Annotated in this window: 66 protein-coding genes and 1 tRNA gene (1 of these 67 cut by a window edge); 24 read left to right on the top strand and 43 right to left on the bottom strand. The window is 58.8% G+C overall.

Annotation, left to right across the window (positions count from 1 at the left end):
* Positions 1–113: 113 nt before the first annotated feature.
* The 10 genes from aceA to cspD all read right to left on the bottom strand — a co-directional run bounded on the left by aceA (position 114) and on the right by cspD (position 11707).
* Positions 114–1439 (bottom strand): isocitrate lyase, encoded by a 1326-nt coding sequence (gene aceA, locus DBP26_RS20140; protein ID WP_108239281.1) that lies wholly within the window; start codon positions 1437–1439, stop codon positions 114–116.
* Positions 1440–2151: 712 nt separating this feature from the next.
* Complete coding sequence (locus DBP26_RS20130) at positions 2152–2940, bottom strand: secretin N-terminal domain-containing protein (RefSeq protein ID WP_108239279.1); 789 nt, start codon at positions 2938–2940, stop codon at positions 2152–2154.
* Positions 2941–3103: 163 nt separating this feature from the next.
* A complete protein-coding gene (locus DBP26_RS20125; RefSeq protein ID WP_108239278.1) occupies positions 3104–3529 on the bottom strand; it encodes a GNAT family N-acetyltransferase in 426 nt (141 codons plus the stop codon).
* A complete protein-coding gene (locus DBP26_RS20120) occupies positions 3522–4688 on the bottom strand; it encodes a cupin domain-containing protein (protein ID WP_108239277.1) in 1167 nt (388 codons plus the stop codon). Before DBP26_RS20120 ends, DBP26_RS20125 begins: the two co-directional genes overlap by 8 nt.
* Positions 4689–4769: 81 nt before the next feature.
* The gene (purB, locus tag DBP26_RS20115) at positions 4770–6140 is read right to left on the bottom strand and encodes an adenylosuccinate lyase (protein WP_108239276.1); all 1371 of its coding nucleotides are present in this window, start codon (positions 6138–6140) and stop codon (positions 4770–4772) included.
* A 133-nt stretch (positions 6141–6273) separates the two neighbouring features.
* On the bottom strand, positions 6274–6894 hold the full coding sequence (gene hflD, locus DBP26_RS20110) for a high frequency lysogenization protein HflD (RefSeq protein WP_108239275.1): 621 nt from the start codon (positions 6892–6894) through the stop codon (positions 6274–6276).
* On the bottom strand, positions 6894–8024 hold the full coding sequence (gene mnmA / locus DBP26_RS20105; RefSeq protein WP_108239274.1) for a tRNA 2-thiouridine(34) synthase MnmA: 1131 nt from the start codon (positions 8022–8024) through the stop codon (positions 6894–6896). Before mnmA ends, hflD begins: the two co-directional genes overlap by 1 nt.
* Before the next feature lie 70 nt (positions 8025–8094).
* Entirely contained in the window at positions 8095–8535 is a 441-nt protein-coding gene (locus DBP26_RS20100) for an NUDIX hydrolase (protein WP_108239273.1), read from the bottom strand.
* 90 nt (positions 8536–8625) lie between these two features.
* Complete coding sequence (locus DBP26_RS20095; RefSeq protein WP_108239272.1) at positions 8626–10851, bottom strand: NADP-dependent isocitrate dehydrogenase; 2226 nt, start codon at positions 10849–10851, stop codon at positions 8626–8628.
* Between the two features lie 580 nt (positions 10852–11431).
* Positions 11432–11707: a cold shock domain-containing protein CspD gene (gene cspD / locus DBP26_RS20090; protein WP_279890572.1), complete on the bottom strand. Its 276-nt coding sequence runs from the start codon at positions 11705–11707 to the stop codon at positions 11432–11434.
* A gap of 216 nt (positions 11708–11923) precedes the next feature.
* Here cspD and clpS point away from each other — a divergent pair, with 216 nt between their 5' ends.
* On the top strand, positions 11924–12286 hold the full coding sequence (gene clpS / locus DBP26_RS20085; protein WP_108239270.1) for an ATP-dependent Clp protease adapter ClpS: 363 nt from the start codon (positions 11924–11926) through the stop codon (positions 12284–12286).
* Between the two features lie 29 nt (positions 12287–12315).
* Complete coding sequence (clpA, locus tag DBP26_RS20080) at positions 12316–14586, top strand: ATP-dependent Clp protease ATP-binding subunit ClpA (protein ID WP_108239269.1); 2271 nt, start codon at positions 12316–12318, stop codon at positions 14584–14586.
* Positions 14587–14803: 217 nt separating this feature from the next.
* Here the strand turns inward: clpA and infA are convergent, their stop codons facing one another.
* From infA to aat, 3 genes are all read right to left on the bottom strand, one after another.
* Entirely contained in the window at positions 14804–15022 is a 219-nt protein-coding gene (infA, locus tag DBP26_RS20075) for a translation initiation factor IF-1 (RefSeq protein ID WP_002553999.1), read from the bottom strand.
* 101 nt (positions 15023–15123) lie between these two features.
* Positions 15124–15831, bottom strand: coding sequence for an arginyltransferase (locus DBP26_RS20070; RefSeq protein WP_108239268.1), 708 nt, complete (start codon positions 15829–15831; stop codon positions 15124–15126).
* 45 nt (positions 15832–15876) lie between these two features.
* Positions 15877–16566, bottom strand: coding sequence for a leucyl/phenylalanyl-tRNA--protein transferase (aat, locus tag DBP26_RS20065; protein ID WP_108239267.1), 690 nt, complete (start codon positions 16564–16566; stop codon positions 15877–15879).
* 438 nt (positions 16567–17004) lie between these two features.
* Here aat and DBP26_RS20060 point away from each other — a divergent pair, with 438 nt between their 5' ends.
* From DBP26_RS20060 to cysG, 6 genes are all read left to right on the top strand, one after another.
* On the top strand, positions 17005–19413 hold the full coding sequence (locus tag DBP26_RS20060; RefSeq protein WP_108239266.1) for a DNA translocase FtsK: 2409 nt from the start codon (positions 17005–17007) through the stop codon (positions 19411–19413).
* A 77-nt stretch (positions 19414–19490) separates the two neighbouring features.
* A complete protein-coding gene (lolA, locus tag DBP26_RS20055) occupies positions 19491–20114 on the top strand; it encodes an outer membrane lipoprotein chaperone LolA (RefSeq protein ID WP_108239265.1) in 624 nt (207 codons plus the stop codon).
* A 43-nt stretch (positions 20115–20157) separates the two neighbouring features.
* Positions 20158–21483 (top strand): replication-associated recombination protein A, encoded by a 1326-nt coding sequence (locus tag DBP26_RS20050; protein ID WP_108239264.1) that lies wholly within the window; start codon positions 20158–20160, stop codon positions 21481–21483.
* Complete coding sequence (crcB, locus tag DBP26_RS20045) at positions 21480–21857, top strand: fluoride efflux transporter CrcB (protein WP_108239263.1); 378 nt, start codon at positions 21480–21482, stop codon at positions 21855–21857. The genes DBP26_RS20050 and crcB overlap by 4 nt, the downstream gene beginning before the upstream one ends.
* Positions 21858–21885: 28 nt before the next feature.
* On the top strand, positions 21886–23166 hold the full coding sequence (serS, locus tag DBP26_RS20040) for a serine--tRNA ligase (protein ID WP_108239262.1): 1281 nt from the start codon (positions 21886–21888) through the stop codon (positions 23164–23166).
* Entirely contained in the window at positions 23167–24561 is a 1395-nt protein-coding gene (gene cysG / locus DBP26_RS20035) for a siroheme synthase CysG (protein ID WP_108239261.1), read from the top strand.
* Positions 24562–24647: 86 nt separating this feature from the next.
* Here cysG and DBP26_RS20030 read toward each other — a convergent pair whose 3' ends face one another.
* From DBP26_RS20030 to DBP26_RS20000, 7 genes are all read right to left on the bottom strand, one after another.
* Positions 24648–25649 (bottom strand): glutathione S-transferase family protein, encoded by a 1002-nt coding sequence (locus tag DBP26_RS20030; protein ID WP_108239260.1) that lies wholly within the window; start codon positions 25647–25649, stop codon positions 24648–24650.
* 96 nt (positions 25650–25745) lie between these two features.
* Complete coding sequence (locus tag DBP26_RS20025) at positions 25746–26747, bottom strand: glycosyl transferase family protein (RefSeq protein ID WP_108239259.1); 1002 nt, start codon at positions 26745–26747, stop codon at positions 25746–25748.
* On the bottom strand, positions 26744–27079 hold the full coding sequence (locus tag DBP26_RS20020; protein WP_108239258.1) for a TusE/DsrC/DsvC family sulfur relay protein: 336 nt from the start codon (positions 27077–27079) through the stop codon (positions 26744–26746). Before DBP26_RS20020 ends, DBP26_RS20025 begins: the two co-directional genes overlap by 4 nt.
* Positions 27076–27375, bottom strand: a complete 300-nt coding sequence (gene tusB / locus DBP26_RS20015) for a sulfurtransferase complex subunit TusB (RefSeq protein ID WP_108239257.1) — start codon at positions 27373–27375, stop codon at positions 27076–27078. Before tusB ends, DBP26_RS20020 begins: the two co-directional genes overlap by 4 nt.
* Positions 27375–27737 carry a sulfurtransferase complex subunit TusC gene (tusC, locus tag DBP26_RS20010; RefSeq protein WP_108239256.1) on the bottom strand — a complete coding sequence of 121 codons (363 nt, stop codon included), beginning with the start codon at positions 27735–27737 and terminating at the stop codon, positions 27375–27377. Before tusC ends, tusB begins: the two co-directional genes overlap by 1 nt.
* A 1-nt stretch (position 27738) precedes the next feature.
* Positions 27739–28131 carry a sulfurtransferase complex subunit TusD gene (gene tusD / locus DBP26_RS20005; protein ID WP_108239255.1) on the bottom strand — a complete coding sequence of 131 codons (393 nt, stop codon included), beginning with the start codon at positions 28129–28131 and terminating at the stop codon, positions 27739–27741.
* A gap of 110 nt (positions 28132–28241) precedes the next feature.
* Positions 28242–28916 carry a Bax inhibitor-1/YccA family protein gene (locus DBP26_RS20000; RefSeq protein WP_108239254.1) on the bottom strand — a complete coding sequence of 225 codons (675 nt, stop codon included), beginning with the start codon at positions 28914–28916 and terminating at the stop codon, positions 28242–28244.
* 266 nt (positions 28917–29182) lie between these two features.
* Here DBP26_RS20000 and DBP26_RS19995 point away from each other — a divergent pair.
* A tRNA-Ser gene (locus DBP26_RS19995) sits at positions 29183–29273 on the top strand.
* 128 nt (positions 29274–29401) lie between these two features.
* On the opposite strand, the gene DBP26_RS19990 is transcribed toward DBP26_RS19995, so the two are convergent.
* From DBP26_RS19990 to DBP26_RS19955, 10 genes are all read right to left on the bottom strand, one after another.
* Positions 29402–30451 carry a tyrosine-type recombinase/integrase gene (locus DBP26_RS19990; RefSeq protein WP_108239253.1) on the bottom strand — a complete coding sequence of 350 codons (1050 nt, stop codon included), beginning with the start codon at positions 30449–30451 and terminating at the stop codon, positions 29402–29404.
* Between the two features lies 1 nt (position 30452).
* Positions 30453–30695: a DUF4224 domain-containing protein gene (locus tag DBP26_RS19985; protein ID WP_108239252.1), complete on the bottom strand. Its 243-nt coding sequence runs from the start codon at positions 30693–30695 to the stop codon at positions 30453–30455.
* A gap of 17 nt (positions 30696–30712) precedes the next feature.
* Complete coding sequence (locus DBP26_RS19980) at positions 30713–31309, bottom strand: hypothetical protein (protein ID WP_108239251.1); 597 nt, start codon at positions 31307–31309, stop codon at positions 30713–30715.
* 51 nt (positions 31310–31360) lie between these two features.
* The gene (locus tag DBP26_RS26890) at positions 31361–31681 is read right to left on the bottom strand and encodes a hypothetical protein (RefSeq protein ID WP_146749676.1); all 321 of its coding nucleotides are present in this window, start codon (positions 31679–31681) and stop codon (positions 31361–31363) included.
* A complete protein-coding gene (locus DBP26_RS27000) occupies positions 31678–31833 on the bottom strand; it encodes a hypothetical protein (RefSeq protein WP_158541442.1) in 156 nt (51 codons plus the stop codon). Before DBP26_RS27000 ends, DBP26_RS26890 begins: the two co-directional genes overlap by 4 nt.
* Entirely contained in the window at positions 31830–32453 is a 624-nt protein-coding gene (locus tag DBP26_RS19975) for a hypothetical protein (protein WP_108239250.1), read from the bottom strand. The genes DBP26_RS27000 and DBP26_RS19975 overlap by 4 nt, the downstream gene beginning before the upstream one ends.
* On the bottom strand, positions 32450–33016 hold the full coding sequence (locus tag DBP26_RS19970; RefSeq protein ID WP_108239249.1) for a hypothetical protein: 567 nt from the start codon (positions 33014–33016) through the stop codon (positions 32450–32452). The genes DBP26_RS19975 and DBP26_RS19970 overlap by 4 nt, the downstream gene beginning before the upstream one ends.
* Positions 33013–33432, bottom strand: a complete 420-nt coding sequence (locus DBP26_RS19965; RefSeq protein ID WP_256601944.1) for a hypothetical protein — start codon at positions 33430–33432, stop codon at positions 33013–33015. Before DBP26_RS19965 ends, DBP26_RS19970 begins: the two co-directional genes overlap by 4 nt.
* Positions 33433–33486: 54 nt before the next feature.
* Positions 33487–34119: a hypothetical protein gene (locus DBP26_RS27070; RefSeq protein ID WP_177411094.1), complete on the bottom strand. Its 633-nt coding sequence runs from the start codon at positions 34117–34119 to the stop codon at positions 33487–33489.
* Between the two features lie 143 nt (positions 34120–34262).
* Positions 34263–34583: a DUF4406 domain-containing protein gene (locus DBP26_RS19955; protein WP_108239248.1), complete on the bottom strand. Its 321-nt coding sequence runs from the start codon at positions 34581–34583 to the stop codon at positions 34263–34265.
* A 166-nt stretch (positions 34584–34749) separates the two neighbouring features.
* Here DBP26_RS19955 and DBP26_RS19950 point away from each other — a divergent pair, with 166 nt between their 5' ends.
* The gene (locus DBP26_RS19950; protein WP_108239247.1) at positions 34750–35562 is read left to right on the top strand and encodes a hypothetical protein; all 813 of its coding nucleotides are present in this window, start codon (positions 34750–34752) and stop codon (positions 35560–35562) included.
* Positions 35563–35597: 35 nt separating this feature from the next.
* On the opposite strand, the gene DBP26_RS19945 is transcribed toward DBP26_RS19950, so the two are convergent.
* Positions 35598–36632: a site-specific DNA-methyltransferase gene (locus tag DBP26_RS19945; protein ID WP_108239246.1), complete on the bottom strand. Its 1035-nt coding sequence runs from the start codon at positions 36630–36632 to the stop codon at positions 35598–35600.
* Positions 36633–36693: 61 nt separating this feature from the next.
* Between DBP26_RS19945 and DBP26_RS19940 the strand changes: the two genes are divergently transcribed.
* Entirely contained in the window at positions 36694–36888 is a 195-nt protein-coding gene (locus DBP26_RS19940; RefSeq protein ID WP_108239245.1) for a hypothetical protein, read from the top strand.
* Here the strand turns inward: DBP26_RS19940 and DBP26_RS19935 are convergent, their stop codons facing one another.
* Positions 36889–37980, bottom strand: a complete 1092-nt coding sequence (locus tag DBP26_RS19935; protein ID WP_108239244.1) for a UvrB/UvrC motif-containing protein — start codon at positions 37978–37980, stop codon at positions 36889–36891.
* Between the two features lie 105 nt (positions 37981–38085).
* Here DBP26_RS19935 and DBP26_RS19930 point away from each other — a divergent pair, with 105 nt between their 5' ends.
* The gene (locus DBP26_RS19930) at positions 38086–38331 is read left to right on the top strand and encodes a hypothetical protein (RefSeq protein ID WP_108239243.1); all 246 of its coding nucleotides are present in this window, start codon (positions 38086–38088) and stop codon (positions 38329–38331) included.
* Here the strand turns inward: DBP26_RS19930 and DBP26_RS19925 are convergent.
* The 7 genes from DBP26_RS19925 to DBP26_RS19885 all read right to left on the bottom strand — a co-directional run bounded on the left by DBP26_RS19925 (position 38328) and on the right by DBP26_RS19885 (position 43400).
* Positions 38328–38660 (bottom strand): hypothetical protein, encoded by a 333-nt coding sequence (locus DBP26_RS19925; protein ID WP_108239242.1) that lies wholly within the window; start codon positions 38658–38660, stop codon positions 38328–38330. The two genes, DBP26_RS19930 and DBP26_RS19925, sit on opposite strands and share 4 nt — an antisense overlap.
* A gap of 84 nt (positions 38661–38744) precedes the next feature.
* On the bottom strand, positions 38745–39059 hold the full coding sequence (locus DBP26_RS19920) for a hypothetical protein (RefSeq protein ID WP_108239241.1): 315 nt from the start codon (positions 39057–39059) through the stop codon (positions 38745–38747).
* Entirely contained in the window at positions 39056–39391 is a 336-nt protein-coding gene (locus DBP26_RS19915; RefSeq protein WP_108239240.1) for a hypothetical protein, read from the bottom strand. The genes DBP26_RS19920 and DBP26_RS19915 overlap by 4 nt, the downstream gene beginning before the upstream one ends.
* Before the next feature lie 594 nt (positions 39392–39985).
* The gene (locus tag DBP26_RS19910) at positions 39986–40633 is read right to left on the bottom strand and encodes a hypothetical protein (protein WP_108239239.1); all 648 of its coding nucleotides are present in this window, start codon (positions 40631–40633) and stop codon (positions 39986–39988) included.
* 629 nt (positions 40634–41262) lie between these two features.
* The gene (locus DBP26_RS19905) at positions 41263–41514 is read right to left on the bottom strand and encodes a DUF1654 domain-containing protein (protein ID WP_108239238.1); all 252 of its coding nucleotides are present in this window, start codon (positions 41512–41514) and stop codon (positions 41263–41265) included.
* A 136-nt stretch (positions 41515–41650) separates the two neighbouring features.
* The gene (locus DBP26_RS19900; RefSeq protein WP_108239237.1) at positions 41651–41854 is read right to left on the bottom strand and encodes a hypothetical protein; all 204 of its coding nucleotides are present in this window, start codon (positions 41852–41854) and stop codon (positions 41651–41653) included.
* Positions 41855–42749: 895 nt separating this feature from the next.
* Positions 42750–43400 (bottom strand): LexA family transcriptional regulator, encoded by a 651-nt coding sequence (locus tag DBP26_RS19885; RefSeq protein WP_108239234.1) that lies wholly within the window; start codon positions 43398–43400, stop codon positions 42750–42752.
* A 113-nt stretch (positions 43401–43513) separates the two neighbouring features.
* On the opposite strand from DBP26_RS19885, the gene DBP26_RS19880 reads away from it, so the two are divergent.
* The 11 genes from DBP26_RS19880 (at position 43514) to DBP26_RS19830 (ending at position 50366) form a co-directional block, all read left to right on the top strand.
* Positions 43514–43693 carry a Cro/CI family transcriptional regulator gene (locus DBP26_RS19880; protein WP_108239233.1) on the top strand — a complete coding sequence of 60 codons (180 nt, stop codon included), beginning with the start codon at positions 43514–43516 and terminating at the stop codon, positions 43691–43693.
* Positions 43694–43980: 287 nt separating this feature from the next.
* Positions 43981–44403 carry a phage regulatory CII family protein gene (locus tag DBP26_RS19875; RefSeq protein ID WP_108239232.1) on the top strand — a complete coding sequence of 141 codons (423 nt, stop codon included), beginning with the start codon at positions 43981–43983 and terminating at the stop codon, positions 44401–44403.
* A gap of 146 nt (positions 44404–44549) precedes the next feature.
* Positions 44550–45209 carry a phage regulatory protein/antirepressor Ant gene (locus tag DBP26_RS19870; protein ID WP_108239301.1) on the top strand — a complete coding sequence of 220 codons (660 nt, stop codon included), beginning with the start codon at positions 44550–44552 and terminating at the stop codon, positions 45207–45209.
* Positions 45209–45955, top strand: a complete 747-nt coding sequence (locus tag DBP26_RS19865; protein ID WP_108239231.1) for a DnaT-like ssDNA-binding domain-containing protein — start codon at positions 45209–45211, stop codon at positions 45953–45955. Before DBP26_RS19870 ends, DBP26_RS19865 begins: the two co-directional genes overlap by 1 nt.
* On the top strand, positions 45952–46665 hold the full coding sequence (locus DBP26_RS19860) for a replication protein P (protein ID WP_108239230.1): 714 nt from the start codon (positions 45952–45954) through the stop codon (positions 46663–46665). The genes DBP26_RS19865 and DBP26_RS19860 overlap by 4 nt, the downstream gene beginning before the upstream one ends.
* On the top strand, positions 46665–47183 hold the full coding sequence (locus tag DBP26_RS19855) for a hypothetical protein (protein WP_108239229.1): 519 nt from the start codon (positions 46665–46667) through the stop codon (positions 47181–47183). Before DBP26_RS19860 ends, DBP26_RS19855 begins: the two co-directional genes overlap by 1 nt.
* Positions 47183–47554 (top strand): phage protein NinX family protein, encoded by a 372-nt coding sequence (locus tag DBP26_RS19850; RefSeq protein ID WP_108239228.1) that lies wholly within the window; start codon positions 47183–47185, stop codon positions 47552–47554. Before DBP26_RS19855 ends, DBP26_RS19850 begins: the two co-directional genes overlap by 1 nt.
* Positions 47555–47657: 103 nt before the next feature.
* Positions 47658–48074 (top strand): VRR-NUC domain-containing protein, encoded by a 417-nt coding sequence (locus DBP26_RS19845; RefSeq protein ID WP_256601950.1) that lies wholly within the window; start codon positions 47658–47660, stop codon positions 48072–48074.
* Positions 48071–49369, top strand: a complete 1299-nt coding sequence (locus tag DBP26_RS19840) for a site-specific integrase (RefSeq protein WP_108239226.1) — start codon at positions 48071–48073, stop codon at positions 49367–49369. The genes DBP26_RS19845 and DBP26_RS19840 overlap by 4 nt, the downstream gene beginning before the upstream one ends.
* Positions 49366–49683, top strand: a complete 318-nt coding sequence (locus tag DBP26_RS19835) for a hypothetical protein (RefSeq protein ID WP_256601952.1) — start codon at positions 49366–49368, stop codon at positions 49681–49683. The genes DBP26_RS19840 and DBP26_RS19835 overlap by 4 nt, the downstream gene beginning before the upstream one ends.
* Before the next feature lie 2 nt (positions 49684–49685).
* Positions 49686–50366, top strand: coding sequence for a hypothetical protein (locus DBP26_RS19830; protein WP_108239225.1), 681 nt, complete (start codon positions 49686–49688; stop codon positions 50364–50366).
* Between the two features lie 359 nt (positions 50367–50725).
* On the opposite strand, the gene DBP26_RS19825 is transcribed toward DBP26_RS19830, so the two are convergent.
* The 4 genes from DBP26_RS19825 to DBP26_RS19810 form a co-directional block, all read right to left on the bottom strand.
* On the bottom strand, positions 50726–51007 hold the full coding sequence (locus tag DBP26_RS19825; RefSeq protein WP_108239224.1) for a transcriptional regulator: 282 nt from the start codon (positions 51005–51007) through the stop codon (positions 50726–50728).
* Between the two features lie 41 nt (positions 51008–51048).
* Positions 51049–51255: a hypothetical protein gene (locus DBP26_RS19820; RefSeq protein WP_108239223.1), complete on the bottom strand. Its 207-nt coding sequence runs from the start codon at positions 51253–51255 to the stop codon at positions 51049–51051.
* Between the two features lie 348 nt (positions 51256–51603).
* The gene (locus tag DBP26_RS19815; RefSeq protein WP_108239222.1) at positions 51604–51795 is read right to left on the bottom strand and encodes a hypothetical protein; all 192 of its coding nucleotides are present in this window, start codon (positions 51793–51795) and stop codon (positions 51604–51606) included.
* 58 nt (positions 51796–51853) lie between these two features.
* The gene (locus DBP26_RS19810) at positions 51854–52078 is read right to left on the bottom strand and encodes a DUF6555 family protein (RefSeq protein WP_108239221.1); all 225 of its coding nucleotides are present in this window, start codon (positions 52076–52078) and stop codon (positions 51854–51856) included.
* A 196-nt stretch (positions 52079–52274) separates the two neighbouring features.
* Here DBP26_RS19810 and DBP26_RS19805 point away from each other — a divergent pair, with 196 nt between their 5' ends.
* On the top strand, positions 52275–52432 hold the beginning of the coding sequence (locus DBP26_RS19805) for a phage holin, lambda family (RefSeq protein ID WP_108239299.1). It continues 160 nt past the right edge of the window; 158 of the gene's 318 nt are visible here — the first part of the coding sequence; it begins with the start codon at positions 52275–52277; the stop codon falls past the right edge of the window.

The raw sequence follows: 52432 nt of genomic DNA, 5'->3' as shown, positions 1-52432 counted from the left end.
GAAGCGTCATTCAATTCAAATGACCGGGTCCGCGCTCGATAACCTACCTTTCGATTGGGTCATCGAGCGCAGAGCCTCACCAGTCACCCGAGGCGGGGGCTGTGAGGTAGCACTCAGTGGAACTGTTCTTCTTCGGTCGAGCCGGTGAGTGCGGTGACCGAGGACTGGCCACCCTGGATGACGGTGGTCATGTCGTCGAAGTAGCCGGTGCCCACTTCCTGCTGGTGCGCAACGAAGGTATAGCCCTTGGCCGCATCCGCGAACTCTTGCTCCTGCAGTTTCACGTAGGCGGTCATGTCATTGCGGGCGTAATCGTGGGCCAGGTTGAACATGCTGTGCCACATGTTGTGAATGCCCGCCAGGGTGATGAACTGATGCTTGTAGCCCATCGCCGACAGCTCGCGTTGGAATTTGGCGATAGTCGTGTCGTCCAGGTTTTTCTTCCAGTTGAAAGAAGGCGAGCAGTTGTAGGACAACAGTTGGTCCGGGTATTCCTTTTTGATCGCTTCGGCGAAGCGGCGAGCTTCGTCCAGGTCGGGTTTGGCCGTTTCGCACCAGATCAGGTCGGCGTAGGGAGCATACGCCAGGCCGCGGGCGATGGCCTGGTCCAGGCCTGCGCGAACCTTGTAGAAGCCTTCAGGCGTACGGGTTCCGGTCACGAAGGGCTGGTCGTACGGGTCGCAGTCCGATGTCAGCAGGTCGGCCGCGTTGGCATCGGTGCGCGCCAGGATGATGGTCGGCACCCCAGCCACGTCGGCGGCCAGGCGAGCGGCAATCAGCTTCTGCACGGCTTCTTGAGTAGGGACCAGCACCTTGCCACCCATATGACCGCATTTCTTCACCGAAGCCAGTTGGTCTTCGAAGTGAACGCCGGCGGCACCCGCTTCGATCATGCTCTTCATCAACTCATAGGCGTTCAGCACGCCACCGAAGCCGGCTTCGGCGTCTGCCACGATCGGTGCGAAGTAATCGATATAGCCCTCGTCGCCGGGGTTTTTACCGGCTTTCCACTGGATCTGGTCGGCCCGACGGAACGAGTTGTTGATGCGCTTGACCACTGTCGGGACCGAGTCGACCGGGTACAGCGATTGGTCGGGGTACATCGACTCGGCCGAGTTATTGTCGGCCGCCACCTGCCAGCCAGACAGATAGATTGCCTGGATGCCCGCTTTGACCTGCTGCACCGCCTGGCCGCCTGTCAGCGCACCCATGCAGTTGACGAAATCCTTGTCGGGACGAAAGGACGGTTTGGCGCCCTGCGTCACGAGATTCCACAGTTTTTCAGCGCCCATTTTCGCCAGCGTATGTTCAGGCTGGATCGAGCCACGGAGGCGGACGACGTCAGCAGCGGAGTAGGTGCGGGTCACGCCTTTCCAGCGTGGGTTCTCGGCCCAGTCTTTCTCGATGGCTGCAATTTGTTGTTCGCGTGTCAGTGCCATGGGGTAAACCTCGTCGCTTGGTCTTGTGGGTCTTGAGGTGAAGCGGTTTGAGTTGTCAGCGCCCGAACTTTCTTGAGGGCGCACGTCAGGGTGCTCACTGAATCGGAAAGCAGGTATTCGCTGGTCTGGATTGTGGTCGCCTTCGCGATGGCGCGGCGATACTGCGGCCTTTTGGGCTAAAAGACGCTAACTTGCTCGATCTGGTAGGTATCAAGCGAGATCCGGAGGCTTTCTGTGCTGCCCCTGATCAGTGAGTGCGAGGCCATCATGCCTCGGCATTTTTGCGCCGTCAAACACTTTGTAGTGATTATTTTAAGGCACTACATCTTTCGTCTAATACGACTCATCAGTCAGTTTCGGGCCTTCGAGTGTTGGAACGGGAGAGTCCGCAGTAATACTGGGTGGTCACCGGGGAGGGAGGATATGTAGTGGATTTTTCAGCACTACATAATCATCAGGAGTGAACGCAATCCTTGTAGGTGCGCACGACCAGTGCGAGGCCGCGATCGGCTGCGAAGCAGTCGTAAATCGGGTGATGGTGATGTGTCAGAAGTAGCGGAGATTCAGGACTTGCTGCCGCATCGGTGGGGCGCGACCTCGCGCCGGTCGCGGCCTCGCGGTGCTCGTGCGCTCCTACAGAATCGGGTGCGGTCGCGCGTCCAGCGCAGATCCAGATGGTAGGAGCGGTCGTCAGTTCACGGAGGGGGATGGCTTAATCGAGGCTGTCGACCTTCACCCGCAGGGTCATGTCGTCGCGGCCTTGTGTGGCGTAGCGACGGGTGATGCCATGCTCGTCGGCGCGCGACTGATCGCTGACGCCTGCCAGGGTGATCCATTCCCCGAGGCGCCCACTGACTTGAGTGTCGGTGCTCTGCACCTTGATCGCATCGGCCTGCTGCTGGCTCATGCGGTCGTTGTTCGTGCTGATGCTCAGATGAACGATATCCCCTGTGACTGTCGCGGTCACATAGAAGCCCCGGGTGACGTTGCGGTATTGGGTGTTGGTCTGGGCGTAGCCGTAGGAATCGGTCTGGACGCTGGTGATCGGAATGCTTTGCCCCACCTGGATCAGGGCGGGCGTGCCCTCATTGGCCTGGACCTGCTGCAGGCCGCCATCGCGGCTGGCGGTGCCGTAGTCGATGATGCGCGTCTTGCCATCCGCGCTGATCTGGCCGTTTTGCGAACGAACGGTGCCGTTTACCGAATACCCTTGATCGTTCTGGATGCTGTTGTCGCTGGTGTCGACGCTGATCAGCAGGCGCTTGGCGGCCACGTCTAGTTGCGACAGCAATCCCTTGAGTTCATCGATCTTCCCGGGCTCGGCATTGACGATGAGTTTGTTGCCGTAGGCGTTGACGCTGCCCTCGTTGCCCAGAAAAGCTTTCACCGTGGGCATTAGGTCGTCGCTGGTGCGGTAATTCAGAGGGATGACCTCGGTGGCCGCGGCGGCCGTGAAGCTGCAGGCCAACAGCAGTGCAGCGAGCAGAGTGCGTAATGACATCGGTGTAATCTCCACGAAGGGACGCGTCAAAAGCGTTGAGTGTGCCAGTTTGTCGGCCTGTGCAGCGGCAAATTGAATTGCAGACAGCAGAACGCCCCGTGTTTGCGTTCAGCATAGCGAGCTGAGACGGTCACGACGGGGCGTTTGGCTGCATCAAGGCTTTTCAGCGAGCGCTGCGCACCATGTACACGTGGGGCAGGCCGGCTTCAAGAAACTCGTCGCTGACCACGGTGAAGCCCGAGCGCTCGTAAAACGCCGTGGCGTGTACCTGAGCGCTGAGTTTCTGCTCCTGCAGGTCACGATGTTCGGCTTCGGCAATGACTGCTTTGAGCAGTGCGTCGCCGACGTGCAGGCCGCGCCAGTCCTTGAGCACCGAAAGCCGGCCGATTTCACCGTCCGGCAGGAGGCGTGCGGTGCCGACCGGATAATCGCCTTCCAACGCCAGAAAGTGGAGGGCGCCTGCATCTTCGGGATCCCACTCCAGCTCGGGCGGGACCGACTGTTCAGCGATGAACACCGCTTCTCGAATACGTCGGATATCGGCGTTGTCTTTCTGCCAGTCGGCCAAGCGCACGCGGATCTTATTCATCGGCGAATCCCAGACTTCCTTGTTTGACCAGTTCGCAGAGCAGGCTGCGGCCGTCTTCGTCGCTTAGCCATTTGCCCAGGTTATCGGTATGCAGAGCATCGGCTGCACACACCAGCTTCAGCAGTTCGCGAAGATGGCCTGGCAGCAGGCGACTCTGGCCGCTGGCGAACAGCAGCAGGTCGTCGTCGACTTCGGACCAAGCCAATCGCGCGCTCGGATTGCGAATCAGGATCGCGCCTTGTTCCAGGCTGTCGAGCAACTCTGCTTCGTCCAGCTCCGGGCCGGTGACCAGCTCCGGGTAGCGCGGCTCGGTCATGAACTGGCCGAACCAGGTCAGCAGAAGCCGCTCGTCGCCCATGTGCTCGGCCAGCAGCGCCTTGAGACGGTCCAGTGCATCGCGCTGAATCTGGTGGGGATCGCTGGGCGGCTGAGCGTCGGCGTCGGTGTAGCGTTCCTCATCCGAGATGAACTGGCTGAGGAAGTCGGTGAAGTGGGTCAACACTTCCGCAGCGCTCGGGGCGCGGAAACCGACCGAATAAGTCAGGCAATCGTCGACGGCCACGCCCCAATGGGCCAGGCGCGGCGGCAGGTAAAGCATGTCGCCTGGCTCCAGTGTCCATTCGTCGCTCCCTTGGAAGTCGGCCAGGATGCGCAGGTCGGCGTGCTCGATCAGAGGGCTTTCGCTGTCGCACATCTGCCCGATTTTCCAATGACGCTTGCCGTGGCCCTGCAGAAGAAACACGTCGTAGTTGTCGAAGTGCGGGCCCACACTGCCGCCGGGCGCTGCGTAGCTGATCATCACATCATCGATGCGCCAGCTTGGCAGGAAGCGGAAACTGTCCAGCAACTCGCCCACTTCAGGCACGAACTGATCGACCGCCTGCACCAGCAGGGTCCATTCGGTTTCCGGCAGCTTGCTGAATTCTTCCTCCGCGAACGGGCCGCGACGCATTTCCCATGGGCGCACGCCGTTCTCAATGATCAGGCGTGACTCGACTTCTTCTTCCAGCGCCAGGCCTGCCAGTTCATCCGGATCGATCGGGCTTTCAAACTCCGGAATGGCCTGACGGATCAGCAGTGGTTTTTTCTGCCAATAATCGCGCAGAAACTCGCGGGCCGTGATGCCGCCCAGCAGCTGAAGAGGGATATCAGGATTCATGTGTAACCTATTGAAAAAAGATGTTTTCAGACCGGAATGAAAACGCCCGGCTTGGCCGGGCGTCAGAGCGGCGGCCTTGGGTCAGATGCGTTGGGCTTGCGCCACGGCGTTGCCGATGTAATTGGCCGGGGTGAGCTTTTTCAACTCGGCTTTGGCTTCGGCCGGCATGTCCAGTCCATCGATGAAGATCAGCAGCGCGTCCGGGCTGATGCCTTTACCCCGGGTCAGCTCTTTGAGCTTCTCGTACGGGTTCTCGATGTTGTAACGGCGCATCACGGTCTGGATCGGCTCGGCGAGCACTTCCCAGCAGGCGTCAAGGTCGGCGGCGATACGCTGTTCGTTCAGTTCCAGCTTACCGATGCCTTTGAGGCTCGCCTCATAGGCGATCACGCTGTGGGCGAAACCCACGCCCAGATTGCGCAGTACGGTGGAGTCGGTCAGGTCGCGCTGCCAGCGGGAAATCGGCAGCTTGCTCGCCAGGTGCTGGAACAGCGCATTCGCGATGCCCAGATTGCCCTCGGAGTTTTCGAAGTCGATGGGGTTGACCTTGTGCGGCATGGTCGACGAGCCGATTTCGCCGGCAACGGTCTTCTGCTTGAAGTAGCCGAGGGAGATGTAACCCCAGATGTCGCGGTCGAAGTCGATCAGGATGGTGTTGAAGCGCGCAATGGCGTCGAACAGCTCGGCAATGTAGTCGTGCGGTTCGATCTGGGTGGTGTACGGGTTGAACGTCAGGCCCAGTTCGTCTTCGATCAGGGCGCGAGCGTTGGCTTCCCAGTCGACGTCCGGATAGGCCGAAAGGTGCGCGTTGTAGTTGCCGACGGCGCCGTTGATCTTGCCCAGCAGCGGGACGGCCGCCACCTGAGCGATCTGGCGCTCCAGGCGGTAGACCACGTTGGCCAGTTCCTTGCCGAGGGTGGTCGGCGAGGCAGGCTGGCCATGGGTGCGCGACAGCATCGGCACAGCGGCGAAGCGGATCGCCAGTTCGCGGATGGCGTCGGCGATCTGGCGCATCAGCGGCAGCAGTACCGTGTCGCGGCCTTCGCGCAGCATCAGCGCATGGGACAGGTTGTTGATGTCTTCGCTGGTGCAGGCGAAGTGAATGAATTCGCTGACCTTGGCCAGTTCCGGCAACTTGGCCGCCTGCTCCTTGAGCAAGTATTCGATGGCCTTGACGTCATGGTTGGTGGTGCGCTCGATCTCTTTGACGCGCTCGGCATGCTCCAGGGCAAAGTCGTCTGCCAGTGCATCGAGGATGGCGTTGGCCTCGGCGGAGAACGCCGGGACTTCGGAGATTTGCGGGTGAGCCGCCAGGCGCTGGAGCCAGCGGACCTCGACGAGGGCGCGGAAACGGATCAGGCCGTATTCGCTGAAGATGGGGCGCAAGGCCTGGGTTTTGCCGGCGTAGCGGCCGTCAACAGGGGAAACCGCAGTGAGCGAAGAAAGCTGCATGGGGTGCTCTCGGACAGTCGGGCAACGAAATGGGGCGCGTATCATACATGAAAAAACGGCGCAGCCGAGGGCGGATGGCCGTTGTGACGCGCGTGACGAGGATCGGTGGTGGCGTTCGCAGGGGGTGTGACGCTCAACCGTGCATCAAGGGATACAGTTCTTTCAACAACTTGCGACGACTGATCACCAGTTGCCAGCGGTGACCGCCCACTTGTCGCCAAAGTCGAGCGCAGCGAATGCCGGCCAGCAACAGTGCGCGAATTTTGGAGGCGTTGTTGGGTTGCTGGAGGTTGCGCATGTCGCCATGGACCTGAATCCGCTGGCGCAAGGTGCTCAGCGTGTCCTGGTACAGCGCACCGGTGGCGGCAATCACGTTCTCATGCACGATGCCGAAGTGTTCGACCTGCGACTGGATCTGCGGCAGGCGCTTGCCAATGGTGTCCAGCATGTCGTCACGCTTGGCGAGCTGCCGCTCCAGGCCGAGCATGGCCAGGGCGTAACGCAACGGTTCGCGCTGCAAGGTGCCCGGGTCGCGCTCCAGTGCGCTGGCAAGGGCGCGGTAGCCCTCGCGAAGGTTCAGGTCGTCGCCACCGAAGACGTCGAGCGTATCCTTGGGGTCCATCACCAGCAGGCCGCCCAGCAGGCAGCCGACCGCCGCTTCGCCGGCCTGGCCGGTCTTTGCGATCCGGTCCACCAGTACAGCAGCCTGAAACACACCGCCCAAGGCGGTCAGTTGCTCTTGAATCGGACTCATCAATGCGTGTCCTTGCTGTACCAGGGTTCTGCCGCTTCGATGACGCCGCCACCCAGGCAGACTTCACCGTCATAAAACACCACCGACTGACCAGGCGTGACGGCCCGTTGCGGCTCGTCGAAAACAGCGCGGTACCCGGACTCGGTACGCTCGAGCGTGCAGCGCTGGTCGGCCTGACGGTAACGGACCTTGGCGGTCAGGTGGCGCGGTGTGCTCAGGTCCACAGGGTTGACCCAGTAGATTTCCGAAGCGAGCAGGGCGCGTGAGAACAGCCGGGGGTGCTCGTTGCCCTGGCCGACGATCAGCACGTTGTGGGCCAGGTCTTTCTCGAGTACGTACCACGGCTCGTCGCCGGCGTCCTTGAGACCGCCGATCCCCAGCCCCTGACGCTGCCCGATGGTGTGGTACATCAGGCCGGCGTGGCGGCCGATAACCTCGCCCTCGGTGGTTTTGATCTCGCCCGGTTGTGCGGGCAGGTATTGCTTGAGGAAGTCGGTGAAGCGGCGCTCGCCAATGAAGCAGATGCCGGTGGAGTCTTTCTTCTTGGCGGTTGCCAATGCGTATTTCTCGGCAATGGCGCGCACTTCAGGCTTTTCCAGCTCGCCGACCGGGAACAGGGTCTTGGCAATCTGTTCGCCCGCGACGGCATGCAAGAAATAACTCTGGTCCTTGTTCGGGTCCAGGCCCTTGAGCAATTCGGTGCGGCCATCGATGTCCCGACGGCGCACGTAGTGGCCGGTGGCGATCAGATCTGCACCCAGCATGAAGGCGTAATCGAGGAACGCTTTGAACTTGATCTCACGGTTGCACAGGATGTCCGGGTTTGGCGTACGGCCGGCCTTGTACTCCTCGAGGAAGTGCTCGAAGACGTTATCCCAGTATTCCGCAGCGAAGTTTACCGTGTGCAGCTTGATGCCGATGCGGTCGCACACGGCCTGGGCATCCGCCAGGTCGTCCATGGCGGTGCAATATTCCGTTCCATCGTCTTCTTCCCAGTTCTTCATGAACAGGCCTTCCACCTGATACCCCTGCTCCATGAGCAGAAGGGCGGAGACCGAAGAATCCACGCCGCCGGACATGCCGACGATGACGCGTTTCTTTTCTGGTTTGGAAAAGGCTGAATCAGACATAGGGTTTCGGTGAGTCGTCTGGAAAAGGACGCGATTCTATCAGGGAGTCAGCGCCAAGGCTAAAAGCTATTCAGTTGCGCACCACGTCCAGGCTGTGGACCGGGCCGGTGAGGTAGTCATCCAGGCATTCCAGTACCAGATGGCTGCGCCAGCGTTCAGGTTGAGCGGCCAGTTCGTCACGAGTGAGCCAGTGTGCTGCGACGATGCCGGTGTCCAGTGGGCGGTCCGGGTGGTGGCGGGTGGCCCGCGCGGCGAAGCAGACACGCTGGTAGGTGACGCCATTGCTCGGTGCGGTGTACAGGTAAATGCCGACTACGCCGGTCAGTTCGACATCCCAACCGGTTTCTTCCAGCGTTTCGCGGATGGCGGCCTCACGCAAGGTTTCGGCAGGCTCAAGGTGACCCGCGGGCTGATTGAGCACGTATTTGCCGTTCTTCGATTCTTCGACGAACAGGAAGCGACCGTCATCCTCGACGATGGTCGCGACAGTGATGTGGGGTTGCCAGGTCATTCGATGCGTCCTTTCACGGCGAAGGGGGTGAGCTAATCCAGAAGCACGAACCCCGGCGCGAGGCCGGGGTTCGTGTGGAGCGTGACGACCTTACTTCAGCGAGCTGATCGCGTCGTTCAGGGTTTTGCTCGGGCGCATGGCCTTGCTGGCCAGCTCTGGTGTGGCGAAGTAGTAACCGCCGATGTCCAGAGGCTTGCCTTGCACGCCATTGAGCTCGGCAACGATGGTGGCTTCGTTGTCGGTCAGGGTCTTGGCCAGAGGCGCGAACTTGGCGGCCAGGGCGGCGTCTTCCGTCTGGGCTGCCAGGGCTTGCGCCCAGTAAGTGGCCAGATAGAAGTGGCTGCCGCGGTTGTCGATGCCACCGACTTTGCGCGATGGCGACTTGTTGTTGTCCAGGAACTGGCCGGTGGCCTTGTCCAGGGCAGTCGCCAGCACCAACGCTTTAGGGTTGTTGTAGACGTTGCCCAAGTGTTCCAGCGAAGCAGCCAAGGCCAGGAATTCACCCAGCGAGTCCCAGCGCAGGAAGTTTTCTTCGTTGAGCTGCTGGACGTGCTTGGGTGCCGAACCGCCAGCGCCGGTTTCGAACAGGCCCCCGCCGTTCATCAGAGGAACGATCGACAGCATCTTGGCACTGGTGCCCAGTTCCATGATCGGGAACAGGTCGGTCAGGTAGTCGCGCAGCACGTTGCCGGTCACCGAGATGGTGTCCTTGCCGGCACGGATGCGCTCCAGGGAGACCTTCATGGCCTCGACAGGCGACTTGATGCTGATGTCCAGGCCGTTGGTGTCGTGATCCTTGAGATACTGCTCGACCTTCTTGATCATTACGGCGTCGTGGGCGCGCTGAGGGTCCAGCCAGAAAATCGCCGGGGTGTTGCTCAGGCGCGAGCGGTTGACCGCCAGCTTGACCCAGTCCTGAATCGGCGCGTCTTTGGTCTGGCACATGCGCCAGATGTCACCGGCCTCGACAGTCTGCTCCATCAGGACCTGGCCTTTGTCGTCGGTGACGCGGACGACGCCGTCGGTTTCGATCTGGAAGGTCTTGTTGTGCGAGCCGTATTCTTCTGCTTTCTGCGCCATCAGGCCAACGTTCGGCACGCTGCCCATGGTGGTCGGGTCGAAGGCGCCGTGCTTCTTGCAGTCTTCGATGACCGCCTGGTAGATGGTGGCGTAGCAGCGATCCGGAATCAGCGCCTTGGTGTCCTGCAGCACGCCTTCGCTGTTCCACATCTTGCCGGAGTCACGAATCATGGCAGGCATCGAGGCGTCGACGATGACGTCGCTCGGTACGTGCAGGTTGGTGATGCCTTTGTCGGAGTTGACCATCGCCAGAGGAGGGCGGGTCGCGTAGACCGCTTTGACGTCCGCTTCGATCTGCGCCTGCTGATCGGCTGGCAGGTCCTTGATGCGGGCGTACAGGTCGCCGATGCCGTTATTGAGGTTGAAGCCGATTTCCTTCAGGACTTCGGCGTGCTTCTGCAGCGCATCCTGATAGTACTCAGCGACGATTTCGCCAAACATGATCGGGTCGGAAACCTTCATCATGGTGGCTTTCAAGTGCACGGAGAAGAGCACGCCTTGCTGCTTGGCGTCTTCGATTTCCTTGGCCACGAAAGCACGTAGGGCTTTCTTGCTCATGACCGCGCAGTCGATGACTTCGCCGGCCAGGACCGAGGTCTTGTCTTTCAGCACGGTGCTGCTGCCGTCTTTGCCGACCAGCTCGATCTTCACGGCGCCGGCCGCTTCGATCAGCGCGGATTTTTCGCTGCCGTAGAAATCGCCGTTGTCCATATGGGCCACGTGAGACTTGGAGTCTGCAGACCATGCGCCCATTTTATGAGGGTGCTTGCGCGCGTAGTTCTTGACCGACAGCGGCGCACGACGATCGGAGTTACCTTCACGCAGGACAGGGTTCACGGCGCTGCCTTTGACTTTGTCGTAGGCGGCTCGGGCGGCCTTGTCAGCTTCGGTGACGACTTCGTCCGGATAATCCGGCACATCGTAGCCCTTGGCCTGCAGCTCCTTGATGGCCGCTTTCAGTTGCGGCACCGAGGCGCTGATGTTCGGCAGCTTGATGATGTTCGCTTCCGGCTTGGTCGCCAGCTCGCCCAGTTCGGCCAGATCATCGGAAACCTTCTTGTCGCCCAGGCGCTCGGGGAAGCCAGCCAGGATGCGGGCGGCGAGCGAGATGTCGCGGGTTTCGACGGTGATGTCGGCGGAAGCGGTGAACGCTTCGACGATGGGAAGCAGTGAGTAGGTGGCGAGGGCAGGAGCTTCGTCGGTGAAGGTATAGATGATCTTCGAGCGGTTGGACATTTTTCGGAATACTCTCTTCTTTGCTGAGCGTACACAAAATTTCGAGATGCGCAGGGTAGGCACTTTCGCCCAGATATCAATGAGCCGAAAGTCGAGAATTTCGTCGCGTGATATGGGGTGCATCAGTCGAGCGTCAAGCGGTTGAACCCTGGTAAGAGTCCAGCCTCTGGAGGGCTGAAAGTCTCGTTTCAGATGGTCCGGCCCCCAATGACCCTGTGGTCACCGGCGGCGAGTATACCACCGGTCCCGACCATTCATACGATAGTCGTGTGAACGCTTGACACTCGCGTGGAACCTTTCAGCGCCCCGTCTGGCATTGCGAAATCCGGCCAAAAGTCTACAGCCCCCGCCCCGCGTGGCCTGCGGCAGCCTGTCGCAGGTCGCGACGTGCCGTGATCGGCGATCTGGCCCGCAGTCGATTTTCGACTAAAGGAGCACTCCTTTGCCTTCAGGAGTGTCGCCGGCGAGGGCCATCGGCGGGCATGGAAAAGATCAGCGATGGAATAAAGGACGAAAAAAAGCCGGTCAGCCCTTTCGGGCTTGACCGGCTTCGATCGGTCTCGCGCTTGAACGGTCCGGCTCAGGCGTGATCTTTGCTGTGTTCCTGGTGCATGTCGTGTACAGGGGTGGGTTCTTTGGTCGCGACGACTTGAGTGCTGATATTGACGGCATGCAGGCCCTTCGGCCCCTGGACGATATTGAAACTGACCGGCTGCCCGGCTTTGAGTGTCCTATAACCGTCCATAATGATAGCCGAGTAGTGAGCGAACAGGTCCTCGGACTTGCCGTCTTCAACGATGAAGCCATACCCCTTGGCGTTGTTAAACCACTTGACCTTACCGCTTAGCATAGTCACATCCCTCTGCAAAGGACTCCGATGGGAGTATCATCACCTCTCATCCGCCGGACCTAAAAAATTTTGGTTGACTGCGCGGACCCTTTTTACCCAATGTGGGTTCTATTGTTTGTAACACCGTTTAGCCGTTAGTCAAGCTCATGTGGCAGTCCAATCGATAACGTGCATGATCATGACCAATCTATTTAATTTCGGCCCCAGCGAACCTTCTTTACCATGCATGCAATGAGCAAGATTCGACTAACATTCAATCAGGATGACTCGCAGCCCCACGACGACGAGGCGGCGGGCATCGCGGTGCAGGAAGCCAAGCCGATATTGCAGGTGCCGCCGATGTACAAGGTGGTTTTGTTCAACGACGACTACACCCCGATGGATTTCGTGGTCGAAGTGCTCGAGGTGTTTTTCAACCTGAATCGTGAGCTGGCGACCAAGGTCATGCTGGCCGTCCATACAGAGGGACGGGCAGTGTGCGGATTGTTTACCCGCGACATCGCCGAGACCAAGGCAATGCAGGTCAACCAATACGCCAGGGAAAGCCAGCATCCGCTACTCTGTGAAATCGAGAAGGACGGTTAACGCCGGACACTTGGGTAAGAGGTGAAGCTATGTTAAACCGTGAGCTCGAAGTCACCCTCAATCTGGCTTTCAAGGAGGCCCGCTCCAAACGTCATGAATTCATGACCGTCGAGCACCTTCTGCTGGCCTTATTGGACAATGAGGCTGCCGCCACTGTACTGCGTGCCTGCGGCGCGAACCTCGACAAACTCAAACACGACCTTCAGGAGTTCATCGACTCCACCACGCCGCTGATCCCTGTCCATGATGAGGATCGCGAGACCCAACCTACCCTGGGCTTCCAGCGCGTCCTGCAGCGTGCCGTGTTTCATGTGCAGAGCTCCGGCAAGCGTGAAGTCACTGGCGCAAACGTGCTGGTGGCGATCTTCAGTGAGCAGGAGAGCCAGGCGGTGTTTCTGCTCAAGCAGCAAAGCGTTGCTCGCATCGATGTCGTCAACTATATCGCCCACGGCATCTCCAAGGTGCCCGGGCATGGCGATCACTCTGAAGGTGAACAAGATATGCAGGACGACGAGGGCGGCGAGTCTTCTTCTTCGGGCAATCCTCTGGATGCCTATGCCAGCAACCTGAACGAGCTGGCCCGGCAGGGCCGTATCGATCCTCTTGTCGGTCGCGAGCTGGAAGTCGAGCGTGTCGCTCAAATCCTCGCGCGTCGTCGCAAGAACAACCCGCTACTGGTCGGTGAAGCCGGCGTCGGTAAAACCGCCATCGCCGAGGGGCTCGCCAAGCGCATCGTGGACAATCAGGTCCCCGATCTGCTGGCCAGCAGTGTCGTTTACTCGCTGGACCTTGGCGCGCTGTTGGCTGGCACCAAGTACCGGGGTGATTTCGAGAAGCGCTTCAAAGCACTGCTCGGGGAATTGAAAAAGCGCCCCCACGCGATCCTGTTCATCGATGAAATCCACACCATCATCGGCGCAGGTGCGGCTTCTGGCGGCGTCATGGACGCGTCCAACCTGCTCAAACCCTTGCTGTCCTCCGGTGATATCCGGTGCATCGGCTCGACCACGTTCCAGGAGTTCCGCGGCATCTTCGAAAAAGACCGTGCATTGGCGCGGCGCTTCCAGAAAGTCGACGTCACCGAGCCTTCCGTCGAGGACACCATCGGCATCCTGCGCGGCCTCAAGGGTCGATTCGAGCAGCATCACAATATCGAGTACAGCGATGAGGCGCTGCGCGCCGCCGCTGAGCTGGCTTCGCGCTACATCAACGACCGCCACATGCCGGACAAGGCCATCGATGTCATCGACGAGGCGGGTGCTTTCCAGCGCCTGCAACCGGCCGATCTGCGCGTGAAGCGGATCGACGTGCCTCAGGTTGAAGACATCGTGGCCAAGATTGCGCGCATTCCTCCAAAACACGTCAACAGTTCCGACAAGGAATTGCTGCGCAACCTGGAGCGCGATCTCAAGCTGACGGTATTTGGTCAGGATGCGGCTATCGATTCACTGTCCACCGCGATCAAACTGTCTCGCGCCGGATTGAAATCGCCTGACAAGCCGGTGGGTTCGTTCCTTTTCGCCGGTCCGACCGGCGTCGGGAAGACCGAAGCGGCGCGTCAGTTGGCCAAGGCGTTGGGGATCGAGCTGGTCCGTTTCGACATGTCCGAATACATGGAGCGTCATACCGTATCGCGTCTGATCGGTGCGCCGCCGGGGTATGTCGGCTTCGATCAGGGCGGTCTGTTGACCGAAGCGATCACCAAGCAGCCGCATTGCGTGCTGTTGCTCGACGAAATCGAGAAGGCGCATCCAGAAGTCTTCAATCTGCTGCTGCAGGTCATGGACCATGGGACGCTCACCGACAACAACGGTCGCAAGGCGGACTTCCGCAACGTGATCATTATCATGACCACCAATGCGGGCGCGGAAACCGCGGCACGTGCTTCGATCGGCTTCACCCATCAGGACCACTCGTCCGATGCGATGGAAGTCATCAAGAAGAGCTTCACGCCAGAGTTCCGTAACCGTCTGGACACCATCATTCAATTCGGTCGCCTCAGCCACGAAGTCATCAAGAGCGTGGTGGACAAGTTCCTCACCGAGCTTCAGGCGCAACTGGAAGACAAGCGTGTTCAACTGGAAGTCTCCGACGCAGCGCGCAGTTGGCTGGCGGAGGGCGGCTACGATGCGCAAATGGGTGCTCGCCCGATGGCGCGCCTCATTCAGGACAAGATCAAGCGTCCTCTTGCCGAGGAGATTCTCTTCGGCGAGTTGTCCGAACATGGCGGCGTGGTTCACGTCGACTTCAAGGATGGCGAGATAACGTTCGAGTACGAGACCACGGCGGAATTGGCCTGACGTTTCGCTGCTACAAAGCAAAAAGGCGCCAATTGGCGCCTTTTTTCTTTAACTGCCGTAGGAGCGCGCTTGCCCGCGATTGCGGTGTGTCAGCGACGGAATATTTACCCGATAAACCGCAATCGCGGGCAAACGCGCTCCTACAATGCGTAGCTGCTTACAAATTGTGGACAAACAAAAACGCCCGGCATGTGCCGGGCGTTTTCGTCGTAGCCTGTTAGCGGGCGCGGTAAGTGATGCGTCCTTTGCTCAGGTCATACGGCGTCAATTCAACGCGGACCTTGTCGCCGGTCAGAATACGGATGTAATTCTTGCGCATCTTGCCGGAGATGTGCGCGGTTACGACGTGCCCATTTTCCAACTCCACACGGAACATGGTGTTGGGCAGGGTGTCGACGACAGTGCCTTCCATTTCGAAGCTGTCTTCTTTCGACATGCAGTAAAGCCCTCGGTATCCAATGAATGGCCCGGTGCAAACGGCAGCCGAGCAAAAGCGGGCTGCATTGTGCCCGAAAATGAGTGATCAAGCCAAGGGATTCAGTAAAGAGTGACCCATCTTTGGTTGGTCAGCAGCTCGATGGGCCGATATTGCGTCTTATAGTTCATCTTTTTGCAGTTTTTGATCCAATAACCCAGGTACACCGCGTGCAGCTGCAAGCGAGCGGCTTCGGCTATCTGCCAAAGGATGGCGTACCGTCCCAGGCTGCGGCGCTCTTCGGAGGGTTCGTAGAAGGTGTAGACCGCGGACAGGCCATTGGGTAGCAGATCGGTCACCGCTACGGCGAGCAGGCGCCCCTCTGTGCGAAACTCGTAAAACCTTGCGAAGGGCAGGTCGCGCACCAGAAAAGTGGAAAACTGCTCCCGGCTGGGCGGGTACATATCACCATCAGCATGACGCTGCTCGATGTAGCGCTGATAGAGGTCGAAATATTCTTCGCTGAAATGCGGCTTGGCGATGGTGACTTCGATATCGGCGTTGCGCTTGAAGATACGTTTCTGCTGGCGATCGGGCACGAACAGACCAACCGGAATGCGCGCAGGCACGCAGGCGCTGCAATTCTGGCAGTGCGGGCGATAAAGATGATCGCCACTGCGACGGAACCCCATATCGGAAAGGTCGGCGTAGACCTGAACATCCATCGGCTGGCTGGGATCGAGAAACAGCGTGGTGGCTTGTTCCTCGGGCAGGTAGCTGCAGGAGTGGGGTTGAGTGGCATAAAACTTAAGCCGCGCCAGCTCGGTCATGATCAACCCTCGAGAAAACGTTAGCTAGAGTGTATGCCAGCGGAATCAAACTCGCCTAGGCAACCAGTCGGCAGAGTGTGTGAGATCCAGATGTTTTTTCAGATAATCGGCGAAAAGGCTTCGCGGGATGGAGCGGGCGCCCAGGCTTTCCAGATGCCGTGTGGGCATCTGGCAGTCGATCAGGACGAAGCCCCAGCGCTTCAAGTGTTCCACCAGCGTCACAAACCCCACTTTGGAGGCGTTGTCCGCGCGGCTGAACATGGACTCGCCGAAAAACAGTTGCCCCATCGCCAGGCCATACAGCCCTCCCACCAGTTCGCCGTTTTCCCAGACTTCGACACTGTGAGCGAATCCGCGGGCGTGGAGCTCCGTATACGCGGCCTCCATCGCGCCTGTGATCCAAGTGCCATCGGCATAGGCGCGCGGTTGGGCACAGGCGCGAATGACCGCCGAAAAGTCCTGGTCGAACGTCACCTGATAGCGCTGTTGGCGCAAGAGCTTGCCCAGACTGCGCGAGACATGCAGCTCGTTCGGAAACAGCACGGTTCTAGGGTCTGGTGACCACCAGAGGATCGGCTGACCCTGCTGGTACCAGGGAAAACAGCCATGGCGATAGGCGCGTATCAAGCGGTCCGCCGACAAATCGCCGCCGCCTGCCAGCAAACCGTTGGGTTCGCGCATCGCTTTTTCCAGGGGCGGAAAGTCCAGGGTGTCGCGTTGTAACCAGGTCAGCATGAGGTTCCGGCTCTGCGAGAGGGGAGGGGAGTGTGCCAGAGCGTGCAACTACGCGGCGGGATCGCGGTCACAGGCCGTTGACTGGCACTCGTTGAGCCACTGTAAGGCAGGTTCGACTCATTCACGAGCGTCATGGCCATGGGACAGGTCTGAAATCCGGTAGAAACATGTCATAAGCTGTTGTCGGCAAAGAAAATGCGCACTGTACCGATCCGATGCCATCGATGCTTGAAGATCGGCACCGTCCACGCCAGACTATCGTGGCGTGCAGCGTGCAAATCCGTACAATGCCCGATGGTGTTCAACCTCATTTCAAATGACCTGTCGAGCGTGCGTTCACGCAAAGTGTGTCAGGGACCGGTCTGCACTTTTTCGTCGATGCAGTCGTACGTAGTCAACTATCAGATGTTCGCGCCACCGCGCAGGAATTGAAGCGTTTTGAAGAAATCCACCGCAGCACCCAGCCCCGTTCCGCTCTGGCGGCAGCATTTGCACTACCGACTCAAGGAAGGTGCACTGATCGCATTCGGCTTTTTGTGCCTGTACCTGATGATGGCGTTGCTGACGTACGACCAGACGGACCCGGGCTGGAGCCATACCAGCAGCTCGCTGCAGGTGCAGAACGCTGCAGGTCGCGCCGGGGCGTTCGCCGCCGACATCCTGTTCATGGTGCTGGGCTACTTTGCCTACATTTTCCCTATCCTGCTGGGCGTCAAGGCCTACCAGGTGTTTCGTCATCGGCATGAGCCGTGGCAGTGGAGCGGCTGGCTGTTCTCCTGGCGCATGATCGGTCTGGTGTTTCTCATCTTGGCGGGTGCGGCATTGGCGCATCTGCATTTCCATTCCATGTCCGGCCTTCCGGGGTCGGCTGGCGGGGTGCTCGGAGAGGTATTGGGCGACCTGGCCAAGCGGGCGTTGAACGTGCAGGGCAGCACCCTGCTGTTCATCGCGCTGTTCCTGTTCGGGCTGACTGTCTTCACCGATTTGTCGTGGTTCAAGGTCATGGACACCACAGGCAAGATCACACTGGACCTCTTCGAGTTGTTCCAGGGTGCGATCAATCGCTGGTGGGCTGAACGCAACGAGCGCAAGCAGATGGTTGCGCAGCTTCGCGAGGTCGACCAGCGGGTTGACGAGGTCGTGGCACCGGTCGTGCCGGATCGTCGTGAGCAGGCCAAGGCCAAGGAGCGGATCATCGAGCGCGAGCAGGCGCTGAGCGAACACATGAGTGCGCGTGAAAAGCACGTTCCCGCCGTCATCGCGCCGGCGCCTGCCAGGCCTCCAGAGCCGAGCAAACGGGTGCAGAAGGAGAAACAGGTCCCGTTGTTTGTCGACAGCGCGGTGGAAGGCACGTTGCCGCCTATCTCGATCCTCGACCCGGCCGAGAAGAAACAGCTCAATTATTCACCCGAGTCGCTGGCCGCCGTCGGCCATTTGCTGGAAATCAAGCTCAAGGAGTTCGGCGTCGAAGTGTCGGTGGATTCGATCCATCCAGGCCCGGTCATCACGCGCTACGAAATTCAGCCTGCGGCCGGCGTGAAGGTCAGCCGCATTGCCAACCTGGCCAAGGACCTTGCGCGGTCCCTGGCGGTGACCAGCGTCCGCGTGGTCGAAGTCATCCCGGGCAAGACCACCGTCGGTATCGAGATTCCAAACGAAGATCGCCAGATCGTGCGTTTCTCCGAAGTGCTGTCGACCCCGGAGTACGACAACTTCAAATCGCCCGTCACGCTGGCGCTCGGTCACGACATCGGCGGCAAGCCGATCATCACCGACCTGGCGAAGATGCCCCACCTGCTGGTGGCCGGTACGACCGGTTCCGGTAAGTCCGTGGGCGTGAACGCGATGATCCTGTCGATCCTGTTCAAATCGGGCCCGGAAGACGCCAAGCTGATCATGATCGACCCCAAGATGCTCGAGTTGTCCATCTACGAAGGCATCCCGCATTTGCTGTGCCCGGTGGTGACCGACATGAAGGACGCCGCCAATGCCCTGCGCTGGTCGGTGGCCGAGATGGAGCGTCGCTACAAGCTCATGGCCAAGATGGGGGTGCGTAACCTGTCGGGCTTCAACCACAAGATCAAGGAAGCGGAAGAGGCCGGTACGCCGATTCCTGATCCGCTGTACCACCGCGAAAGCATTCACGACGAAGCGCCACTGCTGACCAAGCTGCCGACCATCGTCGTGGTGGTCGACGAATTTGCCGACATGATGATGATCGTGGGCAAGAAGGTCGAAGAGCTGATTGCCCGTATCGCCCAGAAAGCCCGCGCCGCCGGCATCCACCTGATCCTGGCGACCCAGCGCCCGTCCGTCGACGTGATCACGGGCCTGATCAAGGCCAACATCCCGACCCGCATGGCGTTCCAGGTGTCGAGCAAGATCGACTCACGGACCATCATCGATCAGGGCGGCGCCGAGCAATTGCTGGGGCACGGGGACATGCTCTTCATGCCGCCCGGCACCAGCCTGCCGATCCGGGTCCATGGGGCCTTCGTTTCGGATGACGAAGTTCACCGCGTCGTCGAGGCGTGGAAGCTGCGGGGCACGCCGCAGTACAACGATGACATCCTCAATGGCGTCGAAGAGGCGGGCAGTGGCTTCGAAGGCGGCGGTGGTGGGGGGGGCGACGGCGATGATGCCGAGACCGATGCGCTGTATGACGAAGCGGTCAATTTCGTGCTTGAAAGCCGTCGCGCCTCGATCTCCGCAGTGCAGCGCAAGCTGAAAATCGGCTACAACCGCGCAGCGCGCATGATCGAAGCCATGGAAATGGCGGGTGTCGTGACCGCCATGAACACCAATGGCTCGCGTGAAGTGATTGCGCCTGCCCCCATGCGTGAATGACACTGCGGGTGTCGCAAGTGACTGAGTGGCGCCTCTAGGGCGCCATTCAGCGTTAATTGAACTCAAAGAGGACTCCCATGCGTCTTATCCGCATGATGTTGGTATCTGCCCTGGCTTTTTCCGCTGCTACCGCCCACGCCGACAGCAAGGACGTGGCGCGTCTGACCCAACTGCTGGAAAACTCGAAAACCTTGAGTGGGCGCTTTTCCCAATTGACCCTCGACGGTGGTGGGACCCAACTGCAGGAAACCTCCGGTGAAATGACCTTGCAACGTCCGGGCCTGTTTTACTGGCACACCGACGCGCCGCAAGAGCAACTGATGGTTTCCGATGGCAAGAAGGTTTCGTTGTGGGACCCGGATCTGGAGCAGGTGACCATCAAGACCCTCGACCAGCGCCTGACCCAAACGCCCGCCTTGCTGCTGTCGGGCGATGTGTCGAAAATCAGCGAGAGCTTCGACATCACGGCCAAAGAGGCCGGGGGTGTGATCGACTTCGTGCTCAAGCCCAAATCCAAGGACACCCTGTTCGACAACCTGCGTTTGTCCTTCCGTAACGGCATGATCAACGACATGCAATTGATCGACAGCGTCGGACAGCGCACCAATATCCTGTTCACGGGCGTCAAGGCGAACGAACCCGTCCCGGCGAGCAAATTCCAGTTCCAGATCCCGAAAGGCGCTGACGTTATTCAGGAATGAGCGTCTGCAGCGTTTTTAGGAACACAAGGTAAGAGCGTCATTGATGGACCTGTTCAGCAGCGAACCGATTGCTCAGCCCTTGGCCGCCCGTTTGCGGGCGACCAACCTGGATGAGTACGTCGGTCAACAGCACTTGCTCGCCCATGGCAAGCCCTTGCGCGAAGCGCTGGAGCAGGGCGCGCTGCATTCGATGATTTTCTGGGGGCCGCCTGGCGTGGGCAAAACCACGCTGGCGCGGCTGCTGGCGAAAGTCTCTGACGCGCACTTCGAGACTGTTTCGGCGGTGCTGGCAGGGGTCAAGGAAATCCGCCTGGCGGTCGAGGTCGCCAAGCAGCAGGCCGGGCAATACGGTCGCCGGACCATTCTGTTCGTCGATGAAGTGCATCGCTTCAATAAGTCTCAGCAGGATGCGTTTCTGCCTTACGTCGAAGACGGCACACTGATCTTCATCGGTGCCACGACCGAAAACCCCTCCTTCGAATTGAACAACGCGCTGCTTTCCAGAGCGCGGGTCTATGTGCTCAAGAGCCTCGATGAAGCAGCGCTGCGTCGGCTGGTCGACCGCGCCCTGACCGAGGAGCGTGGGCTGGGCAATCGTCACCTGAGGGTCGGCGACGAAGCGTTCGCGACGCTGCTGGCCGCAGCCGACGGTGACGGCAGGCGAATGCTCAACCTGCTGGAGAACGCGGCGGACCTGGCCGAGGACGGCGCGGAAATCGATCCCCAGTTGCTGCACAGCCTGCTGGGCGACAGCCGTCGCCGTTTCGATAAAGGCGGCGAGGCGTTCTACGATCAGATTTCGGCTCTGCACAAGTCCATCCGCGGTTCCAACCCCGACGCGGCGCTTTACTGGTTCGCCCGGATGATCGACGGCGGGTGCGACCCGCTGTACCTGGCGCGGCGGGTGGTGCGCATGGCCAGCGAAGACATCGGTAACGCCGACCCCCGGGCATTGCCGCTGTGCATGTCGGCCTGGGATGTCCAGGAGCGGCTGGGCAGTCCGGAAGGCGAACTGGCCGTGGCGCAAGCCATCGTTTATCTGGCCTGTGCGCCCAAAAGCAATGCGGTCTACACGGCGTTCAAGACGGCCATGCGCGAGGCCGCCGAATTCGGTTCGCTGGAGGTGCCGCTGCACCTGCGCAATGCCCCGACCAAGCTGATGAAACAACTGGGCTACGGTGAAGAGTACCGCTATGCCCATGACGAACCGGACGCCTACGCCGCAGGCGAGGACTATTTTCCCGAATCGCTGGAACCGCGCCAGTATTACCAGCCGGTCCCTCGTGGCCTGGAGCTCAAGATCGGCGAGAAGCTCAAACATCTGGCCGCGCTTGATCGCGCCAGCCCCCGTCAGCGGAGAAAAGAGTGATTCAGTTGATTGTTGCTGTGTCGGTGGGAGGCGTGGCTGGTACATTATTGCGCTTTGCCACGGCCAATGTGGTCGCCGCGAACTGGCCGCGCCATTTCTACACGGCGACGCTGGCCGTCAATCTGGTCGGCTGCCTGCTGATCGGTTTTCTGTACGGGCTCTTTCTGATTCGCCCGGACGTGCCGATTGAGCTGCGCGCAGGCCTGATGGTGGGATTTTTAGGTGGCTTGACGACGTTCTCGTCGTTTTCGCTGGACACGATTCGCCTGCTGGAAAGCGGGCAGGCGCCATTGGCCATCGGTTATGCATTGATCAGCGTCCTGGGCGGGCTGCTGGCGACGTGGGCCGGTCTGTCACTGACGCGAATTTTATAGACCCGAACTCAATACACGAGAGAACGATATGCTCGATTCCAAACTGTTACGTACCCAACTTCAGGACGTAGCGGATCGCCTGGCTTCCCGTGGCTTCACACTGGACGTGGCCCGCATCGAAGCGCTGGAGAATCAGCGCAAGGCAGTGCAGACCCGCACTGAACAGCTCCAGGCCGAGCGTAATGCCCGTTCCAAATCCATCGGCCAGGCCAAGCAGCGCGGTGAGGACATTGCGCCGTTGATGGCGGACATCGACCGCATGGCTGAAGAGCTGACCACTGGTAAAAAGGAACTGGACGCCATCCAGTCCGAGCTGGACGCTATCTTCCTCAGCGTGCCCAACCTGCCGCATGAGTCCGTCCCGGTGGGGGCTGACGAGGAGGAAAACGTCGAAGTGCGTAAGTGGGGCACCCCGGCGGCCTTCGACTTCGACGTCAAGGATCACGTCGCGCTGGGCGAGAAGTTCGGCTGGCTGGATTTCGAAACCGCCGCCAAACTGTCCGGTGCGCGCTTCGCCTTGCTGCGCGGCCCGATCGCCCGACTGCACCGTGCATTGGCTCAGTTCATGATCACCCTGCACACCAACGAACACGGTTATGAAGAGGCCTACACGCCGTACCTGGTGCAGGCGCCTGCGCTGCAGGGCACTGGTCAGTTACCGAAGTTCGAAGAAGATCTGTTCAAGATCGGTCGTGACGGCGAGGCCGACCTGTACCTGATCCCGACCGCCGAGGTGTCGCTGACCAACATCGTCGCGGGCGAAATCATCGACGCCAAACAGTTGCCGTTGAAATTCGTCGCCCATACCCCGTGCTTCCGCAGTGAAGCGGGTGCGTCAGGGCGTGACACGCGCGGGATGATTCGCCAGCACCAGTTCGATAAAGTCGAAATGGTACAGATCGTCGAACCTGAAAAATCCATGGAAGCTCTGGAAAGCCTGACGCGCAATGCCGAACGCGTGCTGCAGTTGCTTGAGCTGCCGTACCGCGTATTGGCGCTGTGCACCGGCGACATGGGCTTCAGCGCGGTGAAAACCTATGACTTGGAAGTCTGGATTCCGAGCCAGGACAAGTACCGCGAGATTTCCTCGTGCTCCAACTGCGGTGATTTCCAGGCTCGCCGCATGCAGGCGCGCTGGCGCAACCCGGAAACCGGCAAGCCCGAACTGGTCCACACGCTCAACGGTTCGGGGCTGGCGGTCGGCCGGACCCTCGTGGCGGTGCTGGAAAACTACCAGCAGGCCGACGGTTCCATCCGAGTGCCGGACGTCCTCAAGCCTTGGATGGGCGGCATCGAGGTCATCGGCTAAATGGAATTCCTGCCACTGTTCCACAACCTTCGGGGCGCCCGCGTTCTGGTCGTGGGCGGCGGCGAGATTGCCTTGCGTAAGTCTCGCTTGCTGGCCGACGCCGGTGCGGTCCTGCGGGTGGTTGCACCCGAGATCGGAACGGAGCTGCGCGAATTGATCGACAGCAGCGGTGGCGAACAGATTCTGCGGGGTTATCAGGAGGCGGATCTCGACGGCTGTGTGCTGGTGATTGCCGCCACGGATGACGAACCGCTCAACGCCCAGGTTTCCGCCGATGCACGCTCGCGCGGAATGCCGGTAAACGTGGTGGATGCGCCTGCGCTGTGCAGTGTGATCTTCCCGGCGATCGTTGATCGTTCCCCTTTGGTGATCGCCGTCTCCAGTGGTGGGGATGCGCCGGTGCTGGCGCGTCTGATCCGGGCGAAGATGGAAAGCTGGATTCCACCCACCTATGGCCATCTGGCCGGTCTGGCGGCGCGGTTCCGCCATCAAGTGAAAAAGCTTTTCCCGAATGTTCAGCAACGCCGCGCGTTCTGGGAGGACGTTTTTCAGGGGCCGATTGCCGACCGCCAGTTGGCGGGGCAGGGAGCGGAGGCCGAGCGTCTGCTGCAGGCCAAGCTCGATGGCGCGCCGCCGCCCGCCACCGGCGAGGTCTACCTTGTCGGTGCGGGGCCGGGCGACCCGGACTTGCTCACCTTCCGGGCCTTGCGTTTGATGCAGCAAGCGGATGTCGTGCTCTATGACCGTTTGGTGGCCCCGGCGATTCTCGAACTGTGCCGCCGCGATGCCGACCGGATCTACGTCGGCAAGAAACGCGCGGATCACGCCGTACCGCAGGACCAGATCAACCTGCAGCTGGTGGAACTGGCCAGGCAGGGTAAGCGTGTTGTGCGGCTCAAAGGGGGCGATCCGTTCATCTTTGGCCGTGGCGGGGAAGAAATCGAGGAACTGGCCGCGCAGGGTATTCCGTTCCAAGTCGTACCAGGTATCACCGCGGCTAGCGGTTGCGCGGCCTACGCCGGGATTCCGCTGACTCACCGCGACTACGCGCAATCCGTTCGGTTCGTGACGGGGCATTTGAAGGACGGCACCAGCGATTTACCCTGGAAGGACCTTGTTTCACCCGCGCAAACCCTGGTGTTCTACATGGGATTGATTGGGTTGCCCATCATCTGCAGCGAATTGATCCGGCATGGTCGTTCCGCCGACACGCCCGCGGCGCTGATTCAGCAGGGCACCACAACCAATCAACGTGTCTTTACCGGTACGTTGGCCGACCTGCCGCAATTGGTGGCGGAGCATGAAGTGCATGCGCCCACGCTGGTGATCGTCGGCGAAGTCGTGACCTTGCGAGATAAGCTGGCGTGGTTCGAGGGCGCGCAGGGCAGCGTCTGACAGGGAAATCACCAACGCTTCAATGCCGGACTCACCGCCCCCGAGTGGCCGCTTGCCGGGGCGGCCACAGAGGCGAGGGCGGCAGATCAGGTGGGCTGCCAGATCCCACGGCCGGGTAAGCGCTCACGGTCATGCGCTACGCTGAAGTCCTGCGCCGGCCCCTTGGGCACGATACCCGTGGGGTTGATGGTTGCATGGCTGGCGTAATAGTGGTGCTTGATGTGCTGGAAATCGACCGTCTCGGCCACGCCGGGCAGTTGGTACATCTCGCGCAGCCAGTGACTCAAGTTCGGGTAATCGGCGATCCGACGCAAGTTGCACTTGAAATGGCCGTGGTACACCGCATCGAAGCGAATCAGCGTAGTGAACAACCGCACGTCCGCCTCGGTGAGGTACTCGCCTGCGAGGTAGCGTGTGGTCTGCAAAAGGTCTTCCAGCGCGTCCAGCTCGGCGAACACTTGGTCGAAGGCCTCTTCATAGGCATTTTGCGAGGTCGCGAAGCCCGCGCGGTAGACGCCATTGTTGATTGCCGGATAAATGCGGTCGTTCAGGCGGTTTATCTCTTCGCGCAGCGCCTCCGGGTAAAGGTCCAGCGAATTGCCGGTCAATTCGTCGAACGCGGAGTTGAACATGCGGATGATCTCCGACGACTCGTTGCTGACGATCCGGTTGAGCTTCTTGTCCCAGAGCACTGGCACGGTGACGCGACCGGTATAGTCCGCCGTGTCGGCCAAGTAGCGCTGATACAGGTACGTGTGGCCGTCCAGGGCGTCGCCCGTAGAGCCCAACTGTCGGTCAAAGGTCCAGCCGTGTTCGCGCATCAGCCAACTGACCACCGACACATCGATCAGACTCTCCAGCCCTTTGAGCTTGCGCACGATCAGCGTGCGATGCGCCCAAGGGCAAGCCAGGGAAACATAGAGGTGGTAGCGTCCGGCTTCGGCCTTGAATCCGCCCTCGCCTGAGGGGCCGGGCCGCCCATCGGCGGTCACCCAGTTGCGGCGCTTGGCCTGTTCACGTTGGAACGCCCCGTCTTTGCTGCTTTCATACCACTGGTCATGCCAGCGTCCTTCGATGAGAAGGCCCATGTCTGACTCCAATCACTGAGTACGTTTGTACGTTGGAGATCAGTCTAAAGGCAATCGTTCGAAGAAATAGCGCAAAGAATCGGGGGTAACAATCGACTAGATCGATTTGTTCCGGTTTGCCCAATACTGTTCGGCCCGTTCGAAGGCTTCAGCGCGCGACAATCCGAGGCCCCGAAGCGCCAAGGCCATGGTCGAGATCAATGCCAGATGCGGGTAACTGTCATCGATCTCGCCTGTCCAGACGCGCAGGAGGTGTTGCGGGTCGAGGCTGGCCGGTTTCACGTGCCGACGCTCGGACAGGGCCGGCCATTCCTCGTCCCACGGCTGGCCGGCAGTGGTGCCGTAGAGGTGGCTGAGGGTGTCCGGGTTGATTTCAACTTCGCCGCCGTCGCCTTTGACTACGATGGCGTGATCTCCCAGCAGGCTGCTGGCGTCGCGGTGCACCGATTGATAACCAGGGTGGAAAATGCTCTGCAAGCCGCAGCGAGCGCCCAGTGGGTTGAGCACACGGGCCAGCGAGTGAATGGGTGAGCGCAACCCCAGTGTGTTACGCAGGTCGATCATGCGTTGCAATTGCGGCGCCCAGTCCCCCAGCGGTATGAACGCAATGTTATGCCGCTCCAGAGCGTCATCGACGGCCCGCCAGTCGCGACACAGCTCAATGCCCACCAAACCGAGCAGTTGCTCGCTGTACAGACGGCCTGCGGTGTGCGCGCCGCCGCCATGCATCAATACCCGCACCCCGTTCTGCGCCAGGCATTTGGCGGCCAGCAGGTACCATGGCAGGTGGCGCTTCTTCCCGGCATAGCTTGGCCAATCGATGTCCACCGCCAGCGGCGGGGCGGTGAGACGTTCGCGCACGGCTTCGGTGAAGCCCGCCAGTTCTTCTGCAGATTCTTCTTTATGGCGCAGCAGCATCAGGAAGGCGCCAAGCTGGGTGTCCTCAACCTTTTTGTCCAGAACCATGCCCATCGCCTCGCGTGCTTCCTCGCGCGTGAGATTGCGGGCGCCGCGCTTGCCTTTGCCCAAGATGCGGACGAACTGGGCAAAAGGATGCTCGGCTGGGGTTTCGGTGACGAGAGGCGCAAATTCGGTCATAAACAGTTAGTCGGCTTGGGCAGGCCCGCCAGCTTCGCGGCGAGTTTGGCGGGAGTGCCATTGAACAGGCGGTTCAGGTGCAGGCTGTTGCCTTTTTCCGGCCCCAACTGTTGCGCGGTGTACTTCACCAGTGGACGGGTCGCTGGCGAAAGCTGGTACTGAGCATAGAACGCCCGCAGCACGGTCAGGATTTCCCAGTGGTCAGGCGTCAGGGCAATGTCCTCTTCCCGCGCCAGCGCTTCGGCGACATCGTGCGACCAGTCGTTCAGGTCTTCGAGGTTGCCGTCCTTGTCCAGCGCGATGGCGCGCCCGTCGACGATCAGCTGCTTCATAACCACGTGTTGACCTTGTCGTAGTGCACGGCCAGCGCAACGAATGCAGGGTAGTCAACGCCGGTGGCCCAGTCAGGCAATTCCAGGCCTCGGGCCTTGGCGTCTTCATCGAGGACGAACAGGCGCAGGCTTTCCGCCTTCGCGTCCAGCATCTGACGCGCCGCAGTGGATGCGTTCAGCGCATAGGTCGCATCGCCACACAGCAACACGGCGTCTTCGTGACCCAAGATGCGAAGACAACTGTTCAGCCGGGTGTCTGCGAAGGGCGAGTGAGATAATACGTGCAAGGTCGCCATCAGATTGTGATCACCTGGTCATAACGGTCGATAAGCGCCGCGATTTCATGATCGCGCAGGATGTGCAGCGGCTCGACGTTCAAGCCAGCGCAGGCCAGGCCGCGCTCCGCCAGGCTGGTGTGGCAAGCAAACAGCTCTTCGACTCCAAACATGGCCAGCGCCTGCAGGTTGGCTGTCAGGTCTTTCTGCTGCAGGGCCCTGGCCTCTTGGGAGGGAAGAAGCTGCAACACCCCATCGTCCAGAAACAGCATGCCCAGCGGCAGGTCGAACGCACCTCCGGCCAGGGCGATGTCCAACGCTTCCCGGGCGCTGGGGCCTGACCAGGGGGACTGGCGGCTGATGATCAACAGAGAGCGAGGCATCTCAAGGCCCTCCAAAGCTGATGAGGCGATCTGACGCCTGGACTGCATCGTGCAACTGCCCAAGCCCGGACAATTCCCAGGGCGAGGTGAGGTTGGCGGCCGGACGTGAATAGCGCTCTGCCTCCTCTTGGTTGAGCACGCCACGTCGCAGGCCCGCCGCGATGCACACGACGGCATCCAGATGGTGGGCAGTGACGAATTCACGCCATTGTGCGGGAATGTCCTGTTCGTCCTGCGCCGTCACGACATTCGACGAAGCGCTGTGAACGCCATCCTGATAGAAGAACAGCCGCACGATCTCATGCCCCGCGGCAACGGCAGCTTGCGCGAACAGCAGCGCGCGGCGGGAGGAGGGGGCATGGGCCGGTGAATAAAGGGCAATGGCGAACTTCATGTCAGGCTCGGACAGCGGTTAGCGAGAGAGAATGGGGAACATGATAAAGAATTCAAGGAAGCTGGACAGCAAAAAGCCCGCCTAAGCGGGCTTTTTGTCGAGGGAGGCGATCAGTCGTCGCTGCTACCCATGATGCCGAAGATCTGCAACAGGCTGATGAACAGGTTGTAGATCGACACATACAGGCTGATGGTGGCCATGATGTAGTTCCGCTCGCCGCCGTGGATGATGGCGCTGGTCTGGAACAGGATGCACGCCGACGAGAACAGCACGAAGCCTGCGCTGATAGCCAGTTGCAAGCCGCTGATCTGGAAGAACATGCTTGCCAGCACCGCCGCCAGCAGGACGAAGAAACCAGCGGTGATGAAGCCACCGAGGAAGCTCATGTCCTTGCGGGTGATCAGCACATAGGCAGACAGGCCACCGAACACCAGTGCGGTCATGGCGAAGGCGGAAGAGACGACTTCAGCGCCGCCCTGCATGCCTAGGTAGCGGTTGAGGATCGGGCCGAGGATGAAACCCATGAAGCCGGTCAGCGCGAATGCCGAAACCAGACCCCATGCTGAGTCACGGAGTTTGTTGGTGAGGAAGAAAAGGCCATAGAAGCCGATCAGCACCACGAACACGTTCGGGTAACGAACGTTCATTTGCTGGGCGACGAACGCCATGATGCCACTGAAAACCAGGGTGAGGGCCAGAAGGCCGTAGGTATTGCGCAGGACGCGGCTAACCTCTAGCTGCTCGACCTGCACGCGGTTATTGACTGCGTAATCCTGTTCGCGCATGGCGCTACTCCTGATCGTTGAAGAATCGAGATTTGAAATCTCAAGTTGCAAAGATCATAACAGAGCCACTGGCCGAGGCGAGTCAGAGAGTTTGACAGCTTGTTTCATTACGGTATTATGGCGCCCGCAACGCATCCGGCGGTGCGGTCATGGGGTTCCAGGCCGCGGTTTCACGGCTGTCGAGGTTGGTGGCTTGAATTGTGTTTTCACGCTCATGCAATGAATTTGCGTCACTGAAAACAGCGCCTTCCGTGATCGAATGCTTCGGGAAATTGGCAGAGTGGTTGAATGCACCGGTCTTGAAAACCGGCGAACGTTAATAGCGTTCCCAGGGTTCGAATCCCTGGTTTCCCGCCACACAGATACAGAAAAGCCCTGCACATGCAGGGCTTTTTTGTTTCCGCGGTTTGGTATTTCAAGGGCGGTTTTCCGGCCAACTTGGGAGCAGTTCCGAAACTTTTGGGGAACCAGTTCCGAAACTTTCCCTATTTTGACGGCTTCGCGGTTACGCCGACTCGCCTGTAGACGCGTTTGGTGATCTCCTGTTTGGTGTGTCCCAGCAGCAGGCTGGCATCGCCGATATCGACAATTTCGGAAGCGGCCTTTGGCCGGATATCCCTGAACTGAAATCCCGCAATCTTTGCTGCCAGCATGGGATCTCCATCCTTGGTGGCCTTCTGCTGCGCTTTCTCCCGAGCTTTGTCCCACCTCAAACGCAACATACCCTTTGTCATTCGTTTTCCGTGCTTGCTGATTAGCAGGTATTTGGACGGGTGGTGTGCGTTCCGCTCCGTGATCTCCCTGATCAATCTGCCCAGGCTGTTCTCCCCTAACTCGTTCGTCAGCAAAATTCTGAGCTTTTGCTTCGTCTTACCCTGGATGACCATGAAGTAATCGCCGTCACGGTCATCGCTGCGCATGAGGATCACGTCGGCGGGCCGTTGGCCGGTCAGGTACGCCAGGTCCATCGCTTCCCTGAGCTCTGGTTCCGCCATGTCATAGACGGCGTCCCACACAACCGCGTTAGCGTAGTAATCACGCGGAGTTTCCTTGTTCTTCCTGATGCCCTGGCAGGGGTTTTCTCGTTCAGTAAGGCCCCACTCGCGCGCCATGTTGAAGATGTGCGACAGCAGGGCGATCTCGCGGTTGGCTCGTACCTTGGCTGTCCGGGCGTCGCGGTATCCAGCAATCATCGAAGGCGTGATCGAATCTATGGGGGCCTCGTCGAACAGCGGGCGAAGCTGCTTCAGCTCTGCACGGTTATCAACCTGCGTACGCTTCCCCTTTTTTGGAATGATTTCTCGTTCATACCTGTCGAAAATCGCCTTCATGATTTTCAGGTCGGCCGGCTTATCCTTCGCTTCGAGCTCTGCCCATTTCACCCTGGCCTTGTCCAAATCACTGCCCAACGGGATCTCTTTTCCGGTTGAGTCCCTGTAGTAGTACCCGACCCATACTTTGCCGGATTTACGTAAGCGCTTGCGCCGCACTACGCCAGGCGGCAAGTCCCGATTCTCTGTGTTGCGTGGGCGCATATCAGCTCACTCGCGAGAAATCTGGCGTCCAGACCGGGCGCGCTGGTGGCGGGTTTGGATCGACCATGCCAGGCGGGAGCATGCCCAACTTCATGCGGGCGTACTGCCGGCCAACGAGCGGTCGCTTCCCGCGGCTTTCGACATACGACCACTTGCGATCATCCAGCCAGCGCCGCTGGTAGGCTCTGGCCTTATAGCCGGTGATTTCGGCAAGCTCATCATCTGAAAGGATTTCAGAATCCATGTTGGCTACCTCCGGGTCTATGCGGGCTTGAGCGGCTGAGCGCGCTCAGCTTTGATTTCGGCGATAAATTCGGCGGACAGCCGGGCAGCGACAGAGCTTTGCGACCATGACAACGGACCTGACTTCCGGATCATCTCGTTGAGCAGTTCGAAAGCAGCGATCAACTGATCGTCTTGCAGTTCGCCATCCTCCGGAAGGTCGTCGCAGAGGTGGTCCGCTGCATCGATCTCGCTCGGATAGTTCGGCTCACAGATGCACAACCTTGCGTCCTCCGGTTCGTGCTCAGCGTCAATCAGGTAGTCGCGCAGCGAATCAATGTCGAAGAAGTAGGTGTCGGTGTCATAAATGACCAGCGGCTCCTCCGCCCAGTCACGTACCTCCATTTTTAGGAAACGCTCATCCATGCGCTCTTGTCGGCATACTTCGCAGGAGCCGTTGGTGGCGTGAATCGGGTGTTCTGGGTTGATCTTGCAATGCCGGTGCGTGGAGCCGCAGTAGCGAGCCATGTCTTCGTCATTGCCCCAGAATCGTCCGCTGGCGTCGACCCAACCGCTTACCGTCTGAAAACTTGCAGCCTCGGCAGAATCGAACATGACTACTTTTTCGTTGCGCATAGGAATACCTCGCCCGCCGCTTGGGCTGGCATGTGGATGATGGGGAAGGGGTTAAGCGGATTTGCGTGCTGGCGGTGACGGCGGGAACCCGAAATGCACTCGGCGGCGTCCGGTGTAGCCGCACTCATAACAGCCGCTCGGTTCGTGCGCGTTGTACCCGTATGAGCAGGACGAGCAATCGCAACTACATCCAGAGCAACCCACCGTGGCAACGCCGATCTGTTCGACCTTGTTGCTCCGCAGGATCAGATAGTTCACCCGACGGTCGAGTCTGAAGCCGGTTAGCTTCTCCGCCTCCTCATAGGTTGCAGGTTCACGGCGAAAGCCGTATTTCGCGGTGGAGTCGTCGACAATTCGCAAGACGGTTCTCATACCGCCTCCTTGCCGCGCTGCCACCAGTGCCAGGCGCGGGCCAGATATCGGTCACGGTAGCTGCCGCTGATCATGCGCTGCTCCTGACACCACGCGACGGTGCAGTTGTTGTCCTCTGCGTAGGCCTGTTCGAATTGGTCGCGACTGGTCATGGCGTCACCCGCTTGAACTCTACGACCCAGACCCACGGGTTGGACTCCCAAGCCTGTGGACCGTTGATCCCTGTCCATAGGTCTTTGAACGCTGGGATCGGATATTTATGGCAGGTGCCGTCTTCATCGGTTGCGGTCCACACTCGACAGCCGCGGTCCCGGTGCACGCCCTCAGCAACAGCTTGCTCATAAGTGATGTCCTGCAACCGCTCAACGCGCACGTCGGCTATCTCGAGCAGGATGCGGCTGGCCCAGCGCGGCATATGGATCGAAGGACGTCCTCGGCCTTGTGTGATCATGGAACAGCCGGTTTGCCGAACCGCGCAGTCTGCTGGGTAAAGGATTGGCTCGCCCTGGCTCAAGTCTCGGGGCGCGATCGAGTCCACCTGTGCATCTGCTGCCCAGGTCTCGCGCACCCACAGCCGGTCGCCGGCACGGCCGTAAGGACAAAGGTCGGCATTACCGGGCAGCGTCAGAAATGAAGGTTCGAACCCAGCGGCCAGGCAATCCAGAGCTGCCTGCTTCTTCACCTCACGCCGCGTGACCGTTTTCCGGCCTTCCAGAATGGCGCGCACCATCGGCGCGCTGAACAGAATCGGGCGTTCTTTAATCTGGGTCATGGCGTCACCTGCTGGCCAAGCAGCACATCAGTGACCACTTCCCAAAGCCTCGCTGGTGACCACTGGAAGCGGTCGAAGTCGGTGTCGGGCTCGATGCCAAATCGGCAAGTTGAGTGAGCCCCGCGCGAGTATTCCCCAAACTCCTGCATGATCGTCGCGACCTTGCCGTTACCTTGCGGCTCGGTACGATGGTATTTGTAGGCGCGCTGGTTGTAGGTGCTGCCAGCGCTCACTGTGAAATCGTCTGTAACGACCATGTTCGTGCGACCGTCAGGCGTCCAGGGTCTTCCGCCGCGCGGCGTTCTTGCGCCTTCGTGCAGATACATGACGAATTCGCCGTCCTCGCACCAGATATCACCGTATTCGGTGTTGCGTTGCTCGCCGACCAGCACACGCGACACGAAGTCGAAGCGATGGTCGTGAATCGCCGAATGTTCGAAGCAGGTCCGGCGCGGCAGTTCAGGATGCCAGACGTGCAGGCGCTGATTGCCTTCCAACTGCACTTGGACAAAGCCAAGGCCATGCAGCGTGATTTTGTCGGTCATGATGTCGTCGATGATCATGGCTGAATTCTACGAGCCCAGCTTACATACGGGCCGTCCTCGGTATCGAAGATGCCCATCAGAAACCACTCAGGACCAGGTGATTCTGGATTCCATGCTGTGCACGCCGCGTCTTCATCCGGCAAATCGTAGGTTTCGTCACCTGAATGCCAGCCCTTCAGTTCCAGCTTCTGGGCTTCAACCCAGGCCAGGTATTGAGCAGGGTCTTCACCGTCGCCAAAGTTGGGCACATCTGGATGCCACCACCAGCCGTCTTTGTCTCGCTTCACCTCCGCTGGGCCGAAAGGCTTTGGCGAATGGGTTGGGCAAGGTGTGACGTAGAGGACGTCCGAATACTGTCCGCCGCCGTCACTGAACCGAGATTTGCAACCGCACTCTGCTGGCTCGTTGTTCACGAAAATGATTTCTTCAGGCATGACTATTCCTCGCCGCGCATAGGCGCAGCAGGCAATGGATAGGGTGGGGAGGGGTTATTGCTCTGGAGCCGGATGCTCGGCGTTCCACTCTTCAAATGCTTCCTGCGTCGTTGACGCAGTGATCGTCTCGTCGCAGGTGTGACAGAAGGCCTTGCCGCCGCAGGCTCCAACATCACGATGACCCTGCTTGCACGGGTTCATCCGCCAGTTGTCTTCGGTGAGCGCTGCATCAAGTTCCGGGTATTCGGGGCGGGCTGGCGGGTAGGCGTCGGCCTTCATCGCCTGGTCAATGGCGGCGCGAAGGTTTTCGTTGTAGTTCTCTCCGATCACCCGCTCATGCGGCTTGTCCATCCAGTGGCCGATGATCTCAATGCTGGTGCTGTGGTCGCCGGTATCTGCAATCGGGCTGCTGTGGTGGCGAACATCCCAGTATTCCGACTCAAGCGCATCAAGCCGACGCTTGTCTGCCTCGAGTTCGTCTACCCGCTGATCGGCGATCATGAGACGGGCTTGCAGGGCTGCGACCTCGGCCTGCAATCGGATGATGTGGGCGTCGAAGTCCTCGGCACGGACGCAGCGAATGTTGTGCGCGTCCTCTGCCCAAAATCTCAACACACTGGCTGCACCTACATCGGTACCGCCTATGTTTTCAACTTCCCCGCCAGCAGGCGTCATAGGGGCGGCCATGCCTCGAATCTCTTCGATTGTCTGGCATGGATCCCCAACAAAGGAACTGGGCTTGCCAGCACCTGAACGACCGGGGCAGTCCGGCGCATGACGCTCTGGTGCTGCGCTGAATCCTACCGGACAGTTGCAAAGCGTGAATCGACTCATAACCCCTCCCGCGGCGAAACAATGCCGCTCGCTTGAATGACTTCCATGCCGAGATGCCCGGCGAGTTCGATTTCGACGTTGGCGCCGCGTGAGACCTGCCAGCCAGGCAAGAACGCCACAACATCGCAGGTCAGCATCTGGCGGATTGCGTCACGCATGCAGAGGTGCCACGGGGCGTTGGCGGGCAGAGCATTCTCTGCAGGATTCTCGACGGTGTAGCCCAGGGCGCGGAGCCGGGCCGCTTCGGCGTTGAATGCCGGGTAGTTGTAATCGGGCAGGCCAGTCATAGGCCCGCTAAGGTAGATGCGAACGAACATATTTCTTAACCTCTGCTCATTTCCATCCGTCTAGCCCATGATCCTGAGGAAATGGGAAAATCGGGTCGTTCATTGCGTCGTTGGAAAAAATCAAAATAAGTAACAGGAATAAATTTTTGATCAGTGCTGCCGATACCCCATAGACGATCACTATGGAGATGGATGTATGAGGAATGGTCATCGGAAGCCCTGGGGTGCATCACTTTTTGTAAGTGCAGTAGTTGCCCTAGCGCTATTGATTTTCTATTTGGTCTTCAAAAGCTATATCGATATGTTTGGTACACACAAAATAAATGATGCCGCTGCTTGGGGACAGTTCGGGGATTTTGTAGGCGGCCTTACCAACCCAATCCTTAGTTTTCTAGGGTTGCTTGTACTGCTTCAGACCTTTAGGTTTCAAATAGAAGCTTCTGCTCGGCAGATTGAGGTGAGCGAAATTGAGAAATTTGAAAACACTTTTTTCAAGCTGGTCGATAAGTTTGACAAGCAAGCCGCATCAATATTCAGGGGCGCTAAGAACGAAAACTACAACAAAACGCTCAGGTCTAAACTTCTGAGCGAGAAAGAGCGGCTTTCAACCCAAGATTGGGCTGAAGGGCTAGCGCACGCTGGTGTCCATGTCCGGAAGGTTATAGAGTCAGATAATGACCGGCTTGGCAGCTTTGGAAGGAAGTTCTCCCAGTGTCTTTATTTCATAGATAATTCCTCGCTCACTCATGATAAAAAAGAATTCTATTTCACTTATGCTCTTGAGTCATTTATGAAACATGAGATGACTATATACATGGCTATAGTTTTCGCCAGAAGTCCAAAAAGTGTGGAAATTATAAGAAGGTACAAGTTGGCTTCCCGCCTTAAAGATTCCGCGTTCTGCTGTAACCAAGTTCGGGAGCTATATTCCGGTAAAGACTATGATGGAGCTTATCCTCTTCAAAAAGCTAAGTCAGCAGATGAGGATTTAAAGAGCGATGCATTGTAATTCGTTATATTCTGAATCCTTGCCTGTTGCGCTACTCATGGAACTGGCAGCAAACAACGGTCTGCCAGCGCTGAGTCGTGAAAGACATCCATCTGAGCCGCGCCGTCAAGCCAGGCTGTGTAGAGACGCCGCCGGGAGAGCGCTGCATATTCGGGGTTTAGCTCGCACAGGATAGACCGGCGGCCTTCCTGCATCGCAACAAGAGCAGTGGTACCGGCCCCGCCGAACGGGTCGAGCACCAATCCGCCCCGTGGCGCTCCGGCGAGAATGCACGGTCGGATCAGGTCAGGCGGGAACGTGGCGAAATGGGCGCCTTTGAAACTGTGTGTGGCCACAGACCATGTGCTGCGCTTGTTGCGTGTGAGGCGAGGGCCGATTTTGTGCAGCGAGCCTCTGATATTGGAATTCTCGGATTCGCGCTCACCTGGCAGGGCTTCAGCCGCGGAAATGTTCCCAGGGCCTCGCGGCTCTATCGCGTCTTCAGCAATTGCTGCCTGATCAAAGTAGTACTTCTTCGATTTGCTCAGCAGGAAGATGTATTCGTGCGACTTGGTGCACCGGTCGCGGACGCTTTCCGGCATCGGGTTGGGTTTGTTCCAGATGATGTCCTGTCGCAAATACCAGCCGTCGTCCTGTAGCGCGAATGCAAGGCGCCAAGGAATACCCATCAGGTCTTTCGATTTCAGGCCCATCTCGCGGCCGCGCACCCCGGTACCAGACTTGAACCGAGGGTGCTCATTAATCTGGCGGGCCGAGGTGACGCTGCGCCCGGACATTTGGCCGTCGCCTTGAGGCCTGCCCTGCGCTCCCCAGCTACCGGCGTAGCTGTCGCCCATGTTCACCCAGACCGTGCCGTCGTCGCGAAGTACTCGACGCACCTCGCGGAACACTTCAACCAGCCTGGCCAGAAATTCGCCGGGCGTTTGCTCCAAACCGATCTGACCCTCGACGCCATAATCGCGCAGACCGAAGTAAGGCGGACTGGTCACACATGTGTGAACTGACTTGTCAGGCAGCGTCCGCATCATCTCGATGCAGTCGCCAACCAATATCTGGTGCCGCTGGGTCATGGCTCGATTCCATGCGAGTAGAAATGGCCTACGCTTAACGCTCCACATGGAGGGAACGGTCATGAGCGAAGACAGGGAAAGGGCTTTGATTTTGGCGCTGAAGGCGGTGCTGATCGCTGCGGGGAGGCAGGGCCTGAAAGTTGACGGACTGACGGAAGCAGCCATCGACGAGTTGCTTCAGCACAAGGATTACGATTCAGCGTACGTGCCTGCCGCCATCAATGAGATTGAGGTGGCGGCTGATGCGGTGGGGTGATCAGGCAACTGCCCGAACAGGGATCGCGCGAAGGTGATCTTTCTGGTCTGCAGTGCCGAGGTATGGCTTCAGTTCCGCACGGGTGTATTTCCCAGCGCTGTTTTTGTCAGTTGTATAGCCGCTGTAGTTTGGCCCGAAGTAAGCGCCGCCATGCTTGTCGCTCCAGATCATGAACAGCGGCTCATGGTTCGGAAATAAGATGTCACGCAGCCTGGCCGCTCGTTCGAAGTTCATTTCGGCGACAGCCTTCGACATTTCAGCCTCAAGCCGCTTGCGACCTTGGCGCTCATTACGCTTCCTGCGCAAATCCCCTGGGTTACTCACATAGATCTGCCCGTGCCAGATGTTGTAGATGGCGGAGTATCGCCCTGTGACTATCGTCCAGTTGCCGTTTAGGCAGTAGAGCGCAATGCCTGTCACGATACGGCCGTAGTAGTCCTGCGCGTAAACGCGCATACCGTCCTCGATGATCTGCCCATCGCCGGACTGCTCTGCCTGATTGCTGAATCGCGCGCGACCGAGGCTCTCAACGTAGTGCCCTGAGTGTTTGCGTCGCTCAAGTACAGCTTCCATCGCAGTCACTTCATTACGCCCCGGCCCGATCTTTAGGTCGCGGCTAGGCTCGAATTTGTAGTTGGTGAAGACGCTTAGCAGGTATCGCCTGATCTTTTGGCGGGTGTGCTCCATCATCAGGCGGAGCATGTAAGGCATGCGTTCTTCTTTTTGGTAGTCGTAACGACCGCCATTCCGGTTCTCGACATTAACTACGTCTTGCCACATCTGGAACTCAAGAGTGCCAAAGCTCATCTTCAAATTGCCCTGCAAATCGCCGCGCCGACATTCACGCTCTGCGCGTCGGCTGTCCTGATAGATCGACGGGTAGCGATCGCACTCACGCTGATCAAACTCAGGGAGCTTGCACGACCAGCCCATGCGGTTCAGTTGCTGAACGATGCGTGCGAAAACCTCACGCTTGAATCTGCTTTCCCAAGCTTTCTGTTCTTTCCAAGGCGCGCCGTGTGGGTAGCCCTCAGTGCGAACATAGAAGTTCGCGTCACCGAATGTGATGACACCAGATCGTTCGATTTGCATGGCAATGCTCCGTGCGGGATCAAGCCTCCGAAAGTTCGGTGGCGAATAGGTTGGTGGTGGGCTATACGTGGTTACCGGCATGGGGCCGGGCACAAGGAGAAAAAAATGTTCGTGCCGCTTGAAGGACCAGAGTACCCAACGAACTCTTTCCGCTATGGGGAAAGGCTTGTTCGCTTCACTTACAGAGTCGATACGCAAACTTCAGCAGTCGGCGGTGTAGACATCGACGCCAAGCTTCAGAATGGCGAAGGGGAAGAGCGCATCTACACACTTCGAGGCAACTGGCCTTCGAAGGAGGAAGCTCTCAAGGCTGCCCAAGACTGGACCGCAAAGTACTTCAACCGATCCTAAGTCGCGTCACCAGAATCGCGCGCTAACTCCCGACGCGACCCTCGATCAAACTGACGCGCAAGCTTTGGAGTTATCACGAAAGCTGACGCGTCAGGCTTTCTCAGCCGCCTGGTCTGTTCCTCATGTGGCATCGACAGGAAGGACAGCACAAGATCTTGCCAAAGCTCCTGCATCTGGCTGTAACCGTGGTCCTTCATCGCTCTGGTAATCCCCGATTTGACACCGATCGGCATGTCCACCTTCACGGTTTCGATGCCCAGGCGTGCCTTCTCCGCGTTCTGGCGCTCCCGGTAATCCGCCGAGTGCTTCGCGGCTCCTTTCTTTTCCATGCTGCGCCTCGTTGCTCTGCTGCGCTTCCAGTTCAAGCCAACCCTGTCGTCGACGCTGGTGTACGAGTTTGTTGATCTTGCGCATCAGGTCGGTTCGGTCAGGGTGATGGCGTGTTCTTTGGCGATGCGCCGGACGGTCCGGCTGTCGATACCGATCGCTGTAGCGATAGCCGAAGCGGTATTGCCCGCGGCTGCCAGCTCACGCACGCGAGGCTCATGCTTATCGCGGCGCAGCTTAAGGTTCTTGGGATGGTTGCCGATGGCGGTGAAAGGCACCTCACCGCTTACGCCCGGCGGGATGTTCTGAACGCGTTGGCCGGTGGCCAGGTATTGCGCGATCTGGGCATTGAGGTCAGCGATGATCTGTTGCCGCGGATCAGCTTGAGGAGCGAAGTTCATGGCTGATACCCCATGGCGACGAAGCCGAGAGTCACCAAGCTGACGACGGCGATCCAGCGCAGCATGAGCCGTGCGCAGTTGCCGACATTGATCTGGGCGGCCTGGGTGAAGTCAGCCACGTTTTCGAAGCTCTGCGCGGCCTGGCACGCGCTGTTGTGCCCGGCGACCTCGGCGCATTCCACACCGGTCTTGCGGTCGAGCACGCCGAACAGGTTGTTTTGATGCGGCACCACAACGAAACGCGGCTTTGCGTTGAATTCTGCGGTGGCTTGCTTGGCGCGCTGGCGCAGCACGTCGAGGACGGCGCGCTTTTGCTGAATTGTCTGATTCATGTCCTTTCCCTCAGTTGGTTGCATTCATTCGTCAGCACTCTGGCCGCCTGCTTGTTGCCGATGGGCGCAGGTGAGAGTGCTGGCGGATAAACGTGAGGCGAAAAAAAGCCCTGTCGACGCAGGGCTTTTTCTTTTCTCACTGGCTCAACGAGGTTACCCCCTACGTTGGCAGTTATCCCGGAGCCGCGTGGGGCGGTAGTCCGGGCTCGCAGTGTTATTTCATGGCTGCAAATCCTCCGCTTGGTGCGCGCCGGATGATGGCGGGCGCTGGCCTGTCTTCAGGTTTGATGCAGGGGGCCGCCTGCGCGGTGTGGACTCGTCCGCATCGGAGAGTGATCGAAACACCAGGTCGCTACTCCTGCTTGTTTCCCGCCGGATTTTTGATGTTGGCCGTCTTGCACACACCGGCCCAGGACATTCACGGGTCTTTGCGATCCTACCGTTGCAGCCCGCTCGGGCACGCTTCGGTCACTCTCCGATGCGACCTCATCGAGGTTTTTTAAAGCGCACACAGGTGAGCATTACCGCGCTTAATGCTCGTCAGGGTGAGGGTTAAGTGGTGCCGTGCACTCTGTGAATCCACAGGAGGATGGTTCAGTCGTTGTCAGGCTCCGGATCCCAGCCTTTCACTTCATAGGCAAAGGCCTGCCACTTTTCTTGTTCGTCCTTCGACATTTTGTGCCAGCCCCGCGATTCGTCCCGAAACACGAATTCGCCCGCCTTGAGCTTAAGCGTTCCGCAGTTGCTACCTATGTCTTCATCGGCATAAACAACGCAAATTTCTGCTTCGGGATGCTTGGCTGACAGAGCTTTCAGGACAGGCTCGGGACAGCTCCATGCGGTATCGAATTTCAGCGTGCCAGATTCAAGATCGGGATCCTGATCACAGGCGTTCCACTTCGTACCCCAGTTGGCATTGGCGAAGTCCAGGGTGTGAAAGTGCCCGGTCAGCCGCTTGTTGCGCAGCATCTGCACAAACTGCTCAAACTGCTCGTCATTGAGGTTCAGCGCGTTGGCGCCCTGACGATTTGATTGCTGTAGGGATGCGATCAGCGGGTGTTCGTTCAATGGTTGGCCGCTGATGACCTCAGCGCACTGCTCGGCAGCACTGTCGATCCCCTTCCAAGGAAATGATCCAGCGAATGTGATCAGTGTGTTGAAGTCGATTCGCCCCTCTGTGTTGATCAGCGATTGCAGCACCTCCTTGGGAGCGCTGACTTTGTTTGTTACCCAATTCGGCATCTTGGTTTCTCCGGTTGATTTCCCGTCTGGCCCTCAACCTCGAAGGCCAGCCAGTGAAACCTTGTAGCGCTACGCCGCCGATGGCCTCGCGCTTTCGTGTGTTTGGCCTTGAGCTTCCCTGTTCACTCCGCGTAGATCGGCTTCCACGGTGTGGTCATGGGGTCAGATATTCGCTACACGACAGTCAACTGCAGCTCGGCGGCCCGGTGGGGGTGGGCAGTCCGTCGTGGGTTGCCGGTCCGTATTCCGGCTGGTCTGGCTACTTCATTGGCAGGTTCCTCCTCTGTCGTTTGTTCCATCCCATGCGCGGCGCCGGATTCATATCTCTGCCCAGGTCACACATTTCGTGGACGGTGTTCTTCCCGGGTGGCTTGCACGGTTTGGCGTGCTCGCGATGTGGCGAGCCCGGCAGCTATCCAGAGGCTGCGTGGGCGACGGTTTAGCTTTTCCCGACCCAATGGGTACGTCGCGGTGGTTACGTCGGTTTTTTAAAGAGCGGTTCGGAGCGGTGCATCGCCGCGATGTGAGAAATTTAAGCAATCTGAAATTCGTAGTCAAGCATGCTGAATAATTATTTTCAGAACGCTGAAATTATCAGGCAGCAAAAGCCCGCACATGGCGGGCTCATTTCACGCTTCGCAGTATTCCTTCCACCCGATCTTGAACGAATCCTCGTCCAGCCTTTGCACCCGAATCCCCTGGGTGCTGGCGATCTCATTCATCAGTCGCCACCAATCTGACTTGCCCTCGTTGGGCAGTCTTGAAACGGTTACGAACTGGACCCGCTGAACCTTAGGATCGCTGATGATTTCTTTGACGCGGTGGCCGATTTGCTCGTAGGTGCGGGACTTGACCTGGGTGAACTCGGGCTGCTGAAGCATTGTGAACCTCCATTTCTACTGCTGTATGAATATACAGTAAAAAGGATCCAAATGAATGGCAACAGCTTTAGAGTACAAATGTACTCTTTCGGACTGCGGGCATAAAAAAGCCCGCGAGTGGCGGGCTAGAGTGGTTTCAGTCTTCCAGTAGAACTAACGTCATTAGCACCTGTTTCAAGTTGTCATCAATGGGCTTCAAGGCTGTTCGCACCTTTGCCGCCAAGTGGAGATGACCTGAGTCCTCAGCCCAGTCAGCAATTTCGTCGATTGCCGCAGCCAGGGCGATTTGGTTGTCGTTGAAAGCCTTCAGCAGGCTAGGAAGCATGTCCAAGTTGCGCATGGCGAACCCTCCGCGTCGGAAGGGAAGCGTAGCAGGCAGGAAGAGGAGGAGGGATAACGAAGCGCCTGCGGTCCGTATCGCCTACGCTTTCAGCTTTACTGATTGGAGGCAGACAGATGGTGACAAAGGATAGGGCCTTTCCAGTGCGTGACCTAATCATCGCCTTGCTGCGAGATCAGAATATCCACACAGGCCATTGGGGCCTCTCTGTGCACTTCAACGCTTCCGGCACCACTGTTTCCCCAACAGGCCACCTCAATGCGGGTTTACCTGGTCTGGCTATCGCTGTCACGGGAGTATCATTGGTCGCTGCGAAAAATGGCGAGGCTGGAAGTCTCGACGCATCCTTGGTCAATCCTGCGAAGACCAGCAGGGCCAAAAAGCCGACCAAACAGACTTAACAGTAGACAGACACGAAAAGCCCGGCGCAGAGCCGGGCCAAGTTGCATTATCTGACAATGCTGAGACGTGCTTTGGGTTTGAAGTTGTATAGATTACCAAATCACTTCGGTCGCGGAGAAACGGGTGGGTATGAAAAATTTCCCATATCAGGTGCGTCCATCTCTGCCTGTGTACAACGTAAACGCCTAGCTCGCTCCAGCAAAGCCCACATTTCTCCGCCATAGTTCGGAGGTCTCCCCTGCATTTGTAGCAAAACAACTAACCCTTTGACGGTGCCGCTGACTCCTGCGCACTCCCAAACACGTTGAGCTTCAGACGTGGGCATTGGTGCGTTTAATCTTCGGCTCGCGCCCTCAGACAGTTGCGGAGTCGAATGGGTACAACCTCCAACCAGGGCAAGCATTAACAGGCTTGCGATTTTCGTTTTTCTCATGAGTCCATCATTGATCTAGGTCCAAAAAATATATCGAGGCTGGAGCTAAACCAGCATTGCTCAAAGTTTCATCAGTGCTCGCACCACAACACCAATGATCCGGCAGTCATCCTCGCAGGCCTCTATAGGGTAGGCAGGGTTCAACGGCTTCAGGAAACGCCGTCCGCCATCATCCACCAGCTTCTTGAACGTGGCCTTGTCGCTGTTCGATAGCTTCGCAATAACCAGCTTGCCAGAGTAGGCATCCGCTTCGGTGTCCACCAGGATCAGACTGCCCTCGGGGACGCTCTGACCAATAGGTGACGTCATTGAGTCGCCTTTGACCTCAAGCCAGAAGGCCGGGCCTTTAGCGGCGTACTCCGACATCTCGTAATGATCGGAGAACCCAGGCGGGTATGGTTCGACTGCCTCAGCCCAAGTACCCGCGGCAACCCAAGAAATGACTGGGTAGCGGTACATCATGTCCGGCTGATTCGTCATCGCGACGTTTGAATCTGGTTCCTTCTCGGGGCCTTCGCCAATCGCCAGCCACTCGGCACGAAAACCAGTGGCTTTCGCCAGGGCGTAAAGGTTTTCGGGCTTCAAGCTTTTGCTCTCGCCAGTAATCCATTGCGTCACTGCAGAGTTCGCCACGCCGCAAGCGGCAGCGATCTCGCCCTTCTTCTTACCGCTCAACTCAATGGCGCGGGCAATACGTTGGTGTCTATCCATAGGCCCGATATTAAGTTAACTGAATTTAAGCATGCAGCATGCTTAAGGTTCCTCTTGACTCAGCAATTTCAGAATGCTGAAATTACGCCAAGATCACGTGAGGACCACGTCAAATGAAAACCAAAGAAGTCGCTGCTCACTTCGGCAGCAAAACGAAGCTGGCCGAGGCGCTGGGAATCAGCCCCAGCGCGGTGACGATGTGGGGCGAAACAGTGCCGGAAGGTCGGCAGTTTCAGTTGCAGATCCTCACGAACGGTCAGTTCAAAGCCGTTACCAAACCCGAAGCCGCCTAACGGCGCTTCGAGCTGAAGCGAGACCATCGCCTACTCAAAGCCGCGCAGAGCTTCATCGCTCAACTGATCACGCAACTGACTGGCCTTTAACTCAAACGCAGGCCAGGGCCGCAACTGAGGAGGCAGGGGCAGGGTGGATGCAAGGACACCCTCAAAGCAGCAGAGGGCGGTTATCTCGCCCCGCAATTCATAACAGCTGGTCATGGATGCGTCCTTTATCGGTTGATGGAAACATTTTGAAACGCGTGGTGGCACGCCGCCACATAAACAAATTTGAGGTTTTAGGAATGCAGGAATTTCTGAGAGCGTGCGACGCAGTTGTAGAGGACGCGGACACCAAGAACCTTGCGACCTTGATGAACATGCCGGCAGTGAGCTTATTGCAGCGCGCCAACGCGAACTACGACGGCGCCTGGTTCAACGCCAAGCACCTCTATGCATTGTTGCTGCACACGAACGATATGCGTCCGCTCGAAGCATTAGCGGGCGAATTTGGCTATGCGATCGTGCCGCTGGTACAGCCTGCCGCCATCGACATCCATCAAGCGCTGGGGCGCGCCGCGCTTGAGTTCGCTGAAGTGACCGTAGAAACGCACAGCGCCATGGCGGACGGTCGTGTCGATCAAGTCGAGCGCGCCCGGATTCTGAAAGAGATCGCCCATGCCGAGGACGCCCTCGCCACTTTGAAAGCATCGGTGAAGGTCGCCTGAATCGCGGGCAATAAAAAAGCCGGTGGCTAGACCGGCTTCTTCAACAACACATGTGAGGTCCGATTATGCACACCACGACCACTCAGAGCAATAGCCCGCCTGATTCCTCAGTTTTCCCGATAAAGCAAAACATGACGCGTCAGGTCATGTCGTCCCGGCTGATTGCCGAGCTCACTGGCAAACAGCATTTCCATGTGAAGCGCGACATCGAAAAGCTGCTAGCCGACCTCAACGAAGATACATCCAAATTTGGATGCATCTATCTGGACGGCAAGAACCGCAAACAGACCGAGTACCTGCTTGATCGCGAGCATACCGATTGCCTACTGACCGGCTACAGCGCCCCGCTGCGCATGGCTGTTGTTCGCCGCTGGCGCGAGCTGGAAGAGCAGGCCGCGCCGCGCATCCCCGCCAACTTCGCCGAGGCCCTGCAGCTTGCCGCTGATCAAGTTCGCGAGAATGGCCGTCTGCTCGGACTGATTGAGTTGCAGGCGCCAAAGGTCGCCGCGATCAAGCGATTGGCAGCCGCCGAGGGCGCGATCTGCATCAGTGATGCCGCCAAACAACTGGGCATGGCCCCATACAAGCTTTTCGACTGGATGCAGCAGAACCGGTGGATCTTCCGGCGCGGCGGTTCAAAGCGCTGGATCGCCATGCAGCCCCGCATCCAGTCCGGTTACCTCAAGCACAAAGTCACAGCGCTGACCCCTGACACCGAAACCGGCGCGGATCGCGCTGCATTTCAGCCCCTCGTTACTCCGAAAGGTCTGACGCGTCTGGCTGAGATATTCCAGGAGGGCAAGTAATGGCCCGTATTCGTTCGATCAAGCCGGAATTCTGGACCAGTGAGCAAGTCATGGAGTGCAGCCCGATTGCACGCCTTCTGTTCATTGGCATATGGAATTTCTGCGATGACGCTGGCAATCATCCGCTGTCCCCGAAAACCTTGAAGGCTTTGGTCTTCCCAGGTGATGACATAACTTCTACTCAGGTTTCCGACCTGATCGCCGACCTGGAGTCGAAAGGTCTGATATCGATCTACTCCCATTCGGCGAAGCTCTATCTTCACGTCAACGGCTGGCATCACCAGAAGATCGACAAGCCTACGATCAAACACCCTGCATATGTGGCATCAGTAGGCGACACCTCGTCGAGTACTCCACGACAACTCGACGACGATTCGTCGAGCGCTATCGGAGGCATCCCCCCCGGAGTGGAAGGGGAGGGGAATGGAAGTTATACACACTCTCCGCACGTGCCTTTCGCGATGTCGCTGGACTGGGTTCCAGACTCTGCACTGCTTGGCGCGTACGCCATGCGAGCTGGGTTGAGCGCCGCAATCTTCACCCAAGAGGCGATATCCGGCTTTGTGCTTCACCACGAAGCCAAAGGTCTTGCTCAGACCGAGAAGCAGTGGGTTGCCTCGCTGGTTGGCTGGGTAAAGCGTGACGTTGCAAAAGCGGCCAGAGTCGTGCCATTCCCGCCGCGCCAGTCCCTTCAGGATTTCGATGACGACGCAACAGATTGGAATGACCAAGGGGTTGGCCAATGAAAAGCGTGACGGCCGTTACGACTGGCCTTTGGGCCAAAGTTCAGTCAGGCCAATACATCGGGAAGGATGAGGCCTTGCCTGCCGATGTCCAGGCAGAGATCAATCGGGAAACTGCCGTGGTAATCAACGGCGTGTTCCGCCAACTGCGAGCGATCTTCCCGGCATGGAAACAGGCTTGGCCTGACATGGCTGCCTACAAATCAGCCAAACAAGAATGGCTTCAGGCGTTTCTGGAGGCGGGCCTTCGCAGCCTTGACCAACTGAAGTTCGGTTTGATGGGGGCTCGCCAGTCGGGCCGCGACTTCATACCTGCACCTGGCGTTTTCATAGCCTGGTGCACTCCGACCGCTGAGATGCTCGGACTCCCGACACTTGAGGCTGCCCACCGCGAAGCATGCCGCAACGCCCATCCGTGCATGGCCGGGCAGGGAAAGTGGAGCCACGACGCCGTTTGGCATACGGCCAAAGAGTGCGGGTTTGAAAACCTGAACAAGCTTGAAACCGCTCTCGGCCTGAGGCTGTTCGAGCGCAATTACGCCATCACCGTGCGCCGTCTCATCGAAGGCTTGCCGCTCCAGAAGATGCCACTGGCCCTGCCTGCCGAGGTCGCTGCTCGCCGTACACCGGACGTCGGCAACAACGCATTGGCAAAGATTCGGGCAATGCGTGCCGCAAGTTCCTCCGCTCAACTAACTGCGAAGGTGAGCTAATGGCATTTACGGAATCCCGCATTCAGCAGCTTTTGGCAGGTCAGTCCTCGACTGCCCAAAAGATCTATCAGCACGTCCCCATCCAGGAGCCGTGGAGCGCCCATGACATCCACTGCGCCGCCCTCAAGGCCAACGCTACGTCAGTTTCTGCTCACGCGGTGCGCCGTGCGCTTGCCGAGCTAAAAGACGCCGGAATTATCCGCGAGCCCCAGGGCAGCAAATATCAGCGCGACGCAACCACAGTAAAACTCAGGATCGAAACGCCCATGCAGAAGCCAGGAATCGAAGTCGTCACGCCGATCAAGAAGCCTGAGGTCAACGCGCTTGACGCTCTAGCAGGCCTGTCCGCCGAGGTCGTGGCTCTGGCCGATGAGTTCAGCGGCCGCATGAAGGCGATGGCGACCCGCATCGAAGAAGTCGCGCTATCGGTGGAGGCTGAGCGCGAAGGCAGCGCCCAGGCCACGGCCAAGCTCAAGCAACTGCAGAGCTTGCTCAAAGAAATTGGCGGTGCAGCCTAATGGGCGGACTCGTTGAGGTGCCGGTATGCGAGCTCACAGGCGCAGCGCTTGATTGGGCAGTGGCCGCAGTGGAAGGCGTCAGTGTCGCCCTGTGTCCGCCGGCCTACGGCAACGGCTGGCGCGTGCGTTATGAGTTGATTCACTGCCAGGCCAAGTATTCGCCCAGTACTGAATGGCACCACGTTGGCCCGGTGATCGAGCAGAACCGCGTTGCCTTACGGCCGGACTCGGGCGCCTGGGCTGCTGGCGTTGAAACATCGGGCGCCCCTATCGAATGGCGCCACGCCAGTGATCCTCTCGTTGCCATCTGCCGGACGGTGGTCGCCCACAAGCACGGCCCATTCATCCACATCCCCCAGGAGCTGATCTGATGCTCACGATCGCCGCCGCAGCGCTGCATTACGGGTTCCTCTTGCTGGAGTCAGCTTATTTCCACCCGGTGTTGCCAGTCGATTATCAGTTCGGGGGTGTTCTTTGAATTCTCTCTTCCCGAAGAGCTGCTCAGTGCCTCGGGTGGATCGTGAAGGACTTGAGCAGGCGGCACTGATGCGTGAGATCGAGCTTCGTCTGCCTGCGGTAGCGGAACTGATCTACCACGTCCCCAACGGTGGGCATCGACATAAGGCCACCGCGGCGAAGTTGAAGGGCCAGGGCGTGAAGGCGGGCATACCTGACCTGGTGCTGCCAATGGCCCGCGGTGGGTATTTCGGCTTGTACATCGAGTTCAAGGCCACTCCGCCAAACGACGCTGCTGTCTCCAGTAGCCAGCAAGCCTGCATCCGCCGCCTGAACGAGCAGGGCTATCTCGCCATCGTGTGCCGGGGGCACTTCGACGCCATGGAGCAGATCCGGGCGTATCTCCGACTGCCGAAAACTGTGGTGGTCGCATGAGCAAGACCCGCGCTGTGAAATTGTCCGACGCCGAGATCCGCCGCCAAGCCGCCGACCTCGCCGTGCATGACCTGCGCGACCCACGTCACCCGGGACTGTACCTGCGTTTCGGCCAGGATCGTCAGCGCGGGTCGTGGTACCTGGTCAAGGGCAAAGCTTGGAATCGCATCGCTCGGTGGCCAGAACTGGGCGCTGCTGCTGTGGTGGCCGAGTTGCCTGCGCTGCGTCAACGACTGTTGAATGACCCTGACGCCGCTGTCGCCGTCGGCGGCCTTGCTACCTGCGGCCAGTTGCTTGACTGGTACGGCGACCGCATGAGCCGTGATCGTTCGCTGTCCGCCAAGCGTAAGACCGGCTCGTTGTCGGCCATCAAGTGTCACCTGAAGCCGCGTCTGGACTCGACGCCGATTCGCAGCCTGAATGCAGCCGCTCTGGACAAGGAATTGATGTGGCCAGCGCAGCAGGAGCTTTCCCTGTCCTACGTCCGGCAGTTGTTCGGCCTGCTGGTAGTTGCGTTCCGCCAGGCGCAAAAGCTGGGCTTGATCGACAGCAATCCCATGGCGGGGATCAAGTTCGTCGACTTCACCAAGGCGCGGATTGTACCGAAGGCGGCACGCCTGCGCGGCGTGCACTTGATCGATGTGGTGCCCATGCTGGCCGACCACTTCGAACAGCAGCCGGGCGAGGCCATGCTGGCGCTGATGATGCTGTGCCATGGGACGCGTGTCGGTGAGACCCGGCAGGCGCGCTGGGCAGACATATCGATCACCGATGCCGAATGGTTCATCCCTGCCGAGAACACCAAGACCCGCACCGAGCATCGCTTGCCCCTGACCGCACAGGCCAAGGCCATGCTGAGCCGTTACCGCGCAGTGCAGATCGCCCAGGGCTATGAAGGCATCTACCTGTTCCCTTCACGGCGTGGCCGGGCACTGAGCGAAGGGCAGGCGAGCGCGGTGTTCAACCGGATCGGGCAGGGTGAGTGGACAAGCCACGACCTGCGCAAGGTGGCACGCACGGCGTGGACTGATCTGGGCATCGACGGCCACATCGGCGAAATGCTGCTGAACCATTCGCTGGGCAAGATCGCCAGCACCTACATCAACACCCAGGCCCGCGAGCAGCGTCTGGCCGCCTTGGTGAAGTGGCACAACTGGTTAGATGAGCGTGGCTTCAAGGCTGTTCACAACCTGACAGACGCCCAATATGAAGATTCGCAAAACCCTGCGCAAACCATGAACGGCGGGGCCTGCGAGGCATATTCAAACATTGTGAATGGCGAGGTTTTGAAATGATGAAAAAGAGCCATGGACCCGCCTTTCGACGTGAACTCAAACCGCTAATGGAGTGCGGTACTTGCCGCGGGACAGGCGTCGTCAGCGGAGTTTTCCATCAGTTGGATTGCACCGCGTGCTACGCCTCCGGCTGGGTTTGCCAGGTTACCGGCGACGCGCTGCCGCTCGAGGAGCTGGTAACGCAACTGAACATGAAGCTGCGCAACATGGCCGCCGAGTTGAACCGGGCGCGGCACGGGCAGGGTGGGGCACAGGATCAGTACGAACAGAACAACCGCCGGGGCGCCGGTAGCACGAATTACACGGGGGACTGACCATGATCTATACCAGCGTTTCGAGCGCAGTCGTTTCGGCGATGGCTGCCGAGGCAAAATCACGAACGGCAGGGCAGGCCTGGCAAAAACTTTATAACCCCCATGAGCCCGGCGACTTGGCAAGTCTGGCGCGTGGTAGCGCGGGATCTCTAGATCGCGGGCTTGTCGATGATTGGATCGCAGCCCGCCTTCATCACCTGCTACTTCCCCGGCACTGGAACGCATTGGCGGCGAAATATTCCACCCACAAGCAACGGAAAGTTGAGGCTATTGCCCATCTAAAAGCGGTCGTAGCCAGCAGTGCGCCCCCTTTGTTCTTGTTTAAGGCGGTGACGGCCTGGGCTATCCCGAAGCTGCCGGGTGCGCGGCTCAAGCAAAAGTCGGTGACTGTCGAGTTGCCAATCGATGCGTCTGAGTGGCGCCGGGATGCGGCAGTTAAGGCTGCAATCGCTGCGGGCCTCGCCGAGCAGAAGAAAGCGAACTCGCGGTCTGCCGACATGATAGTGCTGCCTGACAGCTTCTATGACATGAATACATGGGATGTAAACGGTGCCCCCGAATCCACACGTCGGCGCTGGAGGCAAAACATATTCACCACGCTTGATGAGATGAAGGACGAGGCACTCGCTCATGCAGAGAGTATCCTTAGGGCCGAGGGAGTACTTCTTGACGAAGTTGCGTAACAGCCAGTTGACATCAGTGAGCGGTTGAGCGAAATTATTCCCATCCTGTCATTCCTGCGTGTGTAGGATTGCTCCGCCAGCCTCGCCAGAGAAATCTGCCGGGGCTTTGTCATCTCAGACCAATGGAAACTGATATGACAAGAGCACAGAGGCGATACGACAGCCGCCGCATCAAGGCAAAATTTCGCGAGTTTCAAAAAACTAAGTCATGGGATGCATCCCCCCGTGATGTAGGCGTATTCGCAAATCACGGAAAGGTTTGTTCTTGCTGGATGTGTGGCAATCCCCGCAAATTCTGGGGTGACCTGACAATGCAAGAGAAGCGTGCACGATCACCCGAGGAAATTGACGACTGAACCTCAGTTGATATCCCCGTCGAATTCTAGTTCGGCGCCAAGCGTGCGCATCTGTTCGTAGATTGCATCAAGCTGTTCCTCCGGCAATGTCAGCCTCGCCGCGATAAAAAACAGCATTTGCGCGCTCAGTTCGCGAGGGCTCGCCCCGCCAGTGTACTTGCGCCACTGACGACCATCGGACAGCCCTGCAATCGCCGCCATCTCATTGCCGGTTTTACCCAGCTCGCCCTTCAGCGTTTCTAGATCGGAAGTTGAGGGCGGCGTGTAGTGCTTGATGATTTTCATGTTGGCCTTAAGAGAAACCCCGCTTTCGCGGGGCTCAGGTATCAGGAAAAGTATTTGGTCAGTGCCAGCGTGGCTGCTGCCACCGCGCCCACAAGGCCGGATGCAATGGCCACTGGATACCAGAACATTTCCCGGCTCAACTTGCCCGACTCGGCGCGCAGTTTCGTGGTTTCCGCGTTCAGCTTGCTGGTCTCTGCCATCAGCTTCGCGATCTCGGAGTGAATCTTTTCGAGTTCGGCGGTGGTCATTGCGTTGCTCATGTGCTTCCCCTTGGGGTTGTCGGGCCGGGCGATATGCGCTTCCCATGCGTTGTATATTAGGCCCATTGGGCCTAACGGTCAAGTTAATTTAATTATTATTATGGGACGCCACAGTTAGTGTGGGCCTTCGGGCAAGGCCTGAACATCGATAGCCGGACAGTGCGACGAGCGAAACAACTCCGGCAGCCTAAGCGCCTTGACCCTCTGTTGCTCCGGGGTGGCTTGGGCGGGCAGCGTGGGAAGACATGCAATCTCCCTCGGACCTTAGCAACTGATGGGCTGCTGCACGCTGGACCGGCTCAAAGCTTGGATCTCGAGTAGTGATATCTCCAGCGGCTATGTGCGGGGAGTATTTTCCCGCTGGTCTTCGACGTGCAGCCGAGTAACGAGTGCTGCCGCATCTTCTTCGGAGTCCTCATAAAATACTTGGCCATCTGCCGCCGTCACCTGAAATACAGGATCTATCTGCTGTGCGCGAAAGTATTCCGGACGGTCATCCTTTTCGAGTTTCTTCAGCGTTACAGCCATGTGCGCCATCTCCAATGGGAATTCAGATACGACCTAGGGTGATCAAAAGAGCCCGGCCTCACGCTCTGGACCATTCAACGTTTGTCACACCCAACCTTTCTGCTTTGGGTCGGGTCAGCTTGGGTGTGGGATCTGATCGATATTTAGGCAGTTGGCCGAACCCTGCGTCGACAGTCGCCCAGTGCCATGCTTCGGCGTTGTCCATCTTTGCCGCTCGAATATAGAAAGTCTTGTAAACGCCATCGAGCAGATAGTCGATTCGGTAATGTTGTTCCTGTGCCATTTGGGAGACTCCTTGGCTTCGTGGATACCAGAGCAAGGGAGTGAGCAGAGGTATAGAAATTCAATCGAATCGAGTAACGGACTTATCTATTTGACTGGGCGAACGTTTGACAAGTTGTCCATACGAGCCTCGGCTACACGCCGGGGCTTCTTCTTTTTGCGATCCCGAAAGGGTGGTCTGTCGGATGTCGACGAACATGCCAGAAAAAACTCCTGACTTCTGGGCGCACGTCTGGCTGATCCTCTCCACGCCGCTTTGGCAGGGGGCAATCATGGCTGCAACCATCTCGATGCTTCGCGTGCTCTACGAGGGCAAGGAGGCGAACAAGTGGCGTGTGCTGCTTGAGGCGTTGAT

It is taken from the genome of Pseudomonas sp. RIT409 (assembly GCF_003052515.2).
Taxonomy (GTDB): domain Bacteria; phylum Pseudomonadota; class Gammaproteobacteria; order Pseudomonadales; family Pseudomonadaceae; genus Aquipseudomonas.
Note: the sequence above shows the minus strand (reverse complement) of the source record. Positions and strands in the feature narration are given on the sequence as shown.

Excerpts from the sequence above, each read along its gene's own strand:
- aceA (WP_108239281.1), bottom strand. The coding sequence starts at position 1,439 with ATGGCACTGACACGCGAACAACAAATTGCAGCCATCGAGAAAGACTGG.
- DBP26_RS20130 (WP_108239279.1), bottom strand. The coding sequence starts at position 2,940 with ATGTCATTACGCACTCTGCTCGCTGCACTGCTGTTGGCCTGCAGCTTC.
- DBP26_RS20125 (WP_108239278.1), bottom strand. The coding sequence starts at position 3,529 with ATGAATAAGATCCGCGTGCGCTTGGCCGACTGGCAGAAAGACAACGCC.
- DBP26_RS20120 (WP_108239277.1), bottom strand. The coding sequence starts at position 4,688 with ATGAATCCTGATATCCCTCTTCAGCTGCTGGGCGGCATCACGGCCCGC.
- purB (WP_108239276.1), bottom strand. The coding sequence starts at position 6,140 with ATGCAGCTTTCTTCGCTCACTGCGGTTTCCCCTGTTGACGGCCGCTAC.
- hflD (WP_108239275.1), bottom strand. The coding sequence starts at position 6,894 with ATGAGTCCGATTCAAGAGCAACTGACCGCCTTGGGCGGTGTGTTTCAG.
- mnmA (WP_108239274.1), bottom strand. The coding sequence starts at position 8,024 with ATGTCTGATTCAGCCTTTTCCAAACCAGAAAAGAAACGCGTCATCGTC.
- DBP26_RS20100 (WP_108239273.1), bottom strand. The coding sequence starts at position 8,535 with ATGACCTGGCAACCCCACATCACTGTCGCGACCATCGTCGAGGATGAC.
- DBP26_RS20095 (WP_108239272.1), bottom strand. The coding sequence starts at position 10,851 with ATGTCCAACCGCTCGAAGATCATCTATACCTTCACCGACGAAGCTCCT.
- clpS (WP_108239270.1), top strand. The coding sequence starts at position 11,924 with ATGCATGCAATGAGCAAGATTCGACTAACATTCAATCAGGATGACTCG.
- clpA (WP_108239269.1), top strand. The coding sequence starts at position 12,316 with ATGTTAAACCGTGAGCTCGAAGTCACCCTCAATCTGGCTTTCAAGGAG.
- infA (WP_002553999.1), bottom strand. The coding sequence starts at position 15,022 with ATGTCGAAAGAAGACAGCTTCGAAATGGAAGGCACTGTCGTCGACACC.
- DBP26_RS20070 (WP_108239268.1), bottom strand. The coding sequence starts at position 15,831 with ATGACCGAGCTGGCGCGGCTTAAGTTTTATGCCACTCAACCCCACTCC.
- aat (WP_108239267.1), bottom strand. The coding sequence starts at position 16,566 with ATGCTGACCTGGTTACAACGCGACACCCTGGACTTTCCGCCCCTGGAA.
- lolA (WP_108239265.1), top strand. The coding sequence starts at position 19,491 with ATGCGTCTTATCCGCATGATGTTGGTATCTGCCCTGGCTTTTTCCGCT.
- DBP26_RS20050 (WP_108239264.1), top strand. The coding sequence starts at position 20,158 with ATGGACCTGTTCAGCAGCGAACCGATTGCTCAGCCCTTGGCCGCCCGT.
- serS (WP_108239262.1), top strand. The coding sequence starts at position 21,886 with ATGCTCGATTCCAAACTGTTACGTACCCAACTTCAGGACGTAGCGGAT.
- cysG (WP_108239261.1), top strand. The coding sequence starts at position 23,167 with ATGGAATTCCTGCCACTGTTCCACAACCTTCGGGGCGCCCGCGTTCTG.
- DBP26_RS20030 (WP_108239260.1), bottom strand. The coding sequence starts at position 25,649 with ATGGGCCTTCTCATCGAAGGACGCTGGCATGACCAGTGGTATGAAAGC.
- DBP26_RS20025 (WP_108239259.1), bottom strand. The coding sequence starts at position 26,747 with ATGACCGAATTTGCGCCTCTCGTCACCGAAACCCCAGCCGAGCATCCT.
- DBP26_RS20020 (WP_108239258.1), bottom strand. The coding sequence starts at position 27,079 with ATGAAGCAGCTGATCGTCGACGGGCGCGCCATCGCGCTGGACAAGGAC.
- tusB (WP_108239257.1), bottom strand. The coding sequence starts at position 27,375 with ATGGCGACCTTGCACGTATTATCTCACTCGCCCTTCGCAGACACCCGG.
- tusC (WP_108239256.1), bottom strand. The coding sequence starts at position 27,737 with ATGCCTCGCTCTCTGTTGATCATCAGCCGCCAGTCCCCCTGGTCAGGC.
- tusD (WP_108239255.1), bottom strand. The coding sequence starts at position 28,131 with ATGAAGTTCGCCATTGCCCTTTATTCACCGGCCCATGCCCCCTCCTCC.
- DBP26_RS20000 (WP_108239254.1), bottom strand. The coding sequence starts at position 28,916 with ATGCGCGAACAGGATTACGCAGTCAATAACCGCGTGCAGGTCGAGCAG.
- DBP26_RS19990 (WP_108239253.1), bottom strand. The coding sequence starts at position 30,451 with ATGCGCCCACGCAACACAGAGAATCGGGACTTGCCGCCTGGCGTAGTG.
- DBP26_RS19985 (WP_108239252.1), bottom strand. The coding sequence starts at position 30,695 with ATGGATTCTGAAATCCTTTCAGATGATGAGCTTGCCGAAATCACCGGC.
- DBP26_RS19980 (WP_108239251.1), bottom strand. The coding sequence starts at position 31,309 with ATGCGCAACGAAAAAGTAGTCATGTTCGATTCTGCCGAGGCTGCAAGT.
- DBP26_RS26890 (WP_146749676.1), bottom strand. The coding sequence starts at position 31,681 with ATGAGAACCGTCTTGCGAATTGTCGACGACTCCACCGCGAAATACGGC.
- DBP26_RS27000 (WP_158541442.1), bottom strand. The coding sequence starts at position 31,833 with ATGACCAGTCGCGACCAATTCGAACAGGCCTACGCAGAGGACAACAAC.
- DBP26_RS19975 (WP_108239250.1), bottom strand. The coding sequence starts at position 32,453 with ATGACCCAGATTAAAGAACGCCCGATTCTGTTCAGCGCGCCGATGGTG.
- DBP26_RS19970 (WP_108239249.1), bottom strand. The coding sequence starts at position 33,016 with ATGATCATCGACGACATCATGACCGACAAAATCACGCTGCATGGCCTT.
- DBP26_RS19965 (WP_256601944.1), bottom strand. The coding sequence starts at position 33,432 with ATGCCTGAAGAAATCATTTTCGTGAACAACGAGCCAGCAGAGTGCGGT.
- DBP26_RS27070 (WP_177411094.1), bottom strand. The coding sequence starts at position 34,119 with ATGGCCGCCCCTATGACGCCTGCTGGCGGGGAAGTTGAAAACATAGGC.
- DBP26_RS19955 (WP_108239248.1), bottom strand. The coding sequence starts at position 34,583 with ATGTTCGTTCGCATCTACCTTAGCGGGCCTATGACTGGCCTGCCCGAT.
- DBP26_RS19950 (WP_108239247.1), top strand. The coding sequence starts at position 34,750 with ATGAGGAATGGTCATCGGAAGCCCTGGGGTGCATCACTTTTTGTAAGT.
- DBP26_RS19945 (WP_108239246.1), bottom strand. The coding sequence starts at position 36,632 with ATGACCCAGCGGCACCAGATATTGGTTGGCGACTGCATCGAGATGATG.
- DBP26_RS19940 (WP_108239245.1), top strand. The coding sequence starts at position 36,694 with ATGAGCGAAGACAGGGAAAGGGCTTTGATTTTGGCGCTGAAGGCGGTG.
- DBP26_RS19935 (WP_108239244.1), bottom strand. The coding sequence starts at position 37,980 with ATGCAAATCGAACGATCTGGTGTCATCACATTCGGTGACGCGAACTTC.
- DBP26_RS19930 (WP_108239243.1), top strand. The coding sequence starts at position 38,086 with ATGTTCGTGCCGCTTGAAGGACCAGAGTACCCAACGAACTCTTTCCGC.
- DBP26_RS19925 (WP_108239242.1), bottom strand. The coding sequence starts at position 38,660 with ATGGAAAAGAAAGGAGCCGCGAAGCACTCGGCGGATTACCGGGAGCGC.
- DBP26_RS19920 (WP_108239241.1), bottom strand. The coding sequence starts at position 39,059 with ATGAACTTCGCTCCTCAAGCTGATCCGCGGCAACAGATCATCGCTGAC.
- DBP26_RS19915 (WP_108239240.1), bottom strand. The coding sequence starts at position 39,391 with ATGAATCAGACAATTCAGCAAAAGCGCGCCGTCCTCGACGTGCTGCGC.
- DBP26_RS19910 (WP_108239239.1), bottom strand. The coding sequence starts at position 40,633 with ATGCCGAATTGGGTAACAAACAAAGTCAGCGCTCCCAAGGAGGTGCTG.
- DBP26_RS19905 (WP_108239238.1), bottom strand. The coding sequence starts at position 41,514 with ATGCTTCAGCAGCCCGAGTTCACCCAGGTCAAGTCCCGCACCTACGAG.
- DBP26_RS19900 (WP_108239237.1), bottom strand. The coding sequence starts at position 41,854 with ATGCGCAACTTGGACATGCTTCCTAGCCTGCTGAAGGCTTTCAACGAC.
- DBP26_RS19885 (WP_108239234.1), bottom strand. The coding sequence starts at position 43,400 with ATGGATAGACACCAACGTATTGCCCGCGCCATTGAGTTGAGCGGTAAG.
- DBP26_RS19880 (WP_108239233.1), top strand. The coding sequence starts at position 43,514 with ATGAAAACCAAAGAAGTCGCTGCTCACTTCGGCAGCAAAACGAAGCTG.
- DBP26_RS19875 (WP_108239232.1), top strand. The coding sequence starts at position 43,981 with ATGCAGGAATTTCTGAGAGCGTGCGACGCAGTTGTAGAGGACGCGGAC.
- DBP26_RS19870 (WP_108239301.1), top strand. The coding sequence starts at position 44,550 with ATGTCGTCCCGGCTGATTGCCGAGCTCACTGGCAAACAGCATTTCCAT.
- DBP26_RS19865 (WP_108239231.1), top strand. The coding sequence starts at position 45,209 with ATGGCCCGTATTCGTTCGATCAAGCCGGAATTCTGGACCAGTGAGCAA.
- DBP26_RS19860 (WP_108239230.1), top strand. The coding sequence starts at position 45,952 with ATGAAAAGCGTGACGGCCGTTACGACTGGCCTTTGGGCCAAAGTTCAG.
- DBP26_RS19855 (WP_108239229.1), top strand. The coding sequence starts at position 46,665 with ATGGCATTTACGGAATCCCGCATTCAGCAGCTTTTGGCAGGTCAGTCC.
- DBP26_RS19850 (WP_108239228.1), top strand. The coding sequence starts at position 47,183 with ATGGGCGGACTCGTTGAGGTGCCGGTATGCGAGCTCACAGGCGCAGCG.
- DBP26_RS19840 (WP_108239226.1), top strand. The coding sequence starts at position 48,071 with ATGAGCAAGACCCGCGCTGTGAAATTGTCCGACGCCGAGATCCGCCGC.
- DBP26_RS19835 (WP_256601952.1), top strand. The coding sequence starts at position 49,366 with ATGATGAAAAAGAGCCATGGACCCGCCTTTCGACGTGAACTCAAACCG.
- DBP26_RS19830 (WP_108239225.1), top strand. The coding sequence starts at position 49,686 with ATGATCTATACCAGCGTTTCGAGCGCAGTCGTTTCGGCGATGGCTGCC.
- DBP26_RS19825 (WP_108239224.1), bottom strand. The coding sequence starts at position 51,007 with ATGAAAATCATCAAGCACTACACGCCGCCCTCAACTTCCGATCTAGAA.
- DBP26_RS19820 (WP_108239223.1), bottom strand. The coding sequence starts at position 51,255 with ATGACCACCGCCGAACTCGAAAAGATTCACTCCGAGATCGCGAAGCTG.
- DBP26_RS19815 (WP_108239222.1), bottom strand. The coding sequence starts at position 51,795 with ATGGCTGTAACGCTGAAGAAACTCGAAAAGGATGACCGTCCGGAATAC.
- DBP26_RS19810 (WP_108239221.1), bottom strand. The coding sequence starts at position 52,078 with ATGGCACAGGAACAACATTACCGAATCGACTATCTGCTCGATGGCGTT.